This window comes from Bacillus sp. FSL K6-3459 (assembly GCF_038003305.1).
GTDB classification, from domain to species: Bacteria; Bacillota; Bacilli; order Bacillales; family Bacillaceae; genus Bacillus; species Bacillus pumilus_O.
On record NZ_JBBOOW010000001.1, the window covers coordinates 2,301,873 to 2,358,282 of the forward strand.

Annotated in this window: 69 protein-coding genes (2 of these 69 only partly in view); 12 read left to right on the plus strand and 57 right to left on the minus strand. The window is 39.8% G+C overall.

Annotated elements, in window-relative coordinates; all coding sequences use genetic code 11:
* The 4 genes from lepA to gpr all read right to left on the minus strand — a co-directional run.
* On the minus strand, positions 1-179 hold the 5' portion of the coding sequence (gene lepA / locus MHI35_RS11645; protein ID WP_088000422.1) for a translation elongation factor 4. 1,660 nt of this gene lie to the left of the window's left edge; only the first 179 of its 1,839 coding nucleotides appear in the window; its start codon is at positions 177-179; the stop codon falls past the left edge of the window.
* A 131-nt stretch (positions 180-310) separates the two neighbouring features.
* A complete protein-coding gene (locus MHI35_RS11650; protein ID WP_044139432.1) occupies positions 311-643 on the minus strand; it encodes a YqxA family protein in 333 nt (110 codons plus the stop codon).
* Positions 644-657: 14 nt separating this feature from the next.
* A complete protein-coding gene (locus tag MHI35_RS11655) occupies positions 658-1,866 on the minus strand; it encodes a stage II sporulation protein P (protein WP_144522124.1) in 1,209 nt (402 codons plus the stop codon).
* 66 nt (positions 1,867-1,932) lie between these two features.
* Positions 1,933-3,048: a GPR endopeptidase gene (gene gpr / locus MHI35_RS11660; protein ID WP_144486582.1), complete on the minus strand. Its 1,116-nt coding sequence runs from the start codon at positions 3,046-3,048 to the stop codon at positions 1,933-1,935.
* A gap of 198 nt (positions 3,049-3,246) precedes the next feature.
* Between gpr and rpsT the strand changes: the two genes are divergently transcribed.
* On the plus strand, positions 3,247-3,513 hold the full coding sequence (gene rpsT, locus MHI35_RS11665) for a 30S ribosomal protein S20 (protein WP_003217506.1): 267 nt from the start codon (positions 3,247-3,249) through the stop codon (positions 3,511-3,513).
* Positions 3,514-3,710: 197 nt separating this feature from the next.
* The gene (locus MHI35_RS11670) at positions 3,711-5,066 is read left to right on the plus strand and encodes an IS1182 family transposase (RefSeq protein ID WP_284553661.1); all 1,356 of its coding nucleotides are present in this window, start codon (positions 3,711-3,713) and stop codon (positions 5,064-5,066) included.
* Between the two features lie 112 nt (positions 5,067-5,178).
* Here MHI35_RS11670 and holA read toward each other — a convergent pair whose 3' ends face one another.
* On the minus strand, positions 5,179-6,198 hold the full coding sequence (holA, locus tag MHI35_RS11675; protein WP_211063015.1) for a DNA polymerase III subunit delta: 1,020 nt from the start codon (positions 6,196-6,198) through the stop codon (positions 5,179-5,181).
* 236 nt (positions 6,199-6,434) lie between these two features.
* Here holA and MHI35_RS11680 point away from each other — a divergent pair, with 236 nt between their 5' ends.
* Positions 6,435-6,569: a YqzM family protein gene (locus tag MHI35_RS11680; protein ID WP_012010638.1), complete on the plus strand. Its 135-nt coding sequence runs from the start codon at positions 6,435-6,437 to the stop codon at positions 6,567-6,569.
* Positions 6,570-6,608: 39 nt separating this feature from the next.
* On the opposite strand, the gene MHI35_RS11685 is transcribed toward MHI35_RS11680, so the two are convergent.
* The 3 genes from MHI35_RS11685 to MHI35_RS11695 form a co-directional block, all read right to left on the minus strand.
* Complete coding sequence (locus MHI35_RS11685; protein ID WP_211063034.1) at positions 6,609-8,936, minus strand: DNA internalization-related competence protein ComEC/Rec2; 2,328 nt, start codon at positions 8,934-8,936, stop codon at positions 6,609-6,611.
* Positions 8,929-9,498 (minus strand): ComE operon protein 2, encoded by a 570-nt coding sequence (locus MHI35_RS11690; RefSeq protein ID WP_211063014.1) that lies wholly within the window; start codon positions 9,496-9,498, stop codon positions 8,929-8,931. The genes MHI35_RS11685 and MHI35_RS11690 overlap by 8 nt, the downstream gene beginning before the upstream one ends.
* Positions 9,499-9,563: 65 nt before the next feature.
* On the minus strand, positions 9,564-10,193 hold the full coding sequence (locus MHI35_RS11695) for a helix-hairpin-helix domain-containing protein (protein ID WP_211063013.1): 630 nt from the start codon (positions 10,191-10,193) through the stop codon (positions 9,564-9,566).
* Between the two features lie 90 nt (positions 10,194-10,283).
* Between MHI35_RS11695 and comER the strand changes: the two genes are divergently transcribed.
* Complete coding sequence (comER, locus tag MHI35_RS11700) at positions 10,284-11,132, plus strand: late competence protein ComER (protein ID WP_144522134.1); 849 nt, start codon at positions 10,284-10,286, stop codon at positions 11,130-11,132.
* A gap of 48 nt (positions 11,133-11,180) precedes the next feature.
* On the opposite strand, the gene MHI35_RS11705 is transcribed toward comER, so the two are convergent.
* From MHI35_RS11705 to MHI35_RS11740, 8 genes are read right to left on the minus strand one after another with little or no spacing between them, the layout of a single operon-like run.
* The gene (locus MHI35_RS11705; protein WP_211063012.1) at positions 11,181-11,924 is read right to left on the minus strand and encodes a class I SAM-dependent DNA methyltransferase; all 744 of its coding nucleotides are present in this window, start codon (positions 11,922-11,924) and stop codon (positions 11,181-11,183) included.
* Positions 11,921-12,277 (minus strand): ribosome silencing factor, encoded by a 357-nt coding sequence (gene rsfS, locus MHI35_RS11710; protein ID WP_003217467.1) that lies wholly within the window; start codon positions 12,275-12,277, stop codon positions 11,921-11,923. Before rsfS ends, MHI35_RS11705 begins: the two co-directional genes overlap by 4 nt.
* A 12-nt stretch (positions 12,278-12,289) precedes the next feature.
* Positions 12,290-12,853: a bis(5'-nucleosyl)-tetraphosphatase (symmetrical) YqeK gene (yqeK, locus tag MHI35_RS11715; protein WP_211063011.1), complete on the minus strand. Its 564-nt coding sequence runs from the start codon at positions 12,851-12,853 to the stop codon at positions 12,290-12,292.
* Entirely contained in the window at positions 12,843-13,412 is a 570-nt protein-coding gene (locus tag MHI35_RS11720; RefSeq protein ID WP_211063010.1) for a nicotinate-nucleotide adenylyltransferase, read from the minus strand. Before MHI35_RS11720 ends, yqeK begins: the two co-directional genes overlap by 11 nt.
* A 13-nt stretch (positions 13,413-13,425) precedes the next feature.
* Positions 13,426-13,716, minus strand: coding sequence for a ribosome assembly RNA-binding protein YhbY (gene yhbY / locus MHI35_RS11725; RefSeq protein WP_012010646.1), 291 nt, complete (start codon positions 13,714-13,716; stop codon positions 13,426-13,428).
* Positions 13,710-14,552, minus strand: coding sequence for a shikimate dehydrogenase (gene aroE, locus MHI35_RS11730; RefSeq protein ID WP_335349049.1), 843 nt, complete (start codon positions 14,550-14,552; stop codon positions 13,710-13,712). Before aroE ends, yhbY begins: the two co-directional genes overlap by 7 nt.
* Before the next feature lie 21 nt (positions 14,553-14,573).
* The gene (yqeH, locus tag MHI35_RS11735) at positions 14,574-15,674 is read right to left on the minus strand and encodes a ribosome biogenesis GTPase YqeH (RefSeq protein ID WP_144455833.1); all 1,101 of its coding nucleotides are present in this window, start codon (positions 15,672-15,674) and stop codon (positions 14,574-14,576) included.
* A 2-nt stretch (positions 15,675-15,676) separates the two neighbouring features.
* On the minus strand, positions 15,677-16,198 hold the full coding sequence (locus MHI35_RS11740; RefSeq protein ID WP_044139602.1) for a YqeG family HAD IIIA-type phosphatase: 522 nt from the start codon (positions 16,196-16,198) through the stop codon (positions 15,677-15,679).
* Positions 16,199-16,560: 362 nt separating this feature from the next.
* Here MHI35_RS11740 and MHI35_RS11745 point away from each other — a divergent pair, with 362 nt between their 5' ends.
* Positions 16,561-16,701 carry a sporulation histidine kinase inhibitor Sda gene (locus MHI35_RS11745; protein WP_003217327.1) on the plus strand — a complete coding sequence of 47 codons (141 nt, stop codon included), beginning with the start codon at positions 16,561-16,563 and terminating at the stop codon, positions 16,699-16,701.
* 136 nt (positions 16,702-16,837) lie between these two features.
* Here MHI35_RS11745 and MHI35_RS11750 read toward each other — a convergent pair whose 3' ends face one another.
* From MHI35_RS11750 to MHI35_RS11765, 4 genes are all read right to left on the minus strand, one after another.
* Entirely contained in the window at positions 16,838-16,987 is a 150-nt protein-coding gene (locus MHI35_RS11750; protein ID WP_162900857.1) for a hypothetical protein, read from the minus strand.
* 78 nt (positions 16,988-17,065) lie between these two features.
* Positions 17,066-17,794: an SGNH/GDSL hydrolase family protein gene (locus tag MHI35_RS11755; protein WP_223251261.1), complete on the minus strand. Its 729-nt coding sequence runs from the start codon at positions 17,792-17,794 to the stop codon at positions 17,066-17,068.
* A gap of 82 nt (positions 17,795-17,876) precedes the next feature.
* Complete coding sequence (locus tag MHI35_RS11760; protein ID WP_211063008.1) at positions 17,877-18,617, minus strand: polysaccharide deacetylase family protein; 741 nt, start codon at positions 18,615-18,617, stop codon at positions 17,877-17,879.
* 176 nt (positions 18,618-18,793) lie between these two features.
* Positions 18,794-19,915, minus strand: a complete 1,122-nt coding sequence (locus MHI35_RS11765) for a Rap family tetratricopeptide repeat protein (protein WP_211063007.1) — start codon at positions 19,913-19,915, stop codon at positions 18,794-18,796.
* 231 nt (positions 19,916-20,146) lie between these two features.
* Here MHI35_RS11765 and sigK point away from each other — a divergent pair, with 231 nt between their 5' ends.
* On the plus strand, positions 20,147-20,875 hold the full coding sequence (sigK, locus tag MHI35_RS11770; protein ID WP_034738387.1) for an RNA polymerase sporulation sigma factor SigK: 729 nt from the start codon (positions 20,147-20,149) through the stop codon (positions 20,873-20,875).
* A 110-nt stretch (positions 20,876-20,985) separates the two neighbouring features.
* Here sigK and MHI35_RS11775 read toward each other — a convergent pair whose 3' ends face one another.
* The 4 genes from MHI35_RS11775 to MHI35_RS11790 all read right to left on the minus strand — a co-directional run bounded on the left by MHI35_RS11775 (position 20,986) and on the right by MHI35_RS11790 (position 22,165).
* Positions 20,986-21,282, minus strand: a complete 297-nt coding sequence (locus MHI35_RS11775; RefSeq protein WP_335349048.1) for a DUF3986 family protein — start codon at positions 21,280-21,282, stop codon at positions 20,986-20,988.
* A 9-nt stretch (positions 21,283-21,291) separates the two neighbouring features.
* Positions 21,292-21,708 carry a hypothetical protein gene (locus MHI35_RS11780; RefSeq protein WP_217016652.1) on the minus strand — a complete coding sequence of 139 codons (417 nt, stop codon included), beginning with the start codon at positions 21,706-21,708 and terminating at the stop codon, positions 21,292-21,294.
* A gap of 32 nt (positions 21,709-21,740) precedes the next feature.
* Entirely contained in the window at positions 21,741-21,896 is a 156-nt protein-coding gene (locus MHI35_RS11785; RefSeq protein ID WP_335349047.1) for a hypothetical protein, read from the minus strand.
* 92 nt (positions 21,897-21,988) lie between these two features.
* Positions 21,989-22,165, minus strand: a complete 177-nt coding sequence (locus MHI35_RS11790) for an NUDIX hydrolase (protein WP_335349046.1) — start codon at positions 22,163-22,165, stop codon at positions 21,989-21,991.
* A gap of 151 nt (positions 22,166-22,316) precedes the next feature.
* Here MHI35_RS11790 and MHI35_RS11795 point away from each other — a divergent pair, with 151 nt between their 5' ends.
* Positions 22,317-22,448 (plus strand): hypothetical protein, encoded by a 132-nt coding sequence (locus MHI35_RS11795; RefSeq protein ID WP_260850340.1) that lies wholly within the window; start codon positions 22,317-22,319, stop codon positions 22,446-22,448.
* A gap of 47 nt (positions 22,449-22,495) precedes the next feature.
* Here the strand turns inward: MHI35_RS11795 and MHI35_RS11800 are convergent, their stop codons facing one another.
* From MHI35_RS11800 to MHI35_RS11820, 5 genes are all read right to left on the minus strand, one after another.
* The gene (locus MHI35_RS11800) at positions 22,496-22,687 is read right to left on the minus strand and encodes a hypothetical protein (RefSeq protein WP_003217441.1); all 192 of its coding nucleotides are present in this window, start codon (positions 22,685-22,687) and stop codon (positions 22,496-22,498) included.
* A 94-nt stretch (positions 22,688-22,781) separates the two neighbouring features.
* Positions 22,782-24,194 carry a polysaccharide deacetylase family protein gene (locus tag MHI35_RS11805; protein WP_335349045.1) on the minus strand — a complete coding sequence of 471 codons (1,413 nt, stop codon included), beginning with the start codon at positions 24,192-24,194 and terminating at the stop codon, positions 22,782-22,784.
* Positions 24,195-24,354: 160 nt separating this feature from the next.
* The gene (locus MHI35_RS11810) at positions 24,355-24,909 is read right to left on the minus strand and encodes a delta-aminolevulinic acid dehydratase (RefSeq protein WP_211063004.1); all 555 of its coding nucleotides are present in this window, start codon (positions 24,907-24,909) and stop codon (positions 24,355-24,357) included.
* A 16-nt stretch (positions 24,910-24,925) separates the two neighbouring features.
* Positions 24,926-25,420 carry a GNAT family N-acetyltransferase gene (locus MHI35_RS11815; RefSeq protein WP_211063003.1) on the minus strand — a complete coding sequence of 165 codons (495 nt, stop codon included), beginning with the start codon at positions 25,418-25,420 and terminating at the stop codon, positions 24,926-24,928.
* Between the two features lie 126 nt (positions 25,421-25,546).
* Entirely contained in the window at positions 25,547-25,834 is a 288-nt protein-coding gene (locus tag MHI35_RS11820) for a spore coat protein (protein ID WP_211063002.1), read from the minus strand.
* A 223-nt stretch (positions 25,835-26,057) separates the two neighbouring features.
* Here MHI35_RS11820 and MHI35_RS11825 point away from each other — a divergent pair, with 223 nt between their 5' ends.
* Positions 26,058-26,270 (plus strand): hypothetical protein, encoded by a 213-nt coding sequence (locus MHI35_RS11825; RefSeq protein ID WP_144498612.1) that lies wholly within the window; start codon positions 26,058-26,060, stop codon positions 26,268-26,270.
* 241 nt (positions 26,271-26,511) lie between these two features.
* Here the strand turns inward: MHI35_RS11825 and MHI35_RS11830 are convergent, their stop codons facing one another.
* The 4 genes from MHI35_RS11830 to MHI35_RS11845 form a co-directional block, all read right to left on the minus strand.
* Positions 26,512-27,852, minus strand: coding sequence for a sugar porter family MFS transporter (locus MHI35_RS11830; protein ID WP_012010667.1), 1,341 nt, complete (start codon positions 27,850-27,852; stop codon positions 26,512-26,514).
* A gap of 81 nt (positions 27,853-27,933) precedes the next feature.
* Positions 27,934-29,355, minus strand: a complete 1,422-nt coding sequence (gene araA, locus MHI35_RS11835) for an L-arabinose isomerase (protein WP_211063001.1) — start codon at positions 29,353-29,355, stop codon at positions 27,934-27,936.
* 17 nt (positions 29,356-29,372) lie between these two features.
* Complete coding sequence (locus MHI35_RS11840) at positions 29,373-30,077, minus strand: L-ribulose-5-phosphate 4-epimerase (RefSeq protein WP_335349044.1); 705 nt, start codon at positions 30,075-30,077, stop codon at positions 29,373-29,375.
* The gene (locus MHI35_RS11845) at positions 30,071-31,696 is read right to left on the minus strand and encodes a xylulokinase (protein ID WP_335349043.1); all 1,626 of its coding nucleotides are present in this window, start codon (positions 31,694-31,696) and stop codon (positions 30,071-30,073) included. Before MHI35_RS11845 ends, MHI35_RS11840 begins: the two co-directional genes overlap by 7 nt.
* 273 nt (positions 31,697-31,969) lie before the next feature.
* Between MHI35_RS11845 and MHI35_RS11850 the strand changes: the two genes are divergently transcribed.
* A complete protein-coding gene (locus tag MHI35_RS11850) occupies positions 31,970-33,070 on the plus strand; it encodes a GntR family transcriptional regulator (RefSeq protein ID WP_044139549.1) in 1,101 nt (366 codons plus the stop codon).
* Between the two features lie 247 nt (positions 33,071-33,317).
* On the opposite strand, the gene MHI35_RS11855 is transcribed toward MHI35_RS11850, so the two are convergent.
* From MHI35_RS11855 to MHI35_RS11970, 24 genes are all read right to left on the minus strand, one after another.
* Positions 33,318-34,043, minus strand: a complete 726-nt coding sequence (locus tag MHI35_RS11855; RefSeq protein ID WP_144522158.1) for a DsbA family oxidoreductase — start codon at positions 34,041-34,043, stop codon at positions 33,318-33,320.
* Positions 34,044-34,183: 140 nt separating this feature from the next.
* Positions 34,184-34,741: a 6-phospho-3-hexuloisomerase gene (gene hxlB / locus MHI35_RS11860; RefSeq protein ID WP_211062994.1), complete on the minus strand. Its 558-nt coding sequence runs from the start codon at positions 34,739-34,741 to the stop codon at positions 34,184-34,186.
* Positions 34,738-35,370, minus strand: coding sequence for a 3-hexulose-6-phosphate synthase (gene hxlA, locus MHI35_RS11865; protein ID WP_012010674.1), 633 nt, complete (start codon positions 35,368-35,370; stop codon positions 34,738-34,740). The genes hxlB and hxlA overlap by 4 nt, the downstream gene beginning before the upstream one ends.
* Before the next feature lie 248 nt (positions 35,371-35,618).
* Complete coding sequence (locus tag MHI35_RS11870) at positions 35,619-35,975, minus strand: winged helix-turn-helix transcriptional regulator (protein WP_029708013.1); 357 nt, start codon at positions 35,973-35,975, stop codon at positions 35,619-35,621.
* 75 nt (positions 35,976-36,050) lie between these two features.
* A complete protein-coding gene (locus MHI35_RS11875; protein WP_335349042.1) occupies positions 36,051-36,920 on the minus strand; it encodes an alpha/beta hydrolase in 870 nt (289 codons plus the stop codon).
* A gap of 53 nt (positions 36,921-36,973) precedes the next feature.
* Entirely contained in the window at positions 36,974-37,351 is a 378-nt protein-coding gene (locus tag MHI35_RS11880; RefSeq protein WP_335349041.1) for a hypothetical protein, read from the minus strand.
* An 18-nt stretch (positions 37,352-37,369) separates the two neighbouring features.
* Positions 37,370-37,717: a YxiJ family protein gene (locus MHI35_RS11885; RefSeq protein WP_335349040.1), complete on the minus strand. Its 348-nt coding sequence runs from the start codon at positions 37,715-37,717 to the stop codon at positions 37,370-37,372.
* 150 nt (positions 37,718-37,867) lie between these two features.
* A complete protein-coding gene (locus tag MHI35_RS11890) occupies positions 37,868-38,344 on the minus strand; it encodes a hypothetical protein (RefSeq protein WP_335349039.1) in 477 nt (158 codons plus the stop codon).
* Positions 38,345-38,437: 93 nt separating this feature from the next.
* The gene (locus tag MHI35_RS11895) at positions 38,438-39,043 is read right to left on the minus strand and encodes a hypothetical protein (protein ID WP_335349038.1); all 606 of its coding nucleotides are present in this window, start codon (positions 39,041-39,043) and stop codon (positions 38,438-38,440) included.
* Positions 39,044-39,099: 56 nt separating this feature from the next.
* Positions 39,100-39,729, minus strand: coding sequence for a hypothetical protein (locus MHI35_RS11900; protein WP_335349037.1), 630 nt, complete (start codon positions 39,727-39,729; stop codon positions 39,100-39,102).
* A gap of 24 nt (positions 39,730-39,753) precedes the next feature.
* Positions 39,754-39,915: a DUF2750 domain-containing protein gene (locus tag MHI35_RS11905; protein WP_335349036.1), complete on the minus strand. Its 162-nt coding sequence runs from the start codon at positions 39,913-39,915 to the stop codon at positions 39,754-39,756.
* Between the two features lie 16 nt (positions 39,916-39,931).
* Positions 39,932-40,123: a DUF2750 domain-containing protein gene (locus MHI35_RS11910; protein ID WP_335349035.1), complete on the minus strand. Its 192-nt coding sequence runs from the start codon at positions 40,121-40,123 to the stop codon at positions 39,932-39,934.
* A gap of 49 nt (positions 40,124-40,172) precedes the next feature.
* Positions 40,173-40,718, minus strand: a complete 546-nt coding sequence (locus MHI35_RS11915) for a hypothetical protein (protein WP_335349034.1) — start codon at positions 40,716-40,718, stop codon at positions 40,173-40,175.
* Positions 40,719-40,730: 12 nt separating this feature from the next.
* Positions 40,731-40,853, minus strand: a complete 123-nt coding sequence (locus MHI35_RS11920) for a hypothetical protein (protein WP_335349033.1) — start codon at positions 40,851-40,853, stop codon at positions 40,731-40,733.
* Positions 40,854-40,918: 65 nt separating this feature from the next.
* Positions 40,919-41,161 carry a DNA-binding protein gene (locus tag MHI35_RS11925; protein WP_335349032.1) on the minus strand — a complete coding sequence of 81 codons (243 nt, stop codon included), beginning with the start codon at positions 41,159-41,161 and terminating at the stop codon, positions 40,919-40,921.
* 47 nt (positions 41,162-41,208) lie between these two features.
* Entirely contained in the window at positions 41,209-41,544 is a 336-nt protein-coding gene (locus MHI35_RS11930; RefSeq protein ID WP_335349031.1) for a hypothetical protein, read from the minus strand.
* A gap of 75 nt (positions 41,545-41,619) precedes the next feature.
* The gene (locus MHI35_RS11935) at positions 41,620-41,931 is read right to left on the minus strand and encodes a hypothetical protein (RefSeq protein WP_335349030.1); all 312 of its coding nucleotides are present in this window, start codon (positions 41,929-41,931) and stop codon (positions 41,620-41,622) included.
* 98 nt (positions 41,932-42,029) lie between these two features.
* On the minus strand, positions 42,030-42,689 hold the full coding sequence (locus tag MHI35_RS11940; RefSeq protein WP_335349029.1) for a hypothetical protein: 660 nt from the start codon (positions 42,687-42,689) through the stop codon (positions 42,030-42,032).
* A 152-nt stretch (positions 42,690-42,841) separates the two neighbouring features.
* Positions 42,842-43,309 (minus strand): hypothetical protein, encoded by a 468-nt coding sequence (locus MHI35_RS11945; RefSeq protein WP_335349028.1) that lies wholly within the window; start codon positions 43,307-43,309, stop codon positions 42,842-42,844.
* A gap of 114 nt (positions 43,310-43,423) precedes the next feature.
* Positions 43,424-44,083: a DUF7003 family protein gene (locus MHI35_RS11950; RefSeq protein ID WP_335349027.1), complete on the minus strand. Its 660-nt coding sequence runs from the start codon at positions 44,081-44,083 to the stop codon at positions 43,424-43,426.
* A gap of 27 nt (positions 44,084-44,110) precedes the next feature.
* Positions 44,111-44,794, minus strand: a complete 684-nt coding sequence (locus MHI35_RS11955) for a DUF7003 family protein (RefSeq protein WP_335349026.1) — start codon at positions 44,792-44,794, stop codon at positions 44,111-44,113.
* A gap of 6 nt (positions 44,795-44,800) precedes the next feature.
* Entirely contained in the window at positions 44,801-51,646 is a 6,846-nt protein-coding gene (locus MHI35_RS11960; protein WP_417894675.1) for a DNRLRE domain-containing protein, read from the minus strand.
* A 336-nt stretch (positions 51,647-51,982) separates the two neighbouring features.
* Positions 51,983-52,771 (minus strand): BPU family class D beta-lactamase, encoded by a 789-nt coding sequence (gene blaBPU / locus MHI35_RS11965; protein ID WP_335349024.1) that lies wholly within the window; start codon positions 52,769-52,771, stop codon positions 51,983-51,985.
* A 303-nt stretch (positions 52,772-53,074) separates the two neighbouring features.
* Positions 53,075-54,238 carry an acyl-CoA dehydrogenase family protein gene (locus MHI35_RS11970; protein WP_335349023.1) on the minus strand — a complete coding sequence of 388 codons (1,164 nt, stop codon included), beginning with the start codon at positions 54,236-54,238 and terminating at the stop codon, positions 53,075-53,077.
* A gap of 144 nt (positions 54,239-54,382) precedes the next feature.
* On the opposite strand from MHI35_RS11970, the gene MHI35_RS11975 reads away from it, so the two are divergent.
* The 3 genes in view from MHI35_RS11975 to MHI35_RS11985 are tightly spaced (each overlapping or abutting the next) and all read left to right on the plus strand, a layout consistent with a single transcriptional unit that may run on beyond the window.
* Entirely contained in the window at positions 54,383-55,147 is a 765-nt protein-coding gene (locus tag MHI35_RS11975; protein ID WP_211062986.1) for an amino acid ABC transporter ATP-binding protein, read from the plus strand.
* Positions 55,144-56,004 (plus strand): amino acid ABC transporter substrate-binding protein, encoded by an 861-nt coding sequence (locus MHI35_RS11980; protein ID WP_335349022.1) that lies wholly within the window; start codon positions 55,144-55,146, stop codon positions 56,002-56,004. The genes MHI35_RS11975 and MHI35_RS11980 overlap by 4 nt, the downstream gene beginning before the upstream one ends.
* Positions 56,001-56,410, plus strand: the 5' portion of a protein-coding gene (locus MHI35_RS11985) for an amino acid ABC transporter permease (RefSeq protein WP_335349021.1). The gene runs 289 nt beyond the window's last position; only the first 410 of its 699 coding nucleotides appear in the window; its start codon is at positions 56,001-56,003; its stop codon lies beyond the right edge, outside the window. Before MHI35_RS11980 ends, MHI35_RS11985 begins: the two co-directional genes overlap by 4 nt.

Genomic DNA, 56,410 nt, shown 5'->3' on the forward strand with positions numbered 1-56,410 from the left:
CGTTCACGCTCTAAGTCCATGGAATCAAGTAATTGTTCTTTCATTTCTCGCTGCGTAATCGCCGCTGTTTTTTCTAAAATACGGTCAGCCAATGTGGATTTCCCGTGGTCAATATGGGCGATAATGGAGAAATTTCGAATTCTTGATTGCCGTTCTAATCGTTTTTCTTTATCTGTCACAATCTATCACTCCTACTATAAAACGCGGGTTGCGCTAGGTTAGATTATATCAATAGGGCTGTAAAGATTCAATCGAAATCAAGAAAAGCCGCTCATTGATTAGCGGCTTTGGTCATACAGTGTTGATTTGTTTATTTCCCATTCACCCAATCATACAGAGAACGAGCTGCATGTGTCATACCATCAGACAACGCCTTTCCTGCTTTGGAGAAGGCATTAAAGCTCTCTATTTCCTCAAGTTGCTTTTGTTTTTCGGCAAGATCCTTTTCTGTAACAGCTGTTCCTAAAATAGAGGCTTCTCGTTCTTCTTCGTCGTTCATTTGGATGGAGAAAGCGCCTTTTAATTGCGGGTCATGGTAACCCTTCATTTGCAGCATGCCATTATTCGCCTGCTGCATTCCTAAAAAGACGCCAAATAGCAAGACTAGTCCTAAAATAATGGTTTTTCCAATAAATGATCCCATGCACCGTCACCACCTTAAGAGCGTTTTTTCTCATCCTTTGATTTGCCGTTTACTTTTTCCGCATCCCAGAAAATGTCACTGAAGACATCAGCTGCTGCATTGGATGCATTTTTCAATTCTTCCATATTATTATCCACTCCGCCAAATTCTAAAAGAAGGGCTTTGTCGGATAAATCTTGATTATAAATTCCATTATCACCAATTTCGCCTTTGGCAAACACACCGACACTGAGCCCTTTATATTTTTTCTCCATCAAATGGTGGAACTCCGTCGCAAGCTTGAGGTTTTTCTCATAGCTTTGATTCTTCTTTCCCACAACAAACGCAATTCTCGCATATTTTTTCCCTTTGATCTCGGCAGTAGTGTCTTTCTTTCTTCTTGAGTCACGGTGGATATCGATTAAATATTCGAGGTCATCATTTTTCGCTAAGGCTTCTTTTACAACCAGTCTCGATTCATTATAAGACTGGGGATACTTGAGTCCTTTTTGCAGAAGCCGTTTTTCAACTTCTGTTTTGTCGACTGTATTCCCGATACCTTGCTGATCAAGCGCCTTTCCGAACATGTCGCCGACAAGGGTGACATTCACTTTAGAGTGCCGTGCATTGTTTGGATTCGTTTCTCCTTTTAAAAATGGTAAATATGATTCCGTATTATGTGTGTGGTAAATGTACACAGCTTTTCGTTTTCCTGTCGACCGGTCCGGCTCTTTCGTAGGCTTTTTCGGCACATCTTTGTCGAGCTTGTCCAGTTCTGCCAAGTTTGCTTCTTTTTCGTCTTGGATGACTTCACTTGGCGGCGGCGATTCCATTGGCATGTTGGTATAATCTGTTCCTTCACCCGCTAAGATAATTTTGGTATCAAAATGTTCAAATCCCGGGAGTTCTCTCCCTAGAAAACTACGCGGATCTTCTAAATTGATACTAGTTGCAAGCTTGAGTGACAGTCCTGAGAAATGAAATCCTTTTTGGTCTTTCGGGACGGCAGAGGCGAAATATTGGTTTTCCATGCCCATTAATGTGGCGAAAAACGCCCCGGAAAGTTCATCTGCTACACCATATAGCGAGGCTTGTGGCCTCAGCTCTGGCTTTAAAGATGTTAACGCCCCTGACATCACAAACACTACAACAAGCGAGGCTATAAATAAGAAAATGCTTTTAACTACTTTTGTTCCATTAATCGCAACGACCAACTGTCGAGGACGGCGGGGTCTTTTTTTCATGATTTACTCCCTCCAGCACGCTTTCTAGTAATTACACTATGAGCGAGCTAGAGAAAGTAGAACTGATTAATGATTATAAGAACCCATGTTATCTTGAGAGATTTTTTGGTGAAGCGCTGTGTTTAAACCATTGGCGAGCACGTTTGCCATATCATCAATGAATGTATCCACTTCCTTAGGTGTGACCATGAGGTTTTGCCCTAGTGGCGCAAGCACTTCATGGATCAGCTGCCGTTTCTCTTCTTCTGGAAGAGTTCCTACGATACCTAAGAATGATTGACGTGTTTCCTCATCTGGTAAGTCTTCTTCGTTTAGCACTTTTTTCTTCCCAAACGTCAAGCCAGCCGGCACAAGAGAGCGGGATGGCCGGTCATCTTTCAGTTCTCTACCAAAATGCTTTAAGACATAATCAATTGTGTCACTTGCAATGGTGACTGCATCTACGACTGTCGGAACGCCAATCGCAATCACTGGAATACCCAACGTTTCTTTGCTTAATTCTTTTCGCTTATTCCCTACACCTGAACCGGGGTGAATGCCTGTATCAGAGATTTGAATCGTCGTATTCACCCGCTCCACTGCACGTGCAGCAAGGGCATCGATTGCAATGACAAAATCGGGTTTGGACCTCTCGATGACACCTTGAATTATGTCGCTTGTTTCAATGCCGGTCAGTCCCATCACTCCCGGTGATAAAGAGGACACTGGGCGGTAGCCTTCCTGTACATTTTCCGGCTGCAATTCAAAAAGATGCCGGGTCACAAGCAGACTTTCAACTGTGAGCGGACCTAGCGCATCTGGCGTGACATTCCAGTTTCCTAGTCCTACTACTAGACAGCTCGCATCAGTCTGAATGCCTCGATCTTTTAAAAACTGAGCAAAATGATGGGCAAAAACTTCGACCACTTTTTCCTGCATCTCAGAATCTTTCTCCCGAATGCCCTGAGCCTCAAGTGTTAAGTATGTTCCTGCCTTTTTGCTGGTCAGCGCCTCCCCTTCTTTCGTGATCTCCACCGTGCGTATACGGATGCCGTGCTCCTCTTTTTCCTTTTCGACAATCCCTTGAATTCCGTCCTTTGTGACGACATTAGGATCGTTCTCTTGTTCTAGTATCTCTTTTGTCTCAACAGCTAAGTCTGTCCGAATTTGATAAGCACTTAAATCAAGCTTCTGTTTCTCCATAAAAAGACTCCTTCCACCAAGTAATTAACAGTAGTCTTTCCATCTCTTGAAAGAAACATTCGAGCACTTCATCAATGAAAAATACTTTACATTTATATTGCAATCTAAAGGTGTGTTTGATAGAATACAACTTGTTCTATTGTGAAGATTTAACCTTAAGACAATTGTGTTTAGGTTGTATCTTAGGAGGTGAAACACATGCCAAATATTAAATCAGCGATCAAACGTACAAAAACGAATAACGAACGCCGTGCACACAACGTGACAATCAAGTCTGCGATGCGTACTGCGATTAAACAAGTTGAAGTTTCTGTAGCTAACAACGATGCTGAGCAAGCAAAAGCTGCTCTTTCTTCTGCTGCAAAACGCATTGACAAAGCCGTTAAAACTGGTCTTGTACACAAAAACGCAGCTGCGCGTTACAAGTCAAGACTTGCTAAACAAGTAAACGGACTTTCTGCATAATGCTTGCAACGCCTCAGTAATGAGGCAATTGTTTAACTGTACGTCCGTCCTGACCGGCCCAGCCATTAGGACAGACTGGCAATTATACATCTAAACAAAAACGACCTTCTTTTTAGAAGGTCGTTTCAGCTTGTAGACAAAGTCTACAAGCTTTTTTGTATAATAAGGGTAATAACAATAATCTGTGGGGGATAAACATGTTATCGAAACGTGAAGAAGAAAGACGGAATCAATTAGAAGTAGTGGCTTTAGATGAATTAGTGCCTCAAGATCATCTTGTACGGAAAATAGATCAAGCAATCGATTTTGACTTTATTTATGATCTTGTCAAAGATCACTATAGTTCCGACAATGGAAGACCAAGTGTTGATCCTGTTGTTCTCATTAAGATGGTCTTAATTCAATATTTATTTGGTATTCGCTCTATGCGTCAAACCATTAAAGAAATTGAAACCAATGTGGCTTATCGTTGGTTTATTGGATATGGGTTTTCGGAGAAAATCCCGCACTTTTCTACCTTCGGTAAAAACTACGTGAGACGCTTCCACGATACAGATTTATTTGAACAAATTTTCTACCGAATCTTAAGAGAAGCGATGAAAAAAGGGTTCGTTGACCCGTCTATTGCCTTCATTGATTCCACTCATGTCAAAGCGAATGCCAATAAGAAGAAACTTGAAAAGAAAGTCGTTCGAGTAGAAACGCGAAGTTATCAAAACCAGCTTCATGAGGAGATCAATATTGATCGTGAAGAACATGGAAAAAAGCCCTTACCCCTACAGAATAAAGAAGAAACGAAGGAAATTAAGGTCAGTACAACTGATCCAGAGAGTGGCTACTATGTAAAGGATGAACGTGAAAAGTCATTTGCTTATTCATTTCATACAGCTTGCGATTCAAAAGGATTTATTTTAGGATCACTGGTCACAGGTGGCAACGTTCATGATAGTCGTATGTTAGATTCACTCGTGTCAAAGGTGACAGAGAAAATTGGCAAACCAAATGTAGTCGCAGTAGATGCTGGATATAAAACACCTTATATCGCTAAATTTTTAATGGATCAAGAGATAAGACCTGTCATGCCTTACACTCGTCCAAGAACAAAAGCAGGTTATTTGAAAAAGAGTGAATACGTGTATGATGCATATTTTGATTGTTACATTTGCCCCAACGGGCAAATTCTCTCTTATCGTACAACGACTAGAGAAGGCTATAAGCAATATGCGTCTGATTCAGAGGTATGTAAGTCCTGCTCGTATTTAGATAACTGTACACAAAGTCAAAATCACACCAAACAAATTCATCGGCATATTTGGCAAGACTATCTAGATGAAGCAGAAAATCTGAGACTTACTGAAATAAATAAGAGCATCTACGCAAAACGGAAAGAAACGATTGAACGCGTTTTTGCGGATGCAAAAGAAAAGCATGGTATGCGTTGGACGAAACTTCGTGGACTAAAAAAAGTTTCAATGCAAGCGATGCTTACTTTCGCTGCCATGAACCTTAAAAAGCTAGCAAACTGGACATGGAAAGTACCATGTCCAGCGTAAAACACATGATGTTTTTTCAAAAAATGTGAAAACCCCACTTTTACTTGAAGTAAAGGTGGGGTTTGTCTACGGTCTGAAACGACCTTCTTTTTAGAAGGTCGTTTTTTTATGTTCAAGCGCCTAATAGGCGAAGCAGAAACAATTCTAGCAATAGCTGCTTGTCCTTTTTACCGGTTTTCATTTCATAATCGATCGTTGATAGCTCTTTGACAATCTGCTTGAGCTCTTCTTCTGAAAACAGTCTTGCCTGATCCATAGCAAGTTTGACGCGGAATGGGTGGACTTTTAGATTTGAAGCAATTTGTTTTTGTCCATATCCTTGCTGAGCGAAATACTTCGTCTGCAAAATCAAACGAAATTGAGTAGATATGAGTGCCAATATTTTAATGGGTTCCTCATTTTGTTTCAGCAAGTCATAAAACATCTGCATGGCTTGAGAGCGGCGTCTGTTGACAATTTGGTTAATTAATTCAAAGATATTCTGCTCTAAGCTTCTTGCAACGAGTTGATTGACATCCGCTAATTCAATTTCTTCTCGCTCTCCAATATATGTACTCAGCTTCCTGACCTCTTGAAACAAGGAAGATAGACTTCCGCCGCACAGCATGACAAGCTGCTCAGCCGCTTCAGAGGAAATCGACTTTCCTTCTGTTTTCGCCAGTGTAATGGTGAAATCCGTTGTTTCTTTTGGGTTTAACTCTTTTGCCTCAACCATAGCCGCTTTCTTTTTTAGCAATTTAGTGATTTTCTTCCGTTCATCCAGCTTTTCATATGGTGCTAATAAGACAAGAATGGTATAAGGCGCCGGCTTTTCTAAATAAGCTTCTAACAGAGAAAGATCATGCTCGATCTTCTCTTTTTTCTTTTCCGCTGTAAGAAAATAAGGGTTCTTGATCACAACGAGACGCCTTTCTCCCATGAAAGGAAAGGTTTCTGCATCTGTCACAGCCTGTTCAAGTGGCACCTCTTCCATATCAAAGACGGAGTAATTAAAATCCTTTGTCTCCTCGTCTACTACAGCTTGTCTTAATTTAGCCGCTGTTTCTTGCAGTAAATACGTTTCTTTTCCATATAAGCAATAAACGGGATGGATATCCCCTCTTTTTAAATTGTTCCAAACCTCAAAGACCATAAATTGAATCCCTCTCTTTCACTTCCTCCTCTATCCTAAAGTGTGCGAAGACATTAGTAAAGAGGAAGCTGAAAGTACCGCCTCCTCATTTATAGTAAACGTCTGGTGCAAGCTCCCGGGTCAGCTTGCTTCAGACGATATTCATAAAATGATCATGAAAATGGAAAACGGTTACTTTACCTTCTAGCAATTCCAAATGAGTTCAAGTATACTAAAATTAGCCAGGAGGGATGAAAATGAATGAATTTGAAAAAAATGTTCAAAGCAAGCGGAATGATGTGACCGACTCAGCCGTTGGTTTTATCGTCACATTCGGATTTTTCGCCTCAATGTTTATTTTGGCAACCATTATACACCTCGTTGGATCTTAACTTCATGATTGCTACATGACTGCCGTTTTGGCAGTTTTTTTATTGTTTTTGTAAGATATCATATGGAGGATGCGTGTAAAACGTTCCTTTCTGCTCAAGAAATTCATAAGTCACACTCCCGTCTCGATCTGTGCGGTATACCTTCGTTTGATGATCCTTTAGTTTCTTCAAGACGTCCTGATGAGGATGCTGATAACGATTGCGTTCACCAGCCGAAATGAGCGCATGCGACGGCTTCAGATGCTGAAGCCACTCATCACTTGTTGACCCTTTACTTCCATGATGCCCAACCTTTAAGACATCTGCTCGCAGGTGAGGATAGGCTTCTATAATGTCTCGTTCTCCTTCATGTTCAAGATCTCCAGTGAACAGGAACCGTTTCCCGCCAAGAGAAAAAGCTAGAACAAGTGAATCATTGTTCTTACTTGTCACCATGTCTTGCGAAGGATGAAGAACCTCAAATATGTGCTCTCCAACTTGGAGCTGGTCTCCTCTTTCTAATTCATCAATCATGATCCCTTTTTCAGCTGCTTCTTTTAGCAGTTTTGCATCCTCTGGACTTCGAGCAAAACCTTTTGGTATGGCCAGCCGCTTCACTTTATTTCGCTTGATTAAACGAACCGCTTCTCCCATGTGGTCTTGATCTGCATGCGTGAGAATCAGTACATCAAGTTTTTTTATACCTTTTGAATGCATAAACGGGATTAGCGTTTGATCACCGATCGTAGACGCTTTACGCCTTTTTTTCCATGGTTCATCATCAAAAGATAATCTGCCACCTGTGTCCACAAGTAGATGTCCCTTTCGGTAAGGGAGCTGAATAAACAAACTATCCCCTTGTCCGACATCCAGCATCGTGACTTCTCCTTTTTGGAGAAAATTCGGGGTGAAATAGTGCGCACTCAAGACACCAATGAGTAATAAAATCGGCACGATATAAGATTTCATGGAACTATTGCACTCCACCATAAATAGCAGAAAAACAATGGCGCTCACTTCAAGAAGAATATGCCACCAAGTCGATTTCATAAAAATCAAATTGAACCCATCAAATACTGCCATATGAGCTGACAACTGATGACTTAGCTCGATGACCGAATCAAGCAGTTGGAACAACATTTGTCCAAGCGGAAGATAAATGATAGACATAAGAAAAAAGAGTAATGACAGAGGCAGGACAACTGTTGTATAAAAAGGGACAAATATCATATTCAATGGGATGCTCAGCAAAGAAAATTGTTGAAAATGATATAAAAGAACAGGGAGCGAAGCAAGCTGCGCAACAAATGAGATCAGGAATAACTGCATCACTGCACTTTTCGCTTGTGATAAGATACTGGTTGATAACAAAATAAAAAACGTTACCACGAATGAAAGCTGAAATCCGATATCAAATAGATATAGAGGATGAATCGCTAATAAGAATAAAAACGTTGCGCTTAATACGACAGCAGAAGGCTGTTTCATTTCTTTTGGCAGGCTTGTCATCACTAAATAGATTCCTGCCATGAGGCAAGCTCTTAAAACTGATGGTGCAGCACCTGTCAAACAAGCATAAACAGGAAGAAAGCATAATAGAAGAAGACGCGCTGTCTCTCTTGTCACACCAGCACGAAGGAGACACCAAAATAAACAGGCAAGAAGCGTTTGCACATGCAGTCCTGAGATCGCTAACAGATGAATAATGCCGAGCATTTGATAGTCTCTTAGCGTGTCAGGATCAATTAAGTCACGGTCTCCAAAAATGAGAGCTTGTACAATCCCTACAGAGTTTTTCGGCACATGATCTTCTAAGAATCTTAAACCCTTTTGCCTCATCTTTTGAAGATAATAGGAAGGACGATCATTTTTTGTACAGTCTTTGATTGACTGCGGTAAGAAAGTGGCGTGAATGCCTTTTGATTTTAGAAATTGATCGTAATGAAACCCGTTAGGAATGGTTGCATGTTTAGGCGGGCGAACACCACCTGTCATATGACAGCTCATACCTGGCTCTACGTCTTTTAGCGCCTCTTTTTCACGCTCTGTTTGAAAGGTATAGAAAGCGGCTAGTCGTTCATCACCTGTAAACACAGTGGCTGAAAAACGATTGCCATCTATTTTCGGAATACTTTCAATCACAACGGAGCCTGAAAAGAATTTTTCTTGAACAGGTTGATCTGTTTCAAAAAACTCATGAACCATAAAAATAAGAGTATAGACAGCTCCACATAGGCTGACCACGAGAAAGAGTTTGGGGATTTTTTTTAGTAGGCTGAGAAGTAAGATGATGAGAAGAAAGAGAAGGAAATACATATGTTGATGATATGCAGCTAGAGCAATTCCAACAGCTGCTGAAATTGCCCCAAACGGCAAATAATTAAACATAGGACGTAAATAATTGGTTCGCCTTTTCGTGCATATCGCGAATTTCGGTTTCATTAAGTCCTGATTCACTTAGCTTGCCAATTAAATCTGCAACAAAGGCTAATTTTTCTTGATTTTTCAAGTCGATGATCATTTCATCGAGTTCAACTTGTTCCGTTTGAACACCTGCCTGCTCAAATAAATCAATGGCGTATGGATGATTTTTATAATCCTTTGCATAGTATACGGTTCGAATACCTGCTTGTATAATAGCTTTACAGCACTGCAAACAAGGAAAATGCGTGACATATATTTCAGCATCGGCTGTAGGTGCACCAAATTTGGCACATTGTAAAATAGCGTTCATTTCCGCATGGATGGTGCGAACGCAGTGATGATCAATGACATAGCATCCCACATCTGCACAATGGACATCACCAGCAATTGAGCCATTATATCCTCCTGCAATGATACGCTTGTCTCTGACGATGGTCGCCCCAACAGCTAACCGCTCACAGGTGCTTCGTAAAGCAAGCAAATGGCTTTGTGCCATAAAATATTGATTCCATGAAATTCTTTCCACGAGCTGATCCCTCCAGAATGATGGTTGGTATTAAGTGTACATGCCTTCCTTCTATACCGTCAATTCTACTTAACGGTCAATTCATTTTTCAGCCGTTCAATGGTCTTCTCCCCAAAACCTGAAATGTTCCGCAAATCTTCAATTTGTTGAAATTCTCCGTGTTCCTCTCTGTACGCAATGATGGCTTCTGCTTTAGCTGGCCCAATTCCATTAATGGTTTGTAATTCCGCTGCATCAGCCTGATTCACATTGACACCTTGACCCTTTTCATTACCCGATGGAGCGCCTGCACCTGTTGTTTGTGTCTGCCTCTCTGCTTCTCCCTGCTTACGGACATAAATCATCATACTATCTTCTAATTTTGCTGCTTGATTAATTTCAATTGTGTCTGCTTTACTAGTAAAACCTCCTGCTCTTCGAATGGCTTCTTCTACTCGTGCATCACATTGAAACGTATAAACACCTGGCTTTTTTACAGCCCCTTTGACCTCCACAAAAATGGAGGATGATTCATTATCGGTCTTTTCTTGTTTGTCTTTTAATGTGATTTGTTTATCTTGATCGCCCTTCAAAACACTTGGCTCTCTAACGCTCTCCTTATTTCCAGCCAAAAGGAAGAAAAGGATGATGATCGCAACAATGAGGCCAGCTCCGATATAAAGACTGTATTTTTTCAATGGAATGAGTCGCTTCACGTGCTCACGCTTCTTTCAATCATATTTTTCTATTGCTCAACATACTGTTTAGAAGATAACAGATCCTATGCGCCTAAGGAGGGAGAACGTTTGAATATCGGGATAATCGGTACAGGAAACATGGGTACCATACTTACTGAGGCATTTATTGAATCAAAGGCAGTCAATCCCTCATCCATCACCATTACAAACCGGACCATTGAAAAAGCGTTCAATATAAAAAAGAGCCACCCAGAGCTTGAAGTAACAAAACAGCTTACAGGAGCTGTCATGAATAAGGATTTCATTTTTGTTTGTGTCAAGCCGCTTGATATTTATCCCCTTTTAAAAGAGCTGAGCCCTCTTTTAACAGAGCAACAAACCATTGTCATCATTACAAGCCCGGTTCATCCTGAACAGCTTCAGGATATCGTTCCTTGTCAAACAGCCAGGCTGATTCCAAGCATTACGAACCGCGCTTTATCAGGTGCTTCACTTTTAACATTCGGATCGTCATGCAGTGTCGCAACGAAAACAATGTTAAGACAATTAGCTACCTGCATTTCAACACCCATTGAAATTCATCATTCGATTACAAGAGCGGCGTCAGATATCGTCAGCTGCGGTCCTGCCTTTATCAGCTTCCTCGTTCAGAAAATGATTGAAGCAGCCGTTGAAGAAACAGGTATCTCTAAAGAAGAAGCCACCACCTTATCAGAAGATATGCTTGTAGGGCTTGGCCGTTTGATTGAAAAAAGAGTCTATACCCTTCCGACACTGCAAGACAAAGTGTGTGTAAAAGGCGGCGTCACGGGTGAAGGAATTAAAGCACTTGAAGCAGGGGTTCAAGATATGTTTCATCGTCTTTTTCAAAACACCCATGAAAAATTCGATGAAGATCTTGAAGCGGTCGCGCATCAATATCCGCCAAGTGTGTTTACTGATGATCGCAGAAATTAACCAACTCTGCAACAAGCGAAAAAAGGGTTTTAAAAAACCATCGTTCCATTAAACGATGGTTTTTGGTTTCTTAGCTGAAATGAAATATCTTTCGGCAAATTCCCCAGGCGCTTCATTTGTAAAATCAGCAGTCACTTCTATTTGTTCAAAGCCAGCGGACGCAAGGAACGCCGCATAGGTCTCAAATGAAAATGTACGCTGTTCATGTGTCTCATCATAACGCTGATACACATCTCCATCCTTTACAAAAAAGCTTAAATCGTGAATGACTGAATACATGTCATCCCCTTTATCACTCTGCCAAATATAGCTGATCTCATCATCTTGATCGGCATAAGTCGAACCTGGAAATACCTCTTCCATTTTATAAGGAGTATGAACATCAAAGAGTAAAACCCCATCTTCCTCTAAAAGCTGAAACATGTTTTTAAAGGTTTTTTTGACGTCATTTTCATTTTTTAAGTAATTCAAGGAATCACAGCAAATAACCGCCACTTGAAAGACTTGCTCAAAACCCGTCAGCTCTCTCATATCTTGATGTAAAAATTGAATGGACTGTTTTTTCGCCTGTGCTTTTTGCTGCGCGAAGGCGAGCATTTCTTCACTGAGGTCAATTCCTGTGACTGCGTGACCCTTTTCAGCTAACCGAAGAGCAATCTCTCCAGTTCCACAGCCAACATCAATAATGGCAGCATTCGGTTTGATATTCTGCTGGATCCACTGAACCCATTCATCATAAGGTGCATGTGTCATGAGCTCGTCATACACACCTGCAAACCCTTGATAAATCATGAGTTAATGCCAAGTGAAAGCGTTTCTCTCGGCGCATCTCCCCATAGCTTCTCTAGGTTGTAGTATCCTCTTTCTTCTTTGTGGAACACATGAGCAATGACATCACCAAGATCGATCAATACCCATCTTGCTTCATCAAAGCCCTCCATTTTCTTCACTTCGATTCCACTTTCCTCTGCAAGATGTTTTACTTCTCTTGCAATGGCCTGCACTTGTTTATCAGAGTTCCCGTGACAAATGAGAAAATAATCGGCAACAAGTGAAATTCCTTGCATATTAAGGGCAATAATATCTTCAGCCCGTTTATCATCGCATGCTCCTGCCGCGACGTTTAAAATTGATGATGAATCCATCCAAATTCCTCCTTAATTGTTCTTGTGCACAAGTGAGTTGTAAGTCGCAAGCGTATCTGGAAAGACTGGCTGATTCTTTTTCAATAAAAAGCTGATCGTGTTTTTCAGTGACTGAATCAGTGCGCTATCCAAATCTCGCTCTGCTAACTCTCTTACTTCTTCAACACCAGGGAAATGACGTCCTGGTTCGATATAATCAGCGACATAAATGACCTTTTCAAGTAATGTCATGTTGGGTCTGCCTGATGTATGGAATTCAATAGCCGTTAAAATGTCTTGGTCGTTAATAGCTGCTTCCTTTTTAACCAAATAGGCACCGACCGGGGCATGCCAAAGCTCTGGCGAATATTCCAGCAATAGAGGGTTCATCTGTTCCTGCTGGATAATTCCCTTCATTTCATCCTTTGGTCTAAATTTCGCATAATCATGAAAAATAGCGGCGATCTCTGCTTTTTTCACATCTGCACCGAACCGTTCCGCTAATGAAATGGCTGTCTCCATAACCCCGAGTGTATGTGTATATCTATGCTCTGTTAACTGCTCTTTGACACAGTTCAATGCTTCTTCACGATTCATATAAGTGATGCTCCTTTATATAACGCTCAACAGGTTTCGGTATCAAATAATCGACAGGTTTTTCCTGCATGATTCGCTGCCTAATCAATGTCGATGATACATCAAAAGCTGGAACATCTGCAAATAAAAGAGGATATGTCGTATTTCCGGTATAACCCGGTCTTTTCATCCCAATAAAAGTAATCATCTGAAGCAAATCATCAATCTGATGCCATTTTGGCAAATACTCGACCATGTCCGCTCCAATCATAAAAAAGAACTCATCTTCAGGATGACGCTTCTTTAAAAGCTCCACCGTATCTACTGTATAAGATGGACCCTCCCGCTCCATTTCAATGAGCTCCAGCCGAAAATGTGGATTTGACTCGATCGCCGCTTCCACCATTTTCACCCGGTGATGACTATCTGCTCGCTTCCGATCTGTTTTATGAGGAGGCTTGTGACTTGGGATAAACCAAATTTCATCAAGCCCTACTTGAAAACGCACCTCATTTGCCATCAGCAAATGCCCATTATGAGGAGGATCAAACGTACCGCCGAACAATCCTATTTTTTTCATATCATATCCACCTTTACGGCAGCTTAATTTGTTTGTTTTCCTTCGATTCTTTATAAAGGACAATCACATTTCCGATCGTTTGAACAAGTTCAGCTTTTGTACCTTTGACAAGTGCTTTCGCAACTTCCGTTTTGTCCTCGTCGCAGTTTTGTAATATGCTGACTTTTAACAGTTCTCTTACTTCAAGCGCTTCGGAAATCTGCTTGGTCATATTGTCATTTACCCCACCTTTTCCTACTTGAAAAATAGGTGATAAATGATGTGCTTTTGCACGTAAAAAACGTTTTTGTTTCCCTTTTAACATGGTGTTCCTCCTAATTTCTGTATCACAATTGACTTCATTTTTCTTACGTCAGGCGTGATGCCTGTCCACAGTTCAAAAGCTCTCGCTGCTTGTCCAACAAACATGCCGACACCATCTACTGTTTTCAAACCTAACCCGGCTGCTTCTCTGAGCAGTTTTGTTTCTATTGGATTATACACAATATCACAAACAACCGCTGTTTTTTTTGCATTTGCTAAAGAAATCGGGGTTTCTTCAACATTCGGGTGCATACCAATAGAGGTCGTATGGATGATGACATCATATTCCCCAAGCTGCTCTTCCGCCGTCTTTAATGTAATGGCACTAGAAGTGATGTTCCCATCTGCACTTTTAATTAAAGCCTCAGCTTTTTCAATGGTGCGGTTGGTGATATCAAAGCTTTTCGGTGCATAGTCAGCAATTGTCGTATAAATAGCTCTTGCCGCTCCGCCAGCACCAATTAAGAGAAATGAAAGCTCTGATAATGGCTGATCCAAGGCTTCAAGCAATGAATGAAGAAAGCCCTCTCCATCTGTGTTGTACCCAATGAGCTGACCTTCTTCAAGCCGCACCGTATTGACGGCACGCAGGCGTTCAGCTGTTACATCAATTTTGTCCAGGTACTGCATGATGTCTACCTTGTGCGGGACAGTGACGTTAAAGCCGCTGATTCCTAAGGCTTTCATACCGCTAATCGCATCTTTCAGGTCATCATTTTCTACTTGAAAGCCGTGATAATGTCCATCAATTCCAGCATCCTTTAATGCTGCATTATGAATATCCGGAGACATTGAATGGCCAACAGGGTTACCGATTACTCCGTATAAAGGTTTCAAGGTCTCTCCCCCTCTAAACAATTAAATTAACGAACGTCTCAAAAACACATGCACGCCTTTTGGCGCATAGACTTTGATTTGCTTACCTGCATCATTTGCCGTGATCCACCCTAAGCCTGAGAAGACGATATCCATTTTCGGCTGATCAATGGTAAAGGTATGCGGAACGAGTGGAGGAAAATCTTCCATCCCCTCTTTTGATGGCGGTGATAGCAGTTCTCCTGCATGTTTTTCATATAAATCATCTGCGTTCTCTAACTTTGTTCTGTGTATGTTCAGCTCATTTGGCATATAGCAAACAAATGACGTTCTGCCGCCTTTGACATAATCAAATCGAGCAAGTCCACCAAAATAAAGCGTTTGTGCTTCATTTAATTGGAACGTTCTCGGTTTCAATTCTTTTTTCGGGGTTAAGATCTTCAAGTCATTTTTGCTGACATAGTGCGCCATCTGATGGCGGTTGATAATGCCCGGCGTATCAAATAGAGCAGATCCGTCATCAAGCGGGATCTCAATGGCATCAAGAGTTGTACCTGGATATTGGGATGTGGTGATTACGTTCTCTTCGCCAGATACCTCTTTGATGATTCGATTAATAAATGTGGATTTCCCAACATTCGTACAGCCAACGACATAGACATTTCTTCCTTCGCGATAATGATCGATCGCTTCCATTACCTCAGGGACGCCCTGACCTCTGCTTGCACTGATTAAGAACACATCGATCGGGTTCAAGCCGTTTTCTTTCGCTTCCCGTTTCATCCAATGAACCAAACGATCTTTTTTCACGGATTTCGGTAAAATATCTACTTTGTTGCCGACGAGTAAAATCGGGTTACCACCGACAATACGACTCAGCCCATTTATCCAGCTTCCGTTAAAGTCAAAAATATCAACGACCTTGACAATCAGAGAATCTGTCTCTCCGATGCTGTGCAATATATTTAAAAAGTCGTCTTCCGTTAAAGAAACATCTTGTATTTCATTGTAGTTCTTTAACCTAAAACAGCGCTGACAGATCACATCTTCTTTCAATAGAGATGCTGCCGGCGCATATCCTAATTGATCTTTATCTTCCGTCTGAATGGCTACACCGCAGCCAATACAAACAACCTTTTCCATTATTACTCTTCCTCCCACTGAATGTGGCCCTTACGCTTTAAGGCTCCTAAAATTCTGCGTTCAATCTGCCTGTTAAACTTAGTGAAAAATCCGTCTGAGGCAGCAACAGGAACGACCAAAATCGTATGGAAGCCGTGACGATTCCCGCCTAGAACATCGGTCATGAGCTGATCCCCAATAACCACCACATCTTCTTTTTTCAATTGCATATCAGCGACGGCCTTATTAAAAGCTCTTCCCATCGGTTTTTTCGCTTTATAAATAAACGGGATATGAACTGGTTCAGAAAAAAGCTTGACCCTTTTTTCATTATTGTTCGATACAATCGTCACTTGGATCCCGTGATCTTTCATTTCTTGAAACCATTCAATTAAGCGGGGCGTCGCACTTGGACGATCCCATTCTACTAGTGTGTTATCTAAATCGGTAATAATTCCTTTTACATTTCGTTCTTTTAGTTTTTGCGGTGAAATGTGGAAAATGCTTTTCACAAATTCATCCGGTAAGAAATACTTCTTTAGCACAATTTGCACCCTTTCTTCCATTGGTTTTTCAGCGATTGTGTCGAATCAAATCACAATTTGTCTGTCTATCGAATACAATGAAAAAGTTTTCGACATATGATGAGGACCTTCAACAGGTGTGGATAATTTTACACACATTATCCACCTATATTTCATCACGCTTTCATTCAATTATAAACACTCTACCCACAAGTTATCCACTTCACCATGTGGATAACAGAACGATTGTTCTTGTTTCCCATTCATGGTAGATTAAAGGTACTTCAGAGACATTCGATCAACCTATGATGATATGTCTTTTCCTCAAGTTTTATGCCAACTTTTTCAGGGGAGGTGTTTTTCCCATCATATGGGTTTCTAGTATGAAAAAGCTGTCAGATGATTTACTTATAGAATCGTACTATAAAGCAAATGAAATGAACTTAAATCGCGACTTCATTGAATTAATTGAGACAGAAATGAAAAGACGTTCGCTCGGGCATATGCTCTCTGTTTCCTCTTAATTCCATATCACAGGAACCATGCCTCCCGAGCACTCTCCTTTTTTAAACTCAGGTGACTGATATTATATCACTTGCGCTATAGGCTTACTACTATTTTCCGTAAAAAACACCCCTTCTCAAGTAAAGAAGAGGTGTCTTATTTGCAAGGCTGTTCATTCCAAAACCATAACCCTCCACCTACGACCAAAATGACCACAAGGAACACAACAAGAAAAGCGTAACCGATACCTGCTCCTTGAGCTGGATAAGGCGAACACGCAGGGTAAGGATAAGAGCATCCCCACATATCAGTTACCTCCTTCTAGGAAGATATACTGTTAGACTATGCTGGATGGATGGTCTTGTTTAGGCAGATGACCATCATTTAAAAATGTTTAATAACATCACGCTCTTTGATTTCGTTATAAATGATTCTTGCCCCTTTTGGCGTCATATGATTGCCAGAAGGGTCGATCAAACCTGATTGAATCAGCGCATTGTCACTATCTTCGCCTGCTTCTCGGATGAACGCTTTCCAGTTGTCAACAAGCGGTACTTGATGATCCTTGGCTATTTCTCTCGTGATGTCATTATAGGAATTTTGCCAAGCTCTTGCCCCGCCTCTCTCAGCAAAATAAGATGACTTATACCTAGAGTAATAATACAAGCCCTTTTTTCCGCCTTCTACAACAGGGACGCACGTCATGAGAATCGGGGTAATGCCTGCTTTTCTACTCTCAGAAATGAAGTAGGTTACGTTTTCTTTAAACCTTTTTTTCGTCACACGGGGATGTTTCCCGTCTAAAATCGCCGCATCATTCGTCCCGAACATGATGAGGACGTAAGTTGGTTTCTGCTTTAAAATATCCTGCTCAAAGCGCAGCTTCGCATCTTCAGTCGTCTGCCCGCCAATTCCTGCGTTCTTCACTTGAATTTGACCGCGCTCGACGTTTTTCATGAGATTCACCCATTTTTCAGATGTTGGATAATCTCGAAAGTCCCAATTTGATCCCTTTGTATTGCTGTCGCCAAATGCAATGACACTTTCTTGTTCTGGCTTTGAGCACCCAGCAGCGACACAAAGTAGGATGAAAAGGACAACATATTTCTTCACAACATTCACCTCCAAAAGCCCTCTTCATATAGTAAACGACAAGACTTTTGGTTTCAATGAATGACTGTTTTTGACGAATCTCCTATTGCAGTTGAACTGGTACATACGCTTTGTCATGATGCAGTAGTTCGCTCACTTTAACAAATTCATAGCCTCGATCCTTTAATTCAGGAATCACTTGTTTCAGTGCTTCGACCGTTTGCTTCCGGTTTCCCCCGCCATCATGCAAAAGAATAATATCGCCGCCTTGAATATGATCAATAATTCGGCTCGCAATTTTGTGTGCGCCTGGTCTTGACCAGTCCTTCGGATCTTGCGTAAAGGACCACATGACCACATCATATCCTTGTTTAGACAAAATGCGGAAAGATTTCATCGTCAAGCGGCCACCAGGAGGACGAAATAATAAGGGCCCGCCAGGCTGAAGCGAAGCGATATGAGCCGCTGATTCTTTTAGCTCCTGCTTGATCTCCTTTGAAGATAACAGGTCAAAATACGTATGATTCATCGTGTGGTTGCCAAGCTCATTTCCCTCGCCTACGATTCGTTTCGCAATGTCTGGATATGTATGAATCCGGCTGCCTATAGCAAAAAAGCTGGCATTCACTTGATGCTCCTTCAGCACGTCTAAGACTTGATTCGTGTACACTGGATGAGGTCCATCATCAAAGGTCAGTGCAATCTTTTTTCGTTCCTGTCTCATGTCCCAAAAAGCTCGTCCTGTTTTTTCTAGGTCGATTCTTTTTAATGTTCGAGCTTCTATTTTATTAGGAACAAACGTGCATAGCAGTAATATACACAGCAAGACATGCAACCCTCTCATTTGACCGCCTCCACAGAACATTCTTACAGATTAAATTGCCCGCTTTTTGATGAATCATTCAGCATTCGTGGTCACGATCCGCATCTCTAACTTCTTTTTTTACATAAAAAAAAGCTGGCCATCAGGCCCGCTTTTTGTTTCACGTTTGGTTTCTCTCTTCAACTGTCGAACGTTGCTTAGAATTCATACAGACACTCTCCTTCTTGGATTTGATTTTGAGCCCATAATAATTTCTGATAATACTGGTTGGACTTCTGGTATTGTTGAGAGGCTTCTAAGGCTGTCGCAATTTCTAGTGAGATATCCTCTATATAAGAGTATAGGCTAAGTTTTTCCAAATAATCAATGGTTTTTTGCAGTTGTTCTTCATTCATTTCTTGAACATATAAAGCATCTAGATACTCAAACATATGACAGAACAGCAGGTCTTCATGCTTCTTTGCAGCTAATTTTCCATCTTCTAATATGCGGCATGCTGCTACTTGTTCATTTTGTCTAAAAAGCAGTTTTGCCAGCGTATAGAGCGTATGTGGAAGCGTGGGAAGTTGCTCTTTACTGGCAATATCAGCCGATTCTGTTAAATAGCGTTCTGCTTCCTCAAGGTAGCCCAGCTCCCCATAACATTTCCCTAAATTATAAAGCGCTGAACTGTATATCCGCGGATGATCAATTTGTGATGCGAGCTGTTTTGCCTTTTTTAAATGAGGCAGTGCCCGGTCTTTTCGTTTTAAATCTTGATAGTTTCCTGAAATCACAAACAGGCACTGAATGATGCGAATTGAATAAGCATCATGCTGATCGTATATTTCCAGCGCCTTTAAAATATGATGCATCGAGACATGCGTTTGCTTCATAATATAGTAGGCTTCTGCTACTTTAAAATGAAACTCAGCCTGCTCAATATCATCAAATACCATGGACAGCTGTTTTTCTGCCACTCGGTAATATTTGACGGCTTCTAAATATTCTTTTTGACTAAACTCATGCATGCCACGAAAAAATGCATGGTAATAATGCAGCATATCAGATAACTCATGATTGGAGTTTTCGATTTTATCGACAAGATTAGATACTGAGAAAGGTTGATATTTTGAAGGGTGTATATAGTCAAGCATGATCTGGTGCCGAAAACACATGAGCTGATAATAAATCAGTAAATGCTGGTCCTCTTCCATCCGTTCAATTTCCGCTTCTACTTCTGCTTTCAGGATTTCCGCATCTGGAACACTGAACTGCCGTATCATTCGATACCATTCATTAATTTTCATACCTACATGTGAAGAAAGAACCTTCCCCATGTTCCGAAAAAACCCCTTCCTTTTCGGTCTAATATTACATATTTTAGCACGCTTCTTGACCGCCAAGCACCGCAAAGAAACCGCAAACATATGAAAATGGCAGCAAAAACAGACGCACAGAAGCCCGTTTTTTTCGAAAAAGATGATTTTTTCATCGTACAGACACAGACAATCCCCCCTTCACATACATTTGAGGATATAGGCAGTGGCCTAAACATGGTGGAGGTGAAAATCGTGGCAGGAGTATTTACAGCGATGGGATTGATGGTCAAAGAATTGGTGTTCTTAGTGTCCTATGTCAAAAACAATGCCTTTCCACAGCCCCTTTCGGGAGATGATGAAAAAAAATACTTAGCCCTTATGGCACAGGGCGATGAACACGCGAGAAATATGCTGATTGAACATAACCTTCGGCTCGTCGCCCATATTGTCAAGAAATTTGAAAATACCGGGGAAGACGCAGAAGACCTCATCTCCATCGGGACGATCGGACTCATTAAAGCCATCGAAAGCTATTCCTCTGGAAAAGGAACAAAGCTGGCAACGTATGCCGCGCGGTGTATTGAAAATGAAATCCTGATGCATTTACGCGCGCTCAAAAAGACAAAAAAAGATGTCTCCTTGCATGACCCCATTGGTCAGGATAAAGAAGGCAATGAAATTTCTTTAATTGATGTCTTAAAATCCGAAAATGAAGATGTGATTGATACGATTCAGCTCAACATGGAGCTTGAAAAAGTAAAGGAGTATATCGACATTCTCGACGGCCGGGAAAAAGAAGTGATCGTCGGCCGGTTCGGACTTGATTTAAAGAAAGAAAAAACGCAGCGGGAAATAGCCAAGGAGCTCGGGATATCGCGGAGTTATGTATCACGTATTGAGAAGCGAGCGCTGATGAAGATGTTTCATGAGTTTTACCGGGCGGAGAAGGAGAAACGGAAGCGAGAGAAGGGGAAGTGAAAATAATTCCTTCCAACTACTAATAAAAAACAGACCTTGTTGGGTCTGTTTTTTTGAACATCACAATAGAGCTGACATACACAAAAAACTATGTCATGTTTTATCCTCATTTATTTCACTATGTTATTTTCTTTTAAGAAACGCTTAAAATGCTTATGACCTTCCTCCTCAATTAAATCATCTTCAATCAGATAATCTCCAATCAATAGCCCGAGATCATCCCACTCCTCATATTCCTTCAAAAGTGTTACCCCATAACTTTTATGATCAAAAAACAATAACCATCTTCCGGTATCTAAACTCTTAAAAAACACGCCTTCATAATCAAAACCATGTTCATAATACCCTACATGTAAATGCATAGTATCGTCTATTCTCTGTAATTTTTCTTCTGTACCCAACTTCATCTTGCGCTCCTAACTTTTCATATCCTTCTGAAAATCAATATCCCTCAACTCAACCCATTCAACAAGGTCAGGAACTGTTTTTGTCGTCAAAAAATGGTGAACGATTTGATACGCTTTATAACGATCGACATAGCTGCACGACGGCACATACAATGGGGCTCCTGCGACAAAATGCTCGATCGTTTCAATTTTCTCTTCCTTTTTAAAAGGGACCAAAAAATTTGGATATCTCATGATCAAGAACCCATACGGTTCCGTATAAAAGAAAACTAGACTTTCACTTTCCCCATCTTCTTCCATCTCAATGGAAGATTCCCCATTACCTTGTGTCCAATACTCTTCACCCTCCTGAAAGAAAATCTTTTTCATGAATTCTTCTCCCGGATTTTCTACTGGAGCTCCTGTGGGGCCGTAGTATAAAAACATTAATATCGCTCCTTCATGCCTATATCAACTTGTTAACCAACAGTTCTATTTCCTTCAAATTGATAAAAAGCTTGTGGTTCTTCGTTTAATTTTAGCAAGTGATATAGCTTTGGGTTTAGCTTTTGAAAGTTTTGCTTGCTGACCCATTTTACTTCTTCAATATCATGATCCGGATCAAAAATACTCATTTGTCCTCCGGTGATTTCAGCAAAAAAGGTAATCATCAGTGCATGATGCTTTTTGTCTTGAAAGTATGCTTCTCGAACCGAATGAAGTTCCTTTACTTTGCAAACATACCTGTCTCTTCTTTCACCTCGCGGATCACGGCTTGATGCAGGTGTTCTCCTTTTTCTACAGCACCACCAGGAAGTTCCCAATATCCCTTTACGTTTTTGACCATTAAAATATTTTCTGCCTCATCATTCATAATAGCTGATACTACGTCTACTCTTTTCAAATGAATCTCCCTCAATCATTCTCTTTTCTCATCAATTATCCAATAAATAGCACGAACTGTTCATTTCAATACATTCATTATACGGTATCCTTGATACAAGAGAATGGATAAGAAAGCAAACAGCTTTCGTGAGCAGATTGGAGGCCACAGCATGTGGATCATCATCATTTTACTTATTGTCCTCATTGGGTTTACAGGGAATATCGTTTCTTTATTAAGACAAATGAAAGAATCAAACGAGAAAATTATACAACTGTTAGAACAGCAAAAACCGAAAAAATAAAAACCTCACTCTTTTAGAGAGAGGTTTTTTAGAGTAAGCCATTATTCTTACCGTTTCTCATGAAGCAACATATATCTGATTCGACGAATATAATGCAGCGCAATATGAACGAGACATAAAATGAGCCCGATCATCGCAAGAATATAAATGGGCAGCATCAAACCAGGTACATAGTTGACGATAAAACCCAAACAAAACGCTGTCAGCATATATAGGCTGATCAACCTCATCAATACCATTCGAAGCCCTCCCTTTCTACAACTTTAACATCATTTCCTTTATTTTCATAATTTGATTTAAAAAAATGCGAATCCACTAAGATTCGCATAATCATTACATATTCAATTCACCTTTCTTCGCCCGGGCTTCCTTCCACTGTTCAAGCTCTGATACTGTCAATAATTGATACCCTTGTTTGGTTAATTCCTTGATAATCGTGACGGCTGCGTTTGCCGAGGTGTCATAGATGTCATGCATCAAAACAGTTTCTCCGCTAGATGCATGTGTGAGAATGTAGTTGGCAACGTACTCGCTGTTGCGATATTTCCAGTCTTCAGGATCTACGTCCCAAAGCGTGACTTTCATGTTAACAGCCGCGTTGATTTGCCCGTTTGTTCCTCCATATGGCGGTCTAAAGTGAGTTGGGGTGAACCCGCCCGCTTTTTCAATGATTTGCTGGGTCTCTTCCACTTGTTTGACGGCTTGTTTTAATGGCAGTCTTGTGAGTAAAGGATGACTATAGGAATGATTTCCGATTTCATTCCCACCCTTTCTGATTTCACCTAGCATATCAGGGTAATATTGTACCCTGTTTCCTAATACAAAAAATGTGGCATGTCCTTTGTTTTCTTTTAAGGCTTTTAAGATTTTTGAGGTCGTGGATGGATTTGGTCCATCATCAAATGTCAGGGCAATGGCTTTTTGATTTGGGTTGAAGGTTGCTTGTTTTGGCAGTTTGACAAGCTTTCTTTGTGAGATTGGTTCTTTTTTCTCATTTTTGTTCTTTTCTTTATGAATGTATTCAGGCTTTAACATTCCTTTAAGCAGTGTTTTTTTAATCGCCAGCACTTGAGGACCTTGTTCGCTTGGTGCGATTTGTCCTGCTGGGAAGTAGAATTCAATAAAACGATCTTTGATGGCAAAATACTGATAATGCTCTGCAGCAGGAGACGTTCCTTGCTTGAGCAAATGCTCATTTTCAGCAAGAGAGCGATCTTTTTTTAATTCATCAAATGTCATATGTGACAGTTTTTGTAAATCTTCTTTCTTTGATAAAAACAAATCATCTATTGATAAAAAATGCTGTTTCTTGAAATCAAAATTGAATAACTTCGTTTGATGTGCGCCTTTTACTCCGCCTTTCAATTCATATGTTTTAAATTTGATCGCAACGGTTTGTTTGGCATAATGAATGATCTCGTAATCTATGTTTAATTCATACCGATGATCTTCATCGACATCGCTTGCTTCACTAAATGATGTTTTGAATCTGTCTAGCGCTGTTTCTGCAAATCTTTTCATCTCTTGATCTAGCTTTTTTTGATGAAACACCGGATAGTTGACAGCATATCTCATGTATCTCCCGTCATTCACGAGGGTGACTATTTCCACTTCTTTATAGCTCGCATCTTGTTCTACTTTCTTCCTCTCCGTCCCACTTGCCTGCTGATTATGATAAAACGCAGCAATTCCGATGATGATTGCAAGTACGCATAGGACGAGACTAATTTTCCATTTCTTTGACACAATAATTCCCCTCTCGTGATGGCGTCATGCCTTAATGACGTGTGTTTGTAGGATAGACTTTGTGCGAACCCCATTTAGTTTTGAAAAAACATAATCGTCACATTTTAGACACATTTAGAAAGAGGAATAGAAAAAAGGGCTTGATTTCTCAGCCCTCTCATTATTTTTGCATATATAGTTGAAATAATCTCGTTTCTTCATCAATCGAACTCGCTCGATCAAAAGCCGCTCTGACCGTCTTTGTATTGTTCAAGCGCTCATAAAGCATGGTCAATACAAAGATAAATGCTGCATTTCCATCAATGTAATCATCCGGCGCTACATAGGACATGGCACCTGCTTCTAAAAAGGCATCTGCTAGTTTTTTCTCACCTAGTGTGCAGCCTGTAGAAATAACGTGAACTCCTTTTAATGAAGCATACTGCCTGATGTCATCCGCTCCAAAAGCAGCGCTTCTAGGCTCCCCATCTTCGTATACATCTTTTCCTAATTCCGGCATGAGAAATGCTCCTTCTTCCCCATGAAATGATAGAAGAATATAATCGGTTTCTCCTCTATTTTTTCCAGATAACACATTGATCAGGTCATTTGGTCTTCCGATCCATTGCATATCGACTTTCACGCCGAAGTTTTCAAGTGCTGCACGCAGCGCAAAAGATTCTAGTTCACTATTTGGTCCTGCTGCTAACATGATGCGCATGGCCTGTTGATTCACTTTTATCTCCTCCAGACTATGATAAAAATAAAACCATTTTTTCCTCATCTGCATATGTATGATCTGGCCATTTTAGTGCTTTTTCTTCAAGCGCGTATGACTCAAATCCAACAGAGCGGTATAAGCGTTTGGCTGAGTGATTGGTTGTCACGACTGATAAATACATTTGCTCGATGTCCTGTCGATCTCTCGCAAAGGAAAGAACTTCCGTTATCAAGGCCTTGCCTACACCTTTCCCGCGGGCACCCGCTTTAACATACATCGCTACTACATTCGCCCGGTGCTTTAATTTCTGTAAGCTTTCTTGGATGAGCGTGACCATGCCCACAAGCTTCCCTTGTTCAAAAGCGCCAAAAGTCCACATAGATTGAACAGAAGCAAAACGGGCTGCGTATTTTTCTATTGTACCGATCTGCTCTTCTTCATAACTCATCGCAAAGCCCTCTGGATGTAATCGTAGTGCTTCTAGTCTCAACGCAGCATATTCTTCAGCATCATCTGGTGTTAACAATCGAATATTCAGAACATCGCCTCCAATAGAAGATTGATACTTCCAATTTTATCTTGAAAGGAGCTTTTGATCAAAATGTTTCTCCTGAAAATAAAAAGGCATCCCATAACAGGATGCCTCCGTCCATTACCACTTGCAGCGTTTCACAGGACGGCAGCAAGGGTTTTTGATATCACTGCCACAATCGTATTCTTTCACGATATACTCATTTTGAGTCGATTCAGTGACAGGATAGTAGTTTTCAATTCGTTTGATGTTTTTATTGACGTTTGTGATATGCGTTGGATGAATTTTTCTGATAGTCTGTTCATTCGTTCTTGTGTTGACAATTTGACGTGTGGGGAAAACAACCGTTTCATCTCCTCCTTGGTTTCCTCTGCGAGGTCCAAAGAAAAAATCATCTAATCGGCTCATCTCAAGCACCCCTTCAATTTGTCTTTCACTTACACTGTATCGTATGTAAGAGACGTCATTTGTGATTAGATGCTTGTCTATTTTTAAAAAAATCCACTATTTATCTCGTTTTCTCTTTCTTTACAAAATGGCAACTTTAACATATTATACAAATGATATATTATGGTAGCAGAAATAGGACGCCATAACCCTCCCACTCATCATCAAACACGAGGTGAACGATATGATTAATACGACACAACCAATCGAACGAAGCAAGCTAGACATTGCACTTGAATTGACTCAATTACATTTGAATCGATATGAAACGAATCATCCTGATCAGCTGAGTGAGGTTTATGCGAAATATTATGCACTGCTTGAAGTGCTGGACCTGTCTTCTTATGATCAATTGATTGATTTATTGCCGGATGAGCTAAAACAGACGCTTGAGTAAAAAGCCCTCTATCCACATGGGATAGAGGGTTTCAGATTGTTGACAAAGGGCTAAAATGATCTTGATTTTAGCCCTTTGTCTTCTTTTCAGCGTGATAGAAAACCTTTGCAGCCCTAGGAAGGACGAGTACTGGAGCGGAGCGAATTTGTCATTCGTGAGCACCAGCACGCAGGACTGACACCAAATGCGAGGGTTTGTCTACACGCTGAACCCTCTATCCACATGGGATAGAGGGTTTTCTTTATACTCGTGCTGCCATATCGGTTTCGATTTGTTCTAGGCTTCTTCCTTTTGTTTCAACTAGCACAAAGCGGGTGAATAATAGTCCGATTAAGCAGATGACACCAAACGAGGAGAAAATGACCCCGAAGCTGAATTTGTCTGCCAGGATAGGGAACACGAGTCCAACAGCTAACGATCCCGTCCAGTTAAAGGCAGATGAAATACCTGCGCCGATACCTCTGACAGAAAGCGGAAAAATTTCGCCGATGATGATCCACGTGATCGGTGCCCATGAGAAGGCGTAGCACAAGATAAAGCAGCAAAGTGAAATTAAGGTCACCCAGTTTAAAATTCCTTCACTAACGCCAAGAGCACCTAATGCAGCTGGTGCAAAGAAAGAAAGAGCCATGCCCGTTCCCCCTACGGTGAGAATCGTTCGGCGGTCGAATCGGTCGACAAATTGTAAAAAGATCACGGTGGTGACGACAAAAATGACACCGACAATCACTGTAAAACCTGCAGCAACTTGAGGTGCAAGCCCTACATTTCGAGCAATACTTGTTGCATAGTACACAATGGAGTTCGCCCCTTGAATTTGCTGAAGGGTCGCCATCCCAACCCCTATAAAAAGAGCCATTCTGAATTTCTTTTGGAACAATTCGCGAATACCAGAGCGTTCTTCTTTCGCGACTTCTAAAATTTCCTGCATTTCTTCTTCAATTTCTTCACGAGAAGAGCGTAGTGACCCTAATACTTCCCGTGCTTTATGCGCCATTCCGTGTTTAATTAAATACCTCGGAGATTCAGGAAGCTTCAGCATCCCAATATAAAGCACGATAGCAAATAAAGCGGCGCTACCGAGCATCCAGCGCCAGCTGTCTGGAATAGGTTCAAACACAAATGCAACGATATAGCTTAGCAATAGTCCGCTCACGATCATGAGCTGATTGAGCCCAGACAATTTCCCGCGAATTTTAGCAGGAGCAATTTCAGACATGTATGCCGGTACCAAAGATGAGGCTGTACCAACGGCTGTTCCTAAAAAGATACGTGCAATGGTTAATGAAATCTCTTCTGGTGCGATAGCTGATCCGATCGCTCCGACAAAAAAGATAACGGATGAGACCAAAATAAGCTTTCTCCGGCCAAATTTATCCCCTAACAGACCGCTTAAAATGGAGCCGATAATCGCCCCGCCCATTAATGAAGAGACGACAATTCCAAGCCATAATGGGCTGAGCTGAAATTCTTGCTGAATATGTCCTTCTGCCCCTGCAATAATCCCAATATCATATCCGAATAAGATGCCTGCAAAGGACCCGAAAAAGAAGATAAATTTGCTTGACACTTTTTTCTCCAAGTGGATGACCCCCTCACTTAATTAACCGCTTACATTTCATCCCGTGCTTCTACTGCACTCAGTAGAAGACCTTTCACCCTTCTATAAAACCACATACTCTGCATTTACAAGCTTTGCAAAATGAACCATTTGATCAACCGTTAAATTGAGGGATACGACTGTATGATGACCCCCACCTTGCTTAATCCATGCTTTGACGCCGTCCTGAAAATTCGGCTTGATTTTCCAGAGCACACGTGCAACCGGTAAATGAGGTGCTGCTTCCTCCGGCTCAAAGGCTTCGACTTCTTGTATGAGCCATTTGAAATGAGTGCCAAAATCAGCAATAGAAACGACAACACCTTCCCCAGCTTTTCCATCAAACACAAGGCGAGCTGGATCTTCCCTGTTTCCGATTCCAAGCGGAGATACGACAATGACAGGTTTCGTATGGGCAAGCGCCGGATCTACTTCTAACATATGAGATTGCAGCACTGCTTCCTGTCCAGACGTCATTTCATACGTATAGTCCTCCATAAAACCAGTGGATTGATGATGACTCATCACCTTTAATAATCGGTCCAGCGCAGCCGTTTTCCAATCGCCTTCCCCGGCAAAGCCATATCCTTTTGCCATCAGCCGCTGTACCGCAAGTCCTGGCAGTTGCTTCATTCCATGTAAATCTTCAAAGTTCGTCGTAAAAGCATTGTAGCCGCCTTCATCTAAAAAGCGTTGGATGGCAATCTCATACCGTGCTTGCTCCTTGACACTTTTTTCCCAATCTTCAACTGAATACGTTCCATAATCCACATCATATTGCGATAAATACTCTGCAAATAATGCATTTACCTCTGCTTCTTCTACTGCATTCACATATTCGACGAGATCGCCTATCCCAAAGTAATCAACGGTCCACCCTAACTGAATCTGGGCTTCGATTTTATCTCCTTCTGTGACAGCCACATGGCGCATGTTGTCACCAAACCTTGCCACTTTAATCTGAAAGCTTTCATGATAGGCGGCTGCCACATCCATCCAATCAGCGATTTGTTGCTGCACATCCGGCTTAGACCAATGACCTGCAACAATTTGATTTTGTTTATTTAAACGTGCATTGATATAGCCATATTCTCTGTCTCCATGTGCCGATTGATGAAGATTCATATAATCCATATCGATCGTGTCCCACGGAATTTTTTCATAATACTGTGTGACAAGATGCAAAAGAGGCTTCTGCAAAAGATTGGTCCCGCGTATCCACATTTTTGCCGGTGAAAATGTATGCATCCACGTCATGACGCCGACAACCTCATCACGATAATTGACCTCTTTCATCAGCTTTGTGATTTGATCTGCGCTGACAGCTAGCTCCTGCAAGATCACTGGATAAGGAAGTAAACCGCTCTCATTTAAGGCATCCGTCATTTTTTGTGCATCTGCTTTTACTTTCTGTAGTGCTTCATCTCCGTATAAATGCTGTGATCCGACAATAAACCAGCATTCTTTATGTTGACTTGTTAACATAGGTATCCCTCTTTTCTTTATCTTGAAGGTTTTTGTCCGTAATACGCATGTTCGCCATGTTTTCTTAAGTAATGTTTATCTAAAATTCGCTGCGGAAGAGGCTCCGCGTATTCATTTAATTGCTTTGCGAATAAATTCATTTTGGCGACTTCTTCTAAAATCACACTGTTTGTGACCGCATTTTTTGCATCTTTCCCCCACGTAAATGGACCGTGACCTTGAAGCAATATACCCGGCACTGCCATCACATCTAAGTTTCTTTTCTCAAACGTTTCGATGATCAGCCGGCCCGTTTCTACCTCATAACCGCGATTGACTTCTTCTTCTGTCAGAAATCGAGCACATGGAACAGCCCCGTAAAATGTATCGGCATGTGTTGTGCCCATTGCCTGTAAATCGAGACCTGCCTGCGCCCAAACAGTTGCCCACATGGAATGGCTATGTGAAATACCGCCAATTTCCTCAAAGTGTTTGTAAAGGACCGCGTGTGTTGCTGTATCTGATGAAGGGCTGTATTCCCCTTCCACTACTTCACCGTCAAAGTCGACCACAACCATGTCTTTCGCTGATAATTGATCATACGCTATACCGCTAGGCTTAATAACAAATAGACCGCTGTCACGATCACACGCACTGACATTGCCCCATGTGAATTTCACAAGTCCGTATTTTGGTAAATCTAAATTGGCTTCGAATACTTCTTCTTTTAAGCGTTCTAGCATACAGTTGTCACTCCTTTCTTTGGCATCAGATGTGCTACTGCTGCCTCTTCAATCGGAAGGCCGTCTTGATAGCGCTTTAAAAATTCACTAAAGCCTTTGACATCAAGCGGGTCGGGTTCTATCAGTTCTTCTGATGTATGGGCAAACACTTGATGCGTGAGAAATTCAGCCAATGTCTGCTTTTGATGATGGAGCATATAAGAAGCGAGAACAGCCATTCCAAACGCACCGCCTTCTCCCGCAGTAGAAACGACTGATACAGGTGTATCAAGCGCTGCTGCCACCATTTTTTGACCAACGAGCGGTGTTTTAAATAACCCTCCATGTGCTAACAAACGATCTATTACAACATGTTCTTGTTCTTTTAACCGATCCATCCCTATTTTCATTGCACCAAAAGCAGAAAAAAGATGGGTACGCATGAAGTTAGCCAGATTAAAGCGGCTTTCAGCTGATCTGACAAAAAGAGGTCTTCCTTCTGGCATTCTTGTAATATTTTCACCAGAATAATAGCCATAGCTTAAGAGTCCTCCGCCATCTCGATCTGCTTCTAACGCCTGCTGTAATAAGGCTGCATATACCTTTTCTGACGACACTTGCACGCCTAGTGCGTCGAATGCCTCTCTGAAGATATTCATCCAAGCATTCAAGTCACTTGTACAGTTGTTCGCATGAACCATTGCGACTGGCAGTCCGTCCGGCGTTGTGACCATATCCACTTCTGGATACACACCCTTTAGCTCCTGTTCTAGCACAATCATGGCAAAAACAGACGTCCCAACTGAAATGTTCCCTGTCCGTTTTTCTACACTATTGGTTGCCACCATTCCCGTTCCCGCGTCACCTTCTGGGGGGCAAAATGGAATCCCTGGCTGCAAATGTTTGCCTTGATCTAAAATGGCTGCTCCTGCTGCTGTTAACACGCCAGCCTCCTCGCCTGCTAAATAAACACGCGGCAGAAGATGACGGAGCTTCCACGGATAGCCCTTTTCTTCGATCAAGTCTTCAAATTGATGGAGCATTTCTTCATTGTAATCCTTCGTTTGTTCATCAATTGGGAACATACCTGACGCATCCCCGATACCAATGGCCTGCTTTCCTGTTAACAGCCAGTGAATGTATCCTGATAGGGTGGTCATATATTCTAAACGGGAAAGATGTTTTTCCTCTTCTAATATGGCTTGATACAAATGGGCTATGCTCCATCTTTCTGGAATATGAAATTGGAAGACATCCGTCAGTTTTCGACTCGCCTCAATGGTTGTGGCATTCCGCCATGTGCGAAACGGAACGAGGACCTCTCCTGTATGATCACATGCCACATAGCCATGCATCATCGCTGATACCCCAATGGAGCCAATGGTTTGAATGGTTACGTCATACCTTTGCTCAACTTGCTCTTTCATTTCTCGGTATGCTACTTGAAGACCTGTAATGATATCAATTAAGTTGTACGTCCAAATTCCTTCCTGGAGAGAACTTTCCCACTCAAATGCCCCTTGGGCAATTGGCTGAAACGCTTCATCTATTAAGATCGCTTTAATTCGTGTTGAACCAAATTCAATCCCTAAAGATGTCCGTCCTTCTTTTAAGGCTTTGGTCGTCTCTTCATGATTCATTCTGCGTTCACCTCCATGATTGATAGCGGTTTCAATTTTAATTTTCTAGATTCATTGATTCTCTGTGCACATTCACAATATAATATTTGTACGTACATATGTCAATAATAAATATAGTTGTGCATACATAATACGACAAAAACCTGCACTTTTCTAAAGCTGGGACGTCAGAATGGGAAGGCGCCTGTTTTTGATTCGACAACCATGTTAAAATATGTCCATACAATTTCTTCTCAATCCGAGTAGATGATCAACTGAGAAAGAAGTGAAACGATGAAAAAGAAGTACCAGATCATTATCGATGATATAAAAAGCAAAATACTTACAGGAGATTACCGGATCGGGGAACGTATTCCAACTGAATCAAGCCTGCAAGAGATGTATCAAGTGAGCAGGCATACGGTTCGAAAGGCCATCTTAGAATTGTCGAGCGAAGGTTTTTTGCGAAGTGAAAAAGGTTCAGGCACATTTGTGACCAATCAATATCAAACAAAGCCTGCGGGACATGCGCATATGAAAACAATTGGGGTGATCACGACATACATATCCGATTACATTTTTCCTTCCATCATTCGAGGCATTGAAAGCCGATTAAACGAAGAGAACTATTCTTTGTTACTGGCGAGTACAAATAATGATGTAGAACAGGAGAAAAAAGCGCTCGAAATGATGCTGTCCTTTGGTGTGGACGGACTCATTGTCGAGCCGACGAAAAGTAATTTATATAACCCAAACATCTCGTACTATTTATCCTTTAAAGAACAGGATGTACCGCTCATTATGATCAATGCCTATTATGAGCAGTTAGAGGTTCCTTTTCTCTGTTTGGATGATGTGAAGTCCAGCTATTTAGCCACAAAAGAGCTGATCACCTCGGGGCATCAGCAAATTGGTCTGATCTCAAAAACAGATGATTTACAAGGAAAGTACCGAATGAAAGGCTATATTCAAGCGCTCGGTGAAGCGAAGCTTAATTTTCTGCCTGAGCATGTCCTCTTTTTCGATACAGAATCGAAGCAGCATTTGGGGGATGATATTAAAACTTTCTTATTAAAGCATCAGCATGAGCTGACTGCCCTTGTTTGCTATAACGATGAGGTTGGATTAGAAGTTGCCAATGTATGTAGTGACATCGGACTCTCCATTCCAGAGGACCTCTCCATTATTGGACAGGACAATTCGTATATTGCCCAGAAAAATGCCAATGTGAAGCTAACAACTTTGACCCATCCTCAGGAGCAAATGGGCAGGGATGCAGCAGACTGGATGATAAAAAAAGTGCAAGGGAAAAAGAATCTCCCTCATCAAACCTTTTATGAACCTGAATTGGTTCCAGGTGAAACGATCAAACAAATGAATGCAAGAAAAAAATGAGCCCTTGCCGCAAGAGGCTCATTTTATTTTAGAATTCGACCACATCTACTTGTGAATGGTATGATTCTCGACATGAAAGACATATGTTTTCCCTGATGAATGAGATCAATCACAAGCAATGTTTGTTTCTTTTTTCCGTATAAGAATAAACGATTTACTGAACTTCTTATTTAAGTGTTATCACCCTTCATCCATAATTAATCAATAAAAAAATCCCCATCTTTTAGAAAGATAGGGAACTTGCCTATTACGCTTCTTCTTTAGGAGTAGGCACTGCACATACGCCATCTGCACATGCCGCTTCAAACGAATTAGCAGCCGCTTTCTCAGCTTGAGCTGCTTCTTCTGTCCATGCCGTTTCAAGTGCACGCAGGAACGTATCAGCTGGCTGAGCACCTGCAACTGAATACTTGTCATTGATCAAGAAAAACGGAACAGCATTAATACCAAGCTGTCTCGCTTCTTGTTCATCTTTTCGGACATGATCAGCAAACTCTTCGCCGCCTAACATTTGCTGTACTTCCTGCAAATCAAGACCTGCTTTTTCTGCAATGTCTAAAAGGGTTTGACGATCGCCAACATGCTTTCCATCTGTAAAATATGCTTGAAACAGCTCTCCCATAACGAAATCGCCTTTCCCCATTTGACCAGCATATTGCGCCAATCGATGAGCATCAAAGGTGTTAGTCAACACAAGTGGATCAAATTGAAAATCGATTCCTTTCTCTTTGCCGGACTGCTTCACCTGCTCATTCATCGCCATCGCCTGGCTGCGGCTCATCCCATATTTTTTGACGAGCATATCATGGACATCAAAATCGACATCAGCAGGTGCATGTGGATCAAGCTCAAAGCTTTTAAACTCGATTTCCACCTGTTCTTTTTGAGGGAATTGTTCAAGCGCTGTTTCTAGTTGTTTTTTTCCTATATAACAAAAAGGACAGGCGATATCTGACCAGATTTGTACTTTCATGTTCATCTTCCTTCCGTGTTTACGCTTTTTCTTTAACGATGTAACAATTATAGTTACAACAAATCAGTTATGTCAAGATTCTGAGCTTGATGGAAATGAAAAAGCCTCTCCTTCTAAGAAAGGAAAGGCTTTAAACATGACTATTCTAAATTTGCATGATGCCCGTACATTGTCTGTGTGTCGAGCTTTTTCATTTCCATTAACCGCAAAATGACCGCATCATATGTCAGAAGTAGCGACTGTTCAAATAGCGAGCCCATTGGCTGAATGGTATGATGGCTTCCTTCCTGTTGATCCTTCGGTGCACCTGACAGTAAGATGACTTCATCCGATAGATCAGCTAAAGGTGACTGAGCAGAAAGCGTGAAAGCTGCCACTTTTCCGCCAATTGCTTTTGCTTTTTTTGCAAGGACAAGCAAGGTCTCTGTACGGCCAGATCCGCTCCCAACAATTAAGAGATCTTCTTCTGTAAAGGAAGGTGTATTGGTTTCACCGATCACATACGCCTTCACGCCAATATGTGTGAGTCTCATGGCAAATGATTTTCCCATCAAACCAGACCTGCCAGCCCCTGCCACAAAGACCTTTCTTGCAGTGAAAATGCTTGAGACAAGCCGCTCTGCTTGTTCGTCTTGAATATCCGGCGAGTGCTCAGAAAGCTCATTTAAAATGGCTTTCACATAGTCACTGGTCTTCATGATTGTGCGATCAGCTGCTTCATTTGTGCGGCTACTTCTGCTTTATTATCCTGGCTTGCGATACCACCGCCGACAATGATCAAATCAGGGTTTAATTTCACGACTTCAGGTAACGTATCAAGCTTAATTCCGCCTGCAATCGCTGTTTTCGCCTGCTTGACAACTTGTTTAATCGTCAGAAGGTCAGCAAATGAGTTTTGACCAACCGCTTGCAGGTCATAACCTGTGTGCACACAAATATAATCGACTCCAAGTTCGTCCAGCTCTTTTGCCCGGCCAGCGATATCTTTGATACCTATCATATCCACTAAAATCTGTTTCCCTCTTGCTTTCGCTTCTTTCACCGCTCCTTGAATGGACATATCTTCTGCCGCTGCAAGAATGGTCACAATATCTGCTCCAGCTTCAGATGCCTGCTGCACTTCATAACCGGCCGCATCCATAATTTTCAGATCGGCGAGTACACGTAGGTTTGGAAATGCCTGTTTGACTTCTTTAACGGCACGCAAGCCTTCGTTGATCACAACAGGTGTTCCAATTTCGACTACATCGATCGATCCTTCTACTTCTTTGATGAGCTCAATCGCTTCTGGTATATTCACTAAATCTAATGCTAATTGTAATTTCATGAACGTTCACTCCTATTTTTCATCTCATCTTCAAGAGCTCCGTGAATAGGGCTTCTTGCACGATGAAATGAGTATAACAACAGGATGGGAGCATTCCAAGTACGCACTTTTTTTTTACATACTATACTTTTTCGCATATGGTTACAAAAAAGACACTGTCTTTTCGGCCAATATCTCAGCGTGATTGAAAAGAAGACAAAGGGCTAAAATAAAGTAATTTTAACCCTTTGTCTACATCTATCGTCTTTCTATTTATCATCCTTTAAAAAATTGCTATCGAGATATTGTTTTCCCCAATCATACATCGCCTCTAAAATCGGCATTAAGCTTTCTCCTAGTTCTGTCAAGGAATACTCAACCTTTGGCGGAACGACAGGATAAACCTCCCGGTGCACAATGTGGTCTTCCTCTAATTCTCTTAGCTGATTGACAAGCATTCTTTGCGTAATCCCAGGCATTAACGACTTTAACTCACCAAACCGTTTTGTCCCTTCTCTGCCAAGGTGCCATAAAATCAGCATTTTCCACTTACCGCCGATAATATTCAGCGTCAGCTCTTTTTCGCAGTTGAACACTTTATTTTCCATACGTGATGACAACAACATACACTCCTTTTATTACAAACCATTTACCCTAATCATATACTGCGGCAAAATGGATTGCCTAGCATATGGTCTTCGTTATTGATTTTGTTTTTTGACAAAAGCCATCACAGCCTCTGTCATTTTTTGTGCTTCTTTTGGCGCTCTGTCTGATCCAAACCATTTATTCAAGTCACTGTGGCTCAGCGAATGGACCCGAAAAACAAACCGAGATCCTTTATCATGATTCAGTTTTTCTGCAAAACGGTACACCTCAGGATTTTCCCAGCCTGTCACCAAATAGACAGGAGGTACATTCTTTTGATTCATATAAGTGACAGGTGATGCATTTGTCCAATTCTCCTCTTGTTTGCCAAAGACTTTTTTGTACGATGGGATAGCTTGTATAAATTGATTGAGGTTTAACGGTCCGTCTAGAACAACAATGGAATTGATTGTTTTTGGCGACAGCCCCACACGTTTTAAGTAGGTCGAATCTGTGGCAACCAGCGCCGTCAAATGACCGCCCGCTGAGTGACCCATAACATTGATTTTTGATGAATCGATTTGATATTCATCCGCATGATCCTTCACCCATTTAATGGCGTTTGCCGTATCATCTGCCATCTGCTCGTAGTTGGCATCAGGATGAAGCCTGTAATTCATTGAAACAAACACATACCCTTGACCGGTAAAATAATCAGCCTTTGAAGCGACTCTATTCTTATCGCCGCCCGTCCAGCCGCCGCCATGGAGATAGATCATGACTGGATGCTTCTTCTTTTTGTCTTCATCTTTACCCTTTGGCATGTACATATCGAGGGTTTGCTGTTTGTTTTGTGTGTCTGCATAATGGATGTTTGTCGTCGGCTTAGGCTGGTTGAAACGGAACACAAAGAATGCGCATATCAATAAGCCAGCGATGACTGCTGCAAATAAAAGCCACTTCATCATTCGATTCAATGTCATTGCACCTTTCTATGTTAGGATGGGGAAGCATCATTCGCACATATGTAGAGAGACTAGCCCGATTCATTTGAAACGACTTGTATGACTTGAACCGTTTCACAATAAAAAGAAAAATACTGTTCTTCATAGTCTTCGACAAAGTCATTCAAATATTCCCAGCCTCTATCCAAAAGTTGAATGTTCAAAAAAAGAGAGGAATCGCTTGTTAACTCCAAATCTTCGATTTTAACAGAAGAGACATTCGTGAATTTCAGATGAATGTCTGCTTTATGGGTCGCAGATTCGTATGGGATGTGTAGATGAATACAGTTGATCAAGTCGTAATGTTCATTATACTCTTTAAAGTAGTGAAATTCATTGATTTGCTTTAGATGGCTGATATCGAAATCAGGGATTTGTTTCTGGATTTTTTCATCTAAAAACCATGTCATCTTTTGTCCTCCAAAAGGTTATTGTAAAAGTGAAATGATGCGTTTTCTTGTTTCTTCATGGTATTGAACATAGGAATGCAATAAAGGATAAGATTCAAGGATCTGTTGATACGTTTTGATTTGAGGATATTGCTCTTCAAATGACTGACGCAGCACGTTTAACTGTTTTTTCGGTATTCGTTTATGATCCACCACATAACTTAAGCTGCCTGCAACAAGTGAAAAAAACATATAAAAATCATCTGAGTACATACCAGTTTCTTCTTCAAAAGAGATGATATCATCTGGATAAGCTGAATCTAATATGTATTGATAACGTTGTTTTACATCATCGAATAAATCTTGTTTATCACGGCTGATTTTCATGGATTTCCCCCCGTTCTCTCATTGTCTTTAAAGTATCAAATTCTTAAAATAGTTCATTGTACAAGTTCCATATCCCACGAGGATGATAGCTACATTCGATCCATCTTTCTAAAATACTAAATATTTCATTCACTCTCCTAACGAATCGTGTCACGGAGTTTGTAAATATTCTTCAAATGAAATAAAGTTCGCTTTTTTTCGAAATTCGCTTAAGATATTTTGATCTCCCGTAAAAATAACATCTGTCGAATCAAAAAAACCGATTTCAAACACGGCTTGAGGGATAACGGGTGTATAATTCACGTTCCAATATCGTTCATTATCTTCAATATGAGGTATTGAACTAATATTCAAATGATCTACATGACGAGGCAATGCGGTCAAAACAGCGAAAATAAAAGAATAAGAATAGTCGTTTAGGAATTTTTTGAAATGTTCACCCTTCAGAAATAAAAAATCCGTATAATCTGGCATCACTTCTGAATGGAATTGATTTTTCCGATCATGAAGCATTGTGAGTGTCACATCGCTTATGACCCAGTTATACTCTTCTACGTTTAAATTGATTTTCTTTATTAATTCATTTACTTTGAATAAATTTTCCTCTTTTGCTAATATGATTCTCATGACTCGCTCCACCTCATCGATTAAAAACATCAGACAAAACTAAAAATATTCTACAGTATCAAAATCAGATCATGTAGATATAAATAAAATTTATTATTTAGTTTTATAATTCCGAATCAGTTCCTTTTTAAAATCATCAGGAAGTTTTTGATTCGGAAATACAACTGAAATCCAATCTAATACAATCTCATCTAAAGTTCTCCACGTTTTTAACAATTGTTTATTCATTTGTTCTAATTGATGAACTGCTAGTACTCCTATCTCATAACTTCTTTCGCCATAAATGATCCATTTCGCAGAAGGGGAAACCCATATCACACGTGAAGCAATATCCATTATTCTATCATTTACACTCTCTATCGGATAAGCCGTTAAGAGATCAAGATAATCACTTGGCGTGAGGTTTAACGGGATTTTCACCCAAGGATAATAACCAAAATTAAAATAATAATCATCCATGCTCTGCTGCTCATCTAATACAGCCATGAGTATATAGTCATCATGATGATTCAAAGCTAAACCTTTTAACGTTTCCCAGCTATCATCTGATAACAACCAATGGAATTCTTCGAATAAATAATGAGGGGGGTTCGTTTGCAACACTTGATTAGGGAATGTTTTTGTCCTGTGAACGAGCGAATGAACAAACGATAGAACATGTTCAAATTCTTTTGGATCGGATATAAACAAATGTTTCACTTTATGCTCCTTTCATATCTTCGGGTAAGTCTATCATCAGTCATTGATACTCCATTTCACCGCTTGTAACATGACGCATAATGAGAAAGCATATGGGTGTAATAGTCATTGAATGTTTTTTGATCCTTCAATAATCCTTCAAACCAATTTGCTAAAACAGGGTGATCCATTGGTTTCCACCCTTCTTTTAATAACCTATTTTTCACAGAATCTTTTGTTGATGCCATTCCTATGATACAAATTTCCATATCTCTATCTGCCCAAATCGCCCACTGCAAAGAATGCGATAACCAGACCACTATGTACGAATTCGTTATGATATCATCTGCTATAGACTCTTTTGGATGCGTCCATAGTGCATTAACATAATCCTCACTTGAAATGTTTACATTCGCTTTCAGCCAATTATAATAACCAAATTCCTTCAAATAATATTCGGTTGGATCTGGTTGAAGGACTGCAGTTAAAAATTCTCTATCTTGTGTAACAAATGATAACTCTTTAATGGTTGGTAAAATATCATCACTCAATGCCCAATCAAACTCTTGAAACAAAAAACAGTCAAATGTCTTACGGAAGACTTGTTGTGGTAGCTCTTTATTTGTGTCAAACACATGGTCTACTAAATTCTGATAGAATTTGAATTCTTTTTCTGAACGAATAAATAAGTCTTCAAGCCGTTTCAAACAACTACCTCCACTCTTGTTGAACTAGTAGTTTTTTAATTCTTCCTCTATATCTTTTTTTAATGTATGAATTTCAATTGAAACCGAATCATTTCGATTATAGAAAATCGACGGATTGATTCCATCTGCTATCATTCCCGGCAGCCACTCTTCTAAAAAATCGTCTAAATCAATCATTTCTGGCATAGATTTTCCCCATGGTTCAATCGCACAATAAGCGGCATGCTCCTTGAAGCTGCGGCACACGATGTTCATCCTCTGATATCACCCATCCCTTCTCGTTTCTTAATGACCATATTTCTTCAAAATCAACAATCTTTTTAATGAAGTAGTCATAACGCTTTTTCGCAGGTAATTGGACGGTGGTTTCTAATTCTTTCGGATGCATGGACATCGCGACACTCCTTTTCTATTGATCTACTGTAACGGCTTGTTTTTAGACATTACTTATTGAAGACGACGATTCCATATGGATTGTAAAACAAATCATCTTCGGGATAAAAATCGTATTCAATAAGATCTAACTTTATCTGCTGACCTTCATCATAGATCACCTTTTCTTTTAAAGCTTCTCTTTTTTCTTGTATAGATTTGTTTATCCAGTTTAAAAAGTACCGCTCTATTTCATCAGCATGAAACCCTTCAAACATCATTTCCGGCTCTCCAAATTGTTGAAAACCACTTGTCACATATATAACATCACTTTCTTGAACAATAGAAGTCATATATTGATAAGGATTGAACTCTTCTATTAAACTTTGCCATGTCTTCTTCATAAAAGAACGACCTGATGATTCAACTTTTATTGCCATGCCATCAATCTTTAGTAAATCCGTAGTAACTTGCACAAGCGCGTTTATTTCTTCTAAGGATTCAGTCATCCCAATGATATACAAGCATGTTTGATGCGTATCTATTTGTTTAAGTTCTTCTGAATTGAATTGTTCATTTGGAAGGAAAGTCTCGCTTAATTGATCAATATGATCCACTACTTCAAGGTCTTAATAAGTTCCAGTTCGTTTATGTATGATTCGATCATTCACGAATATATAATCATTCAATTCTTCAAGTTCTTTTAAATGATGTGACCAAAATCCTGGAATTGCGATAACTGTTTCAGGCATAACATTCACTCCTTTTATTAGATGGGGGCTTAACCATAAGAATATAGTAAGCTGATATATAGTAACTATTGGTACTTTTCTATCCAATCATTCAAATCATCTACACAATGTAAGTAAGAATTAGGTGAATCTTTCAAATCAATTCCACTCAAAAGAATCAACATATCCCAAACTTGATCATCGTCTATTTCTGGATCGTCTGAAGAAACGTAAATTTCAGCCCAATCAGATACTTGTTCTCTTGTGATCATCCCCTTTAAGACTTGTCTTATTTTATTTAAACAGTCTAGCATTTTGGGCTCGTCCATTCATTACACCATTCCTTTCTCAAAACTCACTTCACGTTGTAAACTGCCTATATTTCATATTTGATAATATCCTCCATTGACATCCCTTTAAAATATAAAGAAAGAATGTTTATAATAGTGTATTCGCCATACATACCAATCGGGTTAAATATCATTTTAGCGATTTTTGGATCAGCAACCTCTAGGTCCATAACAGGTGCAATGGAACCTTCTTTCCCCTCGCTTACGTAATAATTTCCATCTCGGTATTCCACGAATTTCAGATTTTGAAGATCCTCTTCTTTTATAAAATCTTGACTTATTTTTGTGATGACTTTCCATGAACCACTTAAAAAGCCTGTCAGGCCTGTATTTGCAACAAATAGTCCATTCTCTTTTTTCATCAATTGTTTTAACTCATTTTTTTCTATTCTTTCATCAACAAACAAATCATAGTATTGGATTAAAATATCATCATATTATTGATTTTTTCCCTCACCCGAAATGATCAAAGCATAGTTAAATTTTCCATATTTTTCTAATGGGAGTTCAATAATAGCTCCTGGTTCAATGTCACTTAAATTTTTTGCTTTTTTAGTTGTTATTTTAATGTCCGTTACTTCTTTGTCGTTTAAATCATCAAAATAGTGACTACCTCCATTGTTTAAAGCCATCATAATTGTCAAAAGCATCTCATCAATTGTTGGCTTTCTCTCCAAATGTTCCTCAGTCATTTCATAAAATTGTTCGATCGCTTCTTCAAAAATATCTAATCCATCATCACCGATCATGATGTTCTTTTTCCCAAAAGCCCATTTAGAATACACACCTTATATAATGCGTTCTTTATTTCATCAAGTGTTATGTATGCTATTCTCATTTTGCTTTATCACGATAAACGTATACTTGTATAAACTGTTTTATGTGCACGTTTGAAAAGTGCCACTTCATGATCCGTTAACCATTTAAGCTCTCTCATATGATACGAAATATCTTCTAAGTAGGTATCGGTTTCTGCAATTAATTTTTTATCTAAGATATTTCTTTTATTGTCTTCAACTACAAGATAAAGAGTAAACTGCTTTAAATCTAATTCAATCAGAGGATATGCTTTCTTTGTTTTATCAGGACTTAATTTTCTTTGTTTTCCTTTTATCTCTGCTTTATATTCCTTTTCTTTCATTTTTTGAAATGCCGCTTTGACTTGCTGACTGTCCCAATTTTTCAGTTCACACAGATAGAGCATCGCTTTTTCCAAAGTGTCGGCTAAGATCTTTTTCTTATTTATTGCATGTTCAAATTCACTGTAACGGAAGGGTACTTCCAGCTCGTACGTATTTTTTAAAAATAAGATGTCTGGTTCATCTTTTGAAGTACTAATTAATTTGTAGTCTTTAAAAGAGCCACATATTAAAACAATAGCCTCACAATCTTTTGTTTGAAATTTCTTTTCTAATTCGTATAAAAACATTTCAGTCACACAAAGGGATTGGCTGGCTAAAATTCCACGATCATCATCTGACATTAATTGTATATTTTTTAAATACACTTCTTATAAGCCTCCTAATAAATTTTTATCACCATGACCTTGAATGTTTGCTCATTTTTTCCATTACTTGCTTTCTTTACTGCAAATGCTCTACCTTATCTTGATCCTATGTAAGCATCATTTCTCTCCCTTTTAGACCGGTTGAAAAAATCCTAGCTGCGTAGGATTTGAAGAATTTCTGTTGCTTCTTTATACAACTCATCAATTAATGGTATAATCATTCCCCGCAAATCTGATTCATTTTCAAATACTCTTAAATATCCTTTTTTGCTCACAAGATTATTCGATACACAAATCCAAATATCGAGATGGTCTATACAATAACCTAGATCACCTTCTTCACCATCATGAAACTCTTCGCCATTTAGATAATCTACTGAAAAATATATGGATGAATGATATCCTGCTGTAAAACAATCTGAAACTTGAATTTCTCTTCCTCTATATTTTTTTCCGAATACAAACCTTCCAAATTCAGCATTGATTGTTAAACCTAAATTTTTAAATTTCGCTTGTTTTTCTTTCACTAGATTCAGTGCGGTATTTGTTATTTCTTTTTCGATATCTGCGATAGATTCTTTGGTCATCGTGTTTAATTTAACTTTCTTCAATTTTTTCACCTCAATTACTGTACAAACTCAAATGATCTTTATAGCAAACAAACCTCCTACTGATAAGTGGAGGTTTGTTTGCAAACTTAAAAGTATTCATTTGAATCTTCATGCTCTCATTGATCAATCAATATCATAATCTTTCCATTCCATCCAATGATTATTTGGGATACCAACATTAACGGAGTCTACCTCATTTGCCAAAAATTGAGCGAACGATTTAAATGATACTGTCTCACTTGGTTCTGTTAAGTAGTCTGGATACTCCCATTCCTCTGTCTCAAATACTTTTTCATAACCTTCTTTTAAACCCACAAAATTCAAAAGAGAGCTTGGTGTTTTCCAAAGAAAATTTCTAAAAGAGGGTATTTCATAAAGATTTCTAAAAAAAGATTTACCATTCTTATCCATTTCATCATGTAGATTTAGATTTTTCAAACAAAAAGAGTCTTCATTAAACTTTATTTCTTTTATTAATTGTAAATGATGGGGCTCAATATCTGAAAAAGGGATGTAACTATTATTATCTAACTTAAAAGTCAAGTCGTCCATTAGTATATTTTGATATCTGTTTTGTGTATCATTACGGTAAAAATCTATTGTCACATAAGGACCTTTCTTATCTAATAAGAAAGATTGTATTGCTATCAACCACTGTTGATGATTCAAGCGAATAATTGTACATTTACTTCCAATATAATTCATTTCACGCCACTCAAAAATAGGACGATTTAAATTATCAAACTCTTCGTCTAATATATTAAGAATTTGTGTTGAATTCATTAGTATTTTCTCCTTTTAACAATGAGATTAATAATATTCTACCGAGTCAGTATGTGCCCATAAATTCCATTCAGTATTCTTTTTTTCATTTTTGATAATACTAGAATCATGAAAAACTATACTCTCAGCAACTGTTTGAAAAAAAACATTTTGGCTAGGCAGATGTTTATCCGATTCTGGGTGAAACCATGAATTAGTTGTATACAGTTGAGTATAACTTGATTTTAAATTGAATAATTCTAGTTGTTCTTTACTTGTCAACCAAAGCCTCTCTAGAAACAATTGGTCTTTAGCCATTTCTCTCAAGCAAACAATCCATTCATTTTCTTCTTTTATTTGGGTTTGAGAGGACTCAGAAATATGAAATTCAAAAAATTGATCTCTTAATTTAATATGAATTGGATTTTTTGTAAAACCTGGTTCTATCTCTTCATCCACAATAATTGTATTATGTTGATCAATGAAATCAAAAGGAAAGTCTAACAAAGTATTCGAAGGTTTGTTGTTTAATTGATTTCCAATGGCAAAACAATCTATGGCCGGTCCCAATTTGGATAAACCAAATATTTGAATTGTAATTAGCCAATCTTCTCTTCCAACAAATACAGAAAATCTACCTTTGACAAAATCAAAATTTCCATTATCCAAAAGAGGCATCTCTTTTTTAAGAAAAGACTGATCCAGTATTAATAAGATCTCTTCTTTTTTCACCTTTAATTACCTCCTAGATTTTTTTCTAATAATTGCACTTACATGCCCACCCTGTTTTCGAGAGCAAGTCTGACAATGAGGAAATAACTTTTGAGCTTGGCCTTTTTTTCTCAATTGTGATACAGGTTGATGATCAGCTATCCAATTTCCACTTTTTGTACCTGAGGCTCTCGCACCACACGTATGACAACCGTGTGTATTTCCAATTCTATTAAGGATTCTACGTTCTTTCTTTCTAAGCCTACTACTTGTACTCCTCGCTGGAATAGATCTCTTAGCAAAAGGGCCTGGCTTTAAGTATTTTTTACCTTTCGCAAAACTATAAACCCTTTTCGCACCTTTAAATATCTTCCCAGGTCCAAAGTTCGAAGCTGCTGCTAATGCTGCGCCTTTCCAACCCTTGCCCGATTTATAAGCTTTGTATCCATCATATACCGCAAATCCTGCATTGACAACAAACCATACCCAATGGCCGTCTGGGTCTACATTCATGACTGGGTTGTTGTTGCCATAGGTATATCCGTTTTGATCTAGTGCATCTCCATCGCTTCCTGGGTCTGGATCTAGTGATAGGAATACTCCGTTTCTCGGTTCATAGTAGCGGGCGATTAAATAGTAAAGTCCTGTTTCTTCGTCGAAGCGATAACCTGCATAGCGATATGGGTTGCCTTTTACTTCTTCATCTTCTTTTACCTTTGTTGGGACGCCCCATGTATCGTATTCGTACTCAGCAACGATTTTTCCTGCACTATTTGTGATGGCTATGACATCACCATGTGCATTGTAGTGATAGAAATATTTGTTTCCATTTTGCGTGAATGCAAGGAGTTGTCCACTCTCACCGTATGTGTATGCTTTTGTGACTTCGTTGTCTCCATCTGTTTCGTATAAAACATTCAGGCTGTCGCCGTCATAAAAGTAATTGGTGACTTTTCCATTCAATGTTTTTTGAATTCTGTATCCACGCTCATCATATTTGTAAGTGACAAATGGCTTGTCTTCCCCTTTTTTCGTGATGGCCGTTATGTTATCTTCTGCATCCCATTCATAAAGGAATTGCCTGTCAGACGTTCGGTTGCCATTTTTGTCATAAGTTAAAGTCTCATCATTTACCTTTGTCAGCTGGTTCATGATGTTGAATGATGCGTTGATTGTTTTTTTAGTACCATTTTTTTCAGTCGTAACTGTTTTTCTGTTTCCAAACCCATCATATGTGTACCCAATGACCGTGCCATCTGGATGAGTTTCTTTGATCAATTGATCTAATTTTCCATATTCATAACGAATCTTCCCGGTGCTTCCTTGATCAACCGTTATTCTGTTTCCATTTTGATCATATTCGTAAGCTTCGTTTAAGATCGTCGTGCCTTGGCTTGTTCCAATGTGCAAATCATTAATTAAATTGCGCTCATCATAAGCAAAGCTAGCACCACTGCCGTTACCTGTAATAAAGGACTGAACATTTCCATTTTCATCATAATCAAACGAATACGTAGAACTCGAATCCTTCATCTGCGTCATTTGATCAAGCTTATTGTAACTGAATTGGTTCGTTCCTTTTTGATTTCCGTGTGTCCACTCAAAGGATTTCAGTTTATCTGAATTGGCTGGATACGTCCAAGTTTGGCTGCTGCCACGCTCTGTTAACTTTGTGATGCGGTTTTGTTGGTCGAACGTTCTGTTTTTGGTTGTGTTTTGTTCTTTGTTAACAACCGTTGTTTCGTTTCCGTTTTTATCATAGCTAAAGTGATATTTTTCTGTCCCATTGTATGACTTGGATTTCACTCGGTCTGTTCCATCATACGTGAGAGACACTTCATGTCCATTTGCAGAAATGGTTTTGATTAAGTTGCTATTCGCATCATATTCACTTTTCAACACATTCCCTAATGGATCAATGGTTTTTGTCAATTTGCCCATTAGGTCGTATTCGAATTGATACGTCTGATCTGACTCTGCACGAATGGTTTTCGACTGTTCATTGCCCTCTTTATCGTAGGTTCTCACAATGGATGTCCCGTTAGATAAAGTGATTTTCTTCAGCTGATCAGCCTGGTCATATTCGAATGTTGTTTTTTCGCCTTTCGCATCTGTTTCAGAAAGTTTTTTGCCTGTTTCATCGTAGGCAGATTGAGATGAGTAACCAAGCTCATCCTCTTCTTTAACAGCATAGTTCCCTTTCTCGTCGTAAGTGGTGCTTGTTAAAAGACTTCCTTCTACTAGACGGATATCATCAAACCAAACCGTTCCAGTCGCGCTTTTTTGGAAAACGATCTGTACGTCGACTTTTTTCAATGGTTTTGTTTTTGGTATGACAACCGCCGCTCGGTTCCACTCCTGTGTACCGGTTGGGAATTTCGCATTAAACCTTCCTGTTGTGCCATCTGTATACGTAACGGACGCTTGAAGTGAGTAGTCATTTTCACTTGAGGCTTTGACATTTTCAGCCTTAGACATCCCAGTCAATGTGACATACACAGATTGATCATTTGCACTTTGTTCAATTGGTACAGATTGTTTATAGATGACATTCGCTTGAGTTGAAGAGGTTCTTGTCATTTTTAACGAAACGTCATCGTTAAAGCCTTCTTCATTATCTAATGAACCACCTGTTCCGCTCCAGCTTGTTGTTTTATCCGTAAAGGAATTATTTTTGACTGGATTATAACTTGATGAAACTTCGCCTTTTTCTAGCTGAATCTCATCGAACCAGGCTTTTCCTTTTCCAGCCTTATCACGATGATCCACTTCCATATAGATCACAGCTTTGCCTGCATGAGATGGCGTCGTAAACGTGACTTGGCGTTTTGTCCAATCGTTTTTGCCTGATAATGTACTGTAACCGTTACTGATCCATTGAATTCGTTTATTGTTTGTATCTCTTAAATCAATGTTAAAAAATGCTCTTGCTTTCGTTAGCTCTGTCTTTATTTTTCCACTCAGTGTATACGTCGTATTTGGCTCTAGCGTTACTTCTTGTGTAGCCGAAGAATAGCCAAGTTCTGTTCCTTCAGTTGTCGACTGTGAACTGACCTCTAATACTCGGCCCCCCGATAACGCACCACTTTTCCCAGCTATTTGCGCTAATTTCCCGTCATCCTTAGATGCTGTAAGCTTCCAGCCAGTTAGCGTATCTTCAAAACTGCCATTTTTCAAAATACTCGCGCCAGCAGCAAGTTCTTTACTCGTTTGTATCAAATTCCCGTAAGAATCATAAATACTTGCTGAAGACATATTTCCACTTTGATCTGTCTCAGATACAGCATCTAATCCATCGTAGGCGATATCTGTAATATCTCCTTCTGTATCTTTCACTTTAGTGACATCATTGTTTTTGTTATACTCGTAGGTTTCTGTGCCATAAGCATCTTTTGCTTGAATAACATTGCCGTTCTTATCATACGAATAGCTTTCTGAAGCTTTCCCTTTTTCTACATCATTCGGATCAGCTTCTTCAACGATTTGATTTCCTTCATATTTGGTTTTGGTCGTAATCTTCAAACCTTCCGCATCATCTACAACTTGAATTGGATTGGCTGCTTCGTTATACGTATACTGTATTTTCCGACCGTTTGGCTGCGTCAGCATGAGTGTCTTTTTAGACATATCATATGCGTACTCAAATGTTTCTTTTTTTGCATTGATTGCCTTGACTAAACGATGATTTTCATATTGATATTCTGTAAAAACAGGCTGATCTTTTGTACTGTTTTGAGAGAATTGTTTAATCAATCTGCCTTCTTTATCGTATTCATATGAGATACTTGTTCCATCTGAATCTATGACTTTCGTTAGTAAACCTGCATCATACTCATATGAAAGCTTTTTCCCTTTTGGTCCTTGAACCGAGATGATATGACCATCTTCATCATAATCCATTGTTATTTTTCGGCCAGATGCATCTTCTATTGAAGTGAGCTGATTGTTTTCGTTATATTTGTATGTCGTTGTATTTTTATGTCCATCTACAACCTTGGTGATTTTCCCGCCGTTTTTACTAAAGTGTGCAAAGGTTTGATCCTTCGTTTTTAACATGTATTCATCTTTTGATTCCGTTAATTCAAGGAAAATACCTGTTGGTGGTTGATACGTACCATCTGCTTTTTTTGTAAAAACATGAGTTGTGGCATCTTCATCAAGATAGATGACACCTTCTTTTGTTGGCGTGATACTCGTTTCTACATCTGCGTACCACCCTTGACCAAACAGGTGGTCAGCTGCATCTAAACTATTGTACGTTCGACCCATTCCAAGTCCTGGTCCTCTTCCATCAATCGACATTTCTTCTTCACTGACAATCACATTCCCAGTTGCACCATTAAGCTGGCCGTCTGGTATATCAATAATCGACCAGTAATCCTCTGTTCCAAGGAATTCGGCCCCTTCATGGAATGTCGGGTTAAAGGCTGGTGTCGGAATGGTTTCTCCATTTGCATCGTAGGCGGAAAGAGTAAAGGAGTAGTTCTTGCGTCCTTTATAATTTCCATTTGCATTTTCATATACTGGTGATGGGTCTAGCGCTAATTCTCCGCCCTTTCCATCTGTATGAAGCACATATTTCCCATCTTTAACTTCAGTAGGAGTCGGCCAAATATTCTTGTTTTGTGTTGTCCAATGATCGACATCACCTACATCAAATGATTGATATGCCTTACCATTATAGATGTTAATTTTATATCCTTTTGCATTTTTCACTTTGTCCCAATGTAAATTGAAATAACCTGTTTGGCTCTCTTTTGTATTGGTATAAGCATATCCAGATAAAGCTTTCGGTCTAGATAAATCAGGTAAAGTTGGTCCAGCTGGCGGTGAAGCAATAGCTTCTCCATCTTTATTATAGGCAATCACTCTGAAGGAATAATGTTTTTGAGCCGCATCTCCTCCAGCATTTTTGTAAGTCGAACCAGGATGAATTGGAAGCTCTGCCCCTTTTCCATCTTGGAGGTGCAATGCATATTTACCTGCTTTGATCTCAGCAACTGTCGGCCATACTTTTTTCCCTTTTGTTGACCATGCAGTTTGATTCCCAAGATCCAATGTCTCATAGCTTTTCCCATTAAACATTTGTATTTTATAACCGGTCGCACCAGAAACTGAATTCCAAGAAAGATCAAAGTAACCAGTTGCATTATTATTATTGAATCCTTTTGTACTAGGTGCTTTCGCTCTAGCCACATTCGGCACGACAGGTTTTACTTTTGCTGACATTGCGCCTTCACCTTGGTCAAAAATCGCACTTACAGCTATCCAATAATTTTTACTTGTCGCATAATTGCCACCTGAGTTTTTGTAAACTGGGGAAGGATCAACTGCTAATTCAGTTCCACCTTTTCCGTCTAAATGAAGTTTATATTTTTTAGCAGCAATCTCGCTTGCTGTTGGCCATATATTCTTTCCTTTTGTACTCCATGATGCCACATTTCCAACTGAAATGGCTTCATACTCTTTTCCGTTGTATAACCACACTTTGTAGCCTTTTGCACCAGCTACCTTTTTCCAACTTAAATTGAAGTAGCCTGTACCATTTCCATTACTAAAACCTTTTACAGTTGGTGCATTTGCTTGTGGAATGGTATACGTTACTTCAATGACTGGTTTATTGGTAGAGTTTGTTGATGAGATTATTTTTTTCCAATGGTCTTGCCCATTTCCATTTGCATGTAATTTAAAGCCATAGTTAGCTGTTCCACTATTCCAAGCTTTGATGGTTGATGTCACATCATAGCTCGCCCATTGTCCTTTATATACATTGGCTTTGCCGATGTTTTTAGAGCTTGGTTTATTGTTCCACGTTAGTTTTGTATGATCATAGTTGGCATTCACTGTATCCAGCCAAAGACCAGTAGCCTTCGTCCCGTAATATGAATGAGCAACATATGTTTTGAGCGTCGCTTTCGTTACATTCATATTTTGAATCGGTTTGAATGAGTTAAACTTCATGAACGCATAGTTTGTACCAGTTGTTTTATCGTAATAACCTGTTTTGAGTACATAACTTTTAAGTTTAGCGTCCCATTTTTGCGTAGAGGATGAATAATTTGTTGTTGGGTACTTACTCATGATAAATGTGTCTGCTGACACAGATAAAGAAGTCGAAGGATCGATAGACACAGGATAAACTCGTTCAGGATCTTTGAGCCATTTTTCATCTGCTGTCACATGAAGTAAATAGCCATCGTCTTCTTTTTCTAATTTAAAGCTCACATCTTCTGAGCGAGCCACTTCACCTGATTTTTCATCTAAATTAGAATCCGTCATAAACGGTTTTGGGACTTGAAAAATGGTCCGTTTTTTCTGATCGTAAAATGTAATAGAACCGTCTTCCTCAATTTCCCCAGTTAGATCTGTCTTTATTTTAAATGTAAATGAATTGTAGCCATCATATTGATTGAGTACAATATCTTCCTTGATATTTTCATTAAAGGTAAATGATCGTAAATCTATATTTGGAAATACCTCTTCATATGTAAGCTCGTTGGTGTTCTCTTTAAATTGTGCAGAGGTATCTTTGGAATTGATTTCTGATTTGTTTTTCCCTGAAGCTTTTAAAATTGAAAATTCAATTTGATGCTTCTTGTGTTCAAATGTCGCATATAATCCATGCTGCATTTGTTTTTGAAAAGTTGATTCTAACTTTGCATTTTCTGTTTCTATTTCTTTTTTCGAGGAAGTCTTTAATTCAGGAGAGATGTCCTCCCACTCAGCATTTGGAGCCTCTTTTATATGAATTGGATCAGGATACACCTCTTGTGTAAATACACCCTCTCCTTCATAAAAAAGCTTGCTGTTTTCTGTTCTTTCTGAAAGAACTTCTCCGTCTTTTCCAATTTCATCTTCGTAAATTCCTGCCATTTCCAGGGCTTTTGAATTATCAAATTCTTCTAAGTTGTTATGACTTGATTTTGTATTTTTGTCATGTTCTTCTGCAAAAATATCAGAAGGTAACATTGATAAAAGCATCACAAAGGCTAGTAGTGCCGCGATATTCCTTTTCCATTTTACTTTTCTTTTTAGGTTCATATTAATCTCCTTATCATATATTTGTAACATTTGTAACATTACGCCATATATAATAATACATTTGAAATGATACTTCAATATTTTTCTATAAATATACCATACTTTCAAACTAACCCACATATCATCAACTTATCAATACATCTCCTTTTTCACATATAAAAAAGCACCCTAAACGGATGCTTCTATCAAATGATATTTTTTCAAAATGCGATAGGTGATGTCTTTTGCTTCTATGCCTGTGCCTTTGATATTTGTGGCGAAGATGTAGGTTTTGTGTTCATGTTTGATAAAACCTACGTACCAGCCGATGTCTGATCCGGAGCCTGTTTTTCCGTATAGGGTGGCGTGTTTCTCTTCTTCTTGTACCATCATTCGTTTGACTGTTCTCATGTTCTTTAGGTCAAATGGAAGAGTCTCTTCATATAGCTGTTTGAGAAAACGAACTTGTTCGATGGGAGAAATTCGCAGGGTACTGCTTAACCAAAATTGATCGATTCCGCCAGATATGTCTTTGTTCCCATAATGAATGGCTTTCACCCAATGATTCATGCGTTCTTCTCCAATGTCACGTGCCATGGCTTGATAGTACCAGACGACTGAATCTCTCATGCCAGATCCTAATGTATGATCTCTATTCCAATTGTCAATCTCTCTTTTTACGCCATCCCAATATTTGATGTCGTATTCATCTCTCACTGCGCCTGTTTGGAGTCCGATTAAGGCATTTGCTACCTTAAATGTCGATTGAGGTGCAAAGCGCTCTTTCGCTCTTTTTTTGTTATACACCCATGGGGTCTTTTCTTTTACTTCTTGAATCACAAATGTGCCTTCCCGATTTTTAAAGAATTCATCTACTGACCACGCTGGTGATCTTGCTTCAGTTGATGAAGGTTGGCTACTACAAAGTGCCATCAGCATGATGCCAATAAACAGCCCTTTTATATACTTTTTCTTCAAAACAATCGCTCCTTTTCTCATGATTTACATGATTGTAGCATGCTGAAGCGATGGGACATAAGGTACGCATGTCCTCTTTTCAAATATCCGACTTTCAAATTGTTGACAAAGGGCTAAAATGATCTTGATTTTAGCCCTTTGTCTTCTTTTCAGCGTGGCCTGAAAACCTTTGCAGTCTAGGAAGGACGAGCACTGGCGCGGAGCGAATTTAACATTCGTGAGCACCAGCGCGCAGGACTGACAAAGAATGCGAGGGTTTGTCTACACGCTGAAGCCTGCTTATATCCGGCTTTTTGCTGTATATTAGCTCTCTTTTTTCTCTTGAATCGCCTGTTTCGCCATTTTTGATATCGTCATATCGTCCATTGGTGGGTTATGGAGCCCGGCACGAATATCTCGATAGTAGCGCTGCAGTGGACAGTCTAGGCTTAAGCTTTTCGCACCGACTAAACGCATAGCTTTATCGACAACTTGCAAACTATGATTAACGACGGTATGCTTCACAGCACCAAATTCATTGATTAACAGCTCTCTTTTTTCTGGCTGTTCATACAATGTGGTCGTTGAGTAGATGACGTGGCGTGCTTGCTTTAATAGTAAGTCGATTTCGCCAATCAGTGTTTGGACATTTGGCAGGTCACTAATTGTGCCGTTGATGCTGTTCGGTGAATGGGTGATGGCATATTGAACAGCATAATCCCTTGCTGCTTGTGCAATCCCTAAATAGCAGGACGGAATATGTGCAATCCAAGGATTTAGCGTACCACCGCGTGGCCCTTTTTGCACCTCAACAAGCATATCATCTGAAACCTTCACCTGATCTAAAATTAAATCATGACTTTCAGTTCCTCTCATGCCCACAACGTTCCACGTTTCTTCTATTGAAACACCTGCTGTCTCACGATGAATTAAGAAGAAGCCCATAGCCTCTTTTTCTTCAATCCATACACCGACTAAAAAGTATGTAAGCGCTGGTGACATCGTTGTGAAAATTTTACGTCCATTGATAATCCACTCATTACCTGATCTAGTAGCTGTTGTCCCAGGCTTCCCGCCTCTTGTTGGACTGCCTGTCTGCGCCTCACTTACGGCACGGTTGACGAGGGCGCCCTTCTTCACTTCTTCCGCAAAGAATTGCAGCTGCTGCTCATTCCACTGTTTCTTTTCGTAGATCTCGCCTACAACCCCTTGGTGCCAGCCGATTGATAAGGCAGTTGCTCCGTCCATACTGCCGAGTGTCTCTTGAAACAGAACCATATCCTTCACAGATTGACCGCCGCCTCCGTATTCAGCAGGAAGAGACAACGTTGTATAGCCCATCTCTATTAATGATTCAATATTTTTTTCAGGAAAATAAGCGCCTTCATCATGTTCTTTTGCCGTTTGTTCGATCGTTTCACGAAGAGATTCTAGTTGATGAAGCCATGTTTTTTGAAAATCGGTATCGACAAATAATGCTTTAGACAAAACGTATCCAACTCCTCTGTTTCTCACAATCTATCATATCTGATTTTTCCAATCGGAATAAATAAAACACACTTTACTTATAGGATTTAATGTGTTAAATTTTATCAATATTAAGTACATATGTCAAAGGAACGTGATGCTTTTATGATTTCAGCTACTAATCTACATAAATCTTATGGGCAGATCCATGTGTTAAAAGGCATTGATTTCACCGTACAAGAAGGTGAAGTGGTTGCCATTATTGGACCGAGCGGATCAGGAAAAACCACACTTCTTCGCAGCTTAAACAGCCTCGATATTCCAGACAAAGGAGAGCTGACAGTTGGTGAAGCCACGATTCAATTTGAACGATTTCATAAAAAAGATCTGCTGAAACTCAGGCAGCAATCTTCCATGGTGTTTCAGCATTATCACTTGTTTCAGAATAAACGAGCACTTGAAAATATTACAGAAGGATTGATCGTGTCTCAAAACATGTCTAAAAAAGAAGCTGAAAAGGTCGGGGAGCAATTTTTAACGCGGATTGGCCTGCTTCATAAAAAAGATGCGTTTCCGAGTGAATTATCTGGCGGTCAGCAGCAGCGAATTGGCATAGCCCGCGCACTTGCGATGAACCCTTCAGTTCTCTTGTTTGATGAACCTACGTCGGCTCTGGACCCAGAGATGGTAGGAGAAATTCTTGAAATGATCAAAGATATTGCGAGCCAAGGGATGACAATGGTCATTGTGACGCATGAAATTTCTTTTGCAAAGGACGTGGCGGATACGGTGATCTTTATGGCAGATGGTGAAATCGTTGAAAAAGGTTCGCCAGAAGACGTCCTATTGAAGCCACAGCATGAACGAACGAAACAATTTTTATCAAGAATTCATCGCGGCATGTGGCAAGAATCGGAGAAAGACAAATGAAGCAAAAGACAGCATTCATGATGTCCGGTGTCCTTCTGTTATTTCTTTCTCTGATGGGCTGTAGCAGTGTGAAAACCACGACAGAAGATGGTAGAAAAATTGTAAAAGTCGCACTGAGTGCAGAGGTCAATCCACCCTTTTTAGCCACAAATGACCGAAATGAACCGATTGGCTATAACATTGATTATTTAAATGAAGTGGAAAAGAGGCTCCCTCACATACATTTTGATTACATTTTTGGCGAGGAAGAATCGAATTTAATTGGTGTAGGCGCTGGGAAGTTTGACATGGCGGCTAATTGGTTTTTTAGTAACCCTGAACGTGAAAAGCGTTTCCTTTACCCTAAGGTCCCGTACGGTTATTCGATGACAGGTTTAATTGTGAATGAATCAGACAAGGAGATTCGATCGCTTGATGATATGACATCTAAAAAGCTGGCTCCTGTCAGCCCTAGCGGGGGCTTGCGTTCAATTTTAAATCAATATAATCAAGAACATGATCCGGATATTCCGCTGACGACTATTGAGAGCCCTTCAAATGAACTCAACTTAAAGCGTGTTGAAAGCGGACGGTCCGATGCAGCATTTATGAACATTTCAACCTTTGATACCATTCAAAAGCATTTGAACTTAAAGGTCAAAGTTGGCGGCATTGTGTCAAAGGAGCCTATCTATCTTGTCTTGCAGCCAAGCGAGAAGCAACTTGCAGAAGATTTGGACCGGATCACACAAGAGATGATTGATGATGGAACACTGCCGAAGCTGGCGAAAAAGTGGTTTGGGGTTGATTTCTTTCAAGATATTGATGACATCACAGAGCAAGACGATCAAAATGAAGAAAGGAAGGAAGCGTCATGACGTTTACAGCTGGAGATTGGCTAGGAATCTTTTTACAGGTGCTTGAACGCCTGCCACTCACTTTTCTCATTATGATCGTGTCATTGTTTTTTGCTATCATCATCGGCTTGCTATTTGCATGTATCCGTATTAAACAAATCCCAGTGTTAAAGCAACTGGCGATTGTTTATTTATCTTTTACACGGAGTACGCCTTTAATTGTTCAGCTTTTCTTGATTTATTTTGGCCTGCCTCAGCTTTTACTTGTAGCAGGGATTCAAATCAATCATTGGGATCGTATGTTATTTGTGATGATGACGTTTTCTTTACATACGGGCGCTTATTTATCTGAAGTCTTTCGCAGTGCATATTCATCTGTCGGGAAGGATCAGATGGAGGCCGCCTACATTGTTGGGATGACAGATAC

What these genes read in the sequence shown, in the direction of transcription:
- MHI35_RS11650 (WP_044139432.1), bottom strand. Translation starts at nt 643, where the DNA reads ATGGGATCATTTATTGGAAAAACCATTATTTTAGGACTAGTCTTGCTA.
- MHI35_RS11655 (WP_144522124.1), bottom strand. Translation starts at nt 1,866, where the DNA reads ATGAAAAAAAGACCCCGCCGTCCTCGACAGTTGGTCGTTGCGATTAAT.
- gpr (WP_144486582.1), bottom strand. Translation starts at nt 3,048, where the DNA reads ATGGAGAAACAGAAGCTTGATTTAAGTGCTTATCAAATTCGGACAGAC.
- rpsT (WP_003217506.1), top strand. Translation starts at nt 3,247, where the DNA reads ATGCCAAATATTAAATCAGCGATCAAACGTACAAAAACGAATAACGAA.
- MHI35_RS11670 (WP_284553661.1), top strand. Translation starts at nt 3,711, where the DNA reads ATGTTATCGAAACGTGAAGAAGAAAGACGGAATCAATTAGAAGTAGTG.
- holA (WP_211063015.1), bottom strand. Translation starts at nt 6,198, where the DNA reads ATGGTCTTTGAGGTTTGGAACAATTTAAAAAGAGGGGATATCCATCCC.
- MHI35_RS11680 (WP_012010638.1), top strand. Translation starts at nt 6,435, where the DNA reads ATGAATGAATTTGAAAAAAATGTTCAAAGCAAGCGGAATGATGTGACC.
- MHI35_RS11685 (WP_211063034.1), bottom strand. Translation starts at nt 8,936, where the DNA reads ATGTTTAATTATTTGCCGTTTGGGGCAATTTCAGCAGCTGTTGGAATT.
- MHI35_RS11705 (WP_211063012.1), bottom strand. Translation starts at nt 11,924, where the DNA reads ATGATTTATCAAGGGTTTGCAGGTGTGTATGACGAGCTCATGACACAT.
- rsfS (WP_003217467.1), bottom strand. Translation starts at nt 12,277, where the DNA reads ATGGATTCATCATCAATTTTAAACGTCGCGGCAGGAGCATGCGATGAT.
- yqeK (WP_211063011.1), bottom strand. Translation starts at nt 12,853, where the DNA reads ATGAATCGTGAAGAAGCATTGAACTGTGTCAAAGAGCAGTTAACAGAG.
- MHI35_RS11720 (WP_211063010.1), bottom strand. Translation starts at nt 13,412, where the DNA reads ATGAAAAAAATAGGATTGTTCGGCGGTACGTTTGATCCTCCTCATAAT.
- yhbY (WP_012010646.1), bottom strand. Translation starts at nt 13,716, where the DNA reads ATGTTAAAAGGGAAACAAAAACGTTTTTTACGTGCAAAAGCACATCAT.
- yqeH (WP_144455833.1), bottom strand. Translation starts at nt 15,674, where the DNA reads ATGGAAAAGGTTGTTTGTATTGGCTGCGGTGTAGCCATTCAGACGGAA.
- MHI35_RS11745 (WP_003217327.1), top strand. Translation starts at nt 16,561, where the DNA reads ATGAAAAAGCTGTCAGATGATTTACTTATAGAATCGTACTATAAAGCA.
- MHI35_RS11750 (WP_162900857.1), bottom strand. Translation starts at nt 16,987, where the DNA reads ATGTGGGGATGCTCTTATCCTTACCCTGCGTGTTCGCCTTATCCAGCT.
- MHI35_RS11760 (WP_211063008.1), bottom strand. Translation starts at nt 18,617, where the DNA reads ATGAGAGGGTTGCATGTCTTGCTGTGTATATTACTGCTATGCACGTTT.
- MHI35_RS11765 (WP_211063007.1), bottom strand. Translation starts at nt 19,915, where the DNA reads ATGGGGAAGGTTCTTTCTTCACATGTAGGTATGAAAATTAATGAATGG.
- MHI35_RS11775 (WP_335349048.1), bottom strand. Translation starts at nt 21,282, where the DNA reads ATGAAGTTGGGTACAGAAGAAAAATTACAGAGAATAGACGATACTATG.
- MHI35_RS11780 (WP_217016652.1), bottom strand. Translation starts at nt 21,708, where the DNA reads ATGTTTTTATACTACGGCCCCACAGGAGCTCCAGTAGAAAATCCGGGA.
- MHI35_RS11785 (WP_335349047.1), bottom strand. Translation starts at nt 21,896, where the DNA reads ATGAGTATTTTTGATCCGGATCATGATATTGAAGAAGTAAAATGGGTC.
- MHI35_RS11795 (WP_260850340.1), top strand. Translation starts at nt 22,317, where the DNA reads ATGTGGATCATCATCATTTTACTTATTGTCCTCATTGGGTTTACAGGG.
- MHI35_RS11800 (WP_003217441.1), bottom strand. Translation starts at nt 22,687, where the DNA reads ATGGTATTGATGAGGTTGATCAGCCTATATATGCTGACAGCGTTTTGT.
- MHI35_RS11820 (WP_211063002.1), bottom strand. Translation starts at nt 25,834, where the DNA reads ATGAGCCGATTAGATGATTTTTTCTTTGGACCTCGCAGAGGAAACCAA.
- MHI35_RS11825 (WP_144498612.1), top strand. Translation starts at nt 26,058, where the DNA reads ATGATTAATACGACACAACCAATCGAACGAAGCAAGCTAGACATTGCA.
- araA (WP_211063001.1), bottom strand. Translation starts at nt 29,355, where the DNA reads ATGTTAACAAGTCAACATAAAGAATGCTGGTTTATTGTCGGATCACAG.
- MHI35_RS11840 (WP_335349044.1), bottom strand. Translation starts at nt 30,077, where the DNA reads ATGCTAGAACGCTTAAAAGAAGAAGTATTCGAAGCCAATTTAGATTTA.
- MHI35_RS11845 (WP_335349043.1), bottom strand. Translation starts at nt 31,696, where the DNA reads ATGAATCATGAAGAGACGACCAAAGCCTTAAAAGAAGGACGGACATCT.
- MHI35_RS11850 (WP_044139549.1), top strand. Translation starts at nt 31,970, where the DNA reads ATGAAAAAGAAGTACCAGATCATTATCGATGATATAAAAAGCAAAATA.
- MHI35_RS11855 (WP_144522158.1), bottom strand. Translation starts at nt 34,043, where the DNA reads ATGAAAGTACAAATCTGGTCAGATATCGCCTGTCCTTTTTGTTATATA.
- hxlB (WP_211062994.1), bottom strand. Translation starts at nt 34,741, where the DNA reads ATGAAGACCAGTGACTATGTGAAAGCCATTTTAAATGAGCTTTCTGAG.
- hxlA (WP_012010674.1), bottom strand. Translation starts at nt 35,370, where the DNA reads ATGAAATTACAATTAGCATTAGATTTAGTGAATATACCAGAAGCGATT.
- MHI35_RS11870 (WP_029708013.1), bottom strand. Translation starts at nt 35,975, where the DNA reads ATGTTGTTGTCATCACGTATGGAAAATAAAGTGTTCAACTGCGAAAAA.
- MHI35_RS11875 (WP_335349042.1), bottom strand. Translation starts at nt 36,920, where the DNA reads ATGACATTGAATCGAATGATGAAGTGGCTTTTATTTGCAGCAGTCATC.
- MHI35_RS11880 (WP_335349041.1), bottom strand. Translation starts at nt 37,351, where the DNA reads ATGACATGGTTTTTAGATGAAAAAATCCAGAAACAAATCCCTGATTTC.
- MHI35_RS11885 (WP_335349040.1), bottom strand. Translation starts at nt 37,717, where the DNA reads ATGAAAATCAGCCGTGATAAACAAGATTTATTCGATGATGTAAAACAA.
- MHI35_RS11890 (WP_335349039.1), bottom strand. Translation starts at nt 38,344, where the DNA reads ATGAGAATCATATTAGCAAAAGAGGAAAATTTATTCAAAGTAAATGAA.
- MHI35_RS11905 (WP_335349036.1), bottom strand. Translation starts at nt 39,915, where the DNA reads ATGCCAGAAATGATTGATTTAGACGATTTTTTAGAAGAGTGGCTGCCG.
- MHI35_RS11910 (WP_335349035.1), bottom strand. Translation starts at nt 40,123, where the DNA reads ATGTCCATGCATCCGAAAGAATTAGAAACCACCGTCCAATTACCTGCG.
- MHI35_RS11920 (WP_335349033.1), bottom strand. Translation starts at nt 40,853, where the DNA reads ATGCCTGAAACAGTTATCGCAATTCCAGGATTTTGGTCACATCATTTA.
- MHI35_RS11925 (WP_335349032.1), bottom strand. Translation starts at nt 41,161, where the DNA reads ATGGACGAGCCCAAAATGCTAGACTGTTTAAATAAAATAAGACAAGTC.
- MHI35_RS11930 (WP_335349031.1), bottom strand. Translation starts at nt 41,544, where the DNA reads ATGAAAAAAGAGAATGGACTATTTGTTGCAAATACAGGCCTGACAGGC.
- MHI35_RS11935 (WP_335349030.1), bottom strand. Translation starts at nt 41,931, where the DNA reads ATGATCGGTGATGATGGATTAGATATTTTTGAAGAAGCGATCGAACAA.
- MHI35_RS11950 (WP_335349027.1), bottom strand. Translation starts at nt 44,083, where the DNA reads ATGAATTCAACACAAATTCTTAATATATTAGACGAAGAGTTTGATAAT.
- MHI35_RS11960 (WP_417894675.1), bottom strand. Translation starts at nt 51,646, where the DNA reads ATGGCAGGAATTTACGAAGATGAAATTGGAAAAGACGGAGAAGTTCTT.
- MHI35_RS11975 (WP_211062986.1), top strand. Translation starts at nt 54,383, where the DNA reads ATGATTTCAGCTACTAATCTACATAAATCTTATGGGCAGATCCATGTG.
- MHI35_RS11980 (WP_335349022.1), top strand. Translation starts at nt 55,144, where the DNA reads ATGAAGCAAAAGACAGCATTCATGATGTCCGGTGTCCTTCTGTTATTT.